The sequence below is a fragment of the Kitasatospora sp. NPDC001119 genome, assembly GCF_053598475.1.
The window spans coordinates 57,210-114,880 of record NZ_JBSFKI010000011.1 but is presented as its reverse complement, the minus strand read 5'-3'; the positions used below and the strand labels follow the sequence as shown (position 1 = coordinate 114,880).

The window sequence follows — 57,671 nt, the reverse complement described above, 5'->3', positions numbered from 1 at the left end:
GCAGCAGGGCGCGTTCCGCATCGAGCTGAGCGCCGCCTGGCTGAGCGAGGCCTTCTTCGACCTGGTGGCCGGCGTCGGCTGGTCCATCCAGGACGGCCGGCTCGCCCCGCGCGACGCCGCCTTCTCGCTCGCCGAGCTGTTCCTCGGCGGCGCGCTGCGCAGACCGGACGCGCGGACGCCCGTCCCCGCCGCCGCCAACGTCGGCACCGCCGACCGCAACACTCCCATCCACAGCACCGCCGACCACAGGCCGGACACCGATACACCATGAACGAGCGAAGCGAGCGAATCATCAAGAGGCGCGCATTGTGCGAAGCGCCTGCCGAGCGGAGCGAGGTGGGAGCGTGAGCACCCTGACCGCCCGCCAGCGCTGGACCGGCCTCGCCGTCCTCGTTCTGGCCGTGACCGTGGTCGCCCTGGACGCGACCGTCCTCTCCCTCGCCATCCCGTCGATCAGCGAGACGCTGCGCCCCAGCGGCACCCAGCTGCTCTGGATCGGCGACTCCTACTCCTTCGTGCTGGCCGGCCTGCTGGTCAGCATGGGCGCCCTGAGCGACCGGATCGGCCGCAAGAAGCTGCTGCTGGCCGGCTCCGCCGCGTTCGGCGCCGCCTCGCTGCTGGCCGCCTACGCGCCGAGCGCCGGCTGGCTGATCGTGGCCCGCGCCCTGCTCGGCGTGGCCGGGGCGACGATCATGCCCTCCACGCTCTCGCTGATCCGCGGCCTCTTCCCGGACGACCGGGAGCGGGCCACCGCGATCGGCATCTGGGGTGCGGCCGCCACCGCCGGGGCCGCCCTCGGGCCGGTGGTCGGCGGGGTGCTGCTGGAGCACTTCTGGTGGGGTTCGGTGTTCCTGCTGAACATCCCGGTGCTGATCCTGCTGCTGGTGTTCGGCGCCTGGCTGCTGCCGGAGTCCAAGGACCCGAAGCCGGGCCGCTGGGACGTGCTGAGCGTCGTCCTGTCGATGGCCGGCGTGATCGGCGCGGTGTACGCGGTCAAGGAGGCCGCCGCGCACGGCGTGGACCACTGGGACGTGCCGGTCGCCTTCGTGCTGGGCACCGCCGCGCTGTTCGTGTTCGTCCGCCGCCAGCTGCGGCTGGAGACCCCGCTGCTCGACGTCCGGCTGTTCCGCGACCGGCGGTTCACCGCGGCCGTGTCGGCCTCGTTGATCTCCCTGATCGGGCTCTCCGGCGTGATCTTCGTGGTCTCGCAGTACCTCCAGCTGGTCCGCGGCTACCAGCCGCTCCAGGCGGGCCTGGCCGAGCTGCCGGCCTTCGCGGGATCGGTGGTCGGCGGCCTGCTGACCGCCCTGATCGCCCGCCGCTACGGTGCCCGCAAGGCGCTGACGGCCTGTCTGCTGGCGATGGGTCTGGGCGTGGGCGCGCTCGGCTGGCTGGAGCAGGACACCACCTACCTGCTGCTGGCCGCCTCCTTCCTGCTGGTCGGGACGGCCGAGGGCGTGGTCTACACGCTCGGCGCCGACCTGGTGCTGAACGCCGCGCCCGCCGACAAGGCCGGCGCCGCCTCGGCGGTCTCGGAGACGGCGTACGAGCTGGGCACCGCGCTCGGCATCGCGCTGGTGGGCTCGGTGGTCGGCTCGATCTACGCGAACGGGCTGGCGGTCCCGGCCGGGACGGACCCGGCGGCCGCCGCCCGGGCGGGCGAATCGCTGGGCTCGGCCGTCGAGACGGCGCAGGGCCTCTCCCCGGAGCTCGCCCAGCCGCTGCTGGCGAGCGCCCGGGAGTCCTTCGTCCACGGCATGAACAGCGCCGGGCTGCTGGCCGCCGCGCTGCTGGTCGGCGCGGCCGTGATGGCCTGGCGGCTGCTGCGCGGGCTGTCCGAGCCGACGGCCGGGGCGGAGACGGGCGCCGGGACCGGCCCGGAGGGCGCCGTCGACGTGTCGGCCGCGCAGCCGAGCGTCAAGGCGTAACAGCGCACCGAGAACGGCCGTTCCCCCGGGGGGAACGGCCGTTCTCGTGTACGGAACCACCGTTCCTTACGGGACCTACGAGACCCCGAAGGGCAGCTCCAGCTCGGCCCAGACCACCTTGCCGTCCCGGGTGAGCCGGCTGCCCCAGCGCTGGGCCAGCTCGCTGACCAGGAACATCCCGCGCCCGCCCTCGTCCTGCTCGGCGAACGGGCGCAGCTGCGGGGTCTGGCCGCCGGCGTCGGCGACCTCCAGGGTGAGCACCCGGTCGCGGAACAGCCGCAGCCGGCGCGGGGCGTCGGCGTGCAGCAGGGCGTTCGTGACCAGCTCGCTGACCAGCAGCTCGGCGTAGTCGGTGAGCGCGGCCAGGCCCCAGGCCTCCAGGGTGGCGCGGGTGAAGCGGCGGGCCCTGCCGGGCAGCCGGCCGCCGCCGGACAGCGGCAGGGTGGCGACCCGGTCGGCGGGCAGCGGCAGCACCCGGGCCATGATCATCGCGATGTCGTCCTCGGTGCCGTCGGTGACCAGCGCCGCGAGGACGGCGTCGCAGTTCTCCTCCAGGGTCCGGCCGGGGCCGGAGAGGGTGCTGGCGAGCCGGTCGATCCCGGCGTCCAGGTCCTCGCCGCGCCGCTCGACCAGGCCGTCGGTGTAGAGCGTGACCATGCCGCCCTCGGGGATGGTGAACTCGATCGACTCGAAGGCCACCCCGCCGACGCCCAGCGGCACCCCGGGCGGCACGTCCACCCGGGCGGCGGTGCCGTCGGGGGCGACCCGGACCGGCGGCAGGTGTCCGGCCGAGGCGACCTGGACGGTGCGCTCCAGCGGGTCGTACACCGCGCAGATGCAGGTGGCGAACTGGCCCTCGCCGATTCCCGAGGCGGTCTCGTCCAGCCGGGTGAGGACCTGCTCCGGCGGCATGTCGAGGGTGGCGAGGGTCCGGGCGACGGTGCGCAGCTGGCCCATCGTGGCGGCGGCCCGGATGCCGTGGCCCATCACGTCGCCGACCACCAGGGCGACTCTCCCGCAGGACAGCGGCACCACGTCGAACCAGTCGCCGCCGACCTCGCTGACCACGCTGCTGGGCAGGTAGCGGTAGGCGATCTCCAGGCCGAGGGTGCGGTGCACCTCCTGCGGCAGCAGGCTGCGCTGGAGGGTGAGGGCGGTCTCCCGCTCGCGGCGGTAGAGCCGGGCGTTGTCGAGGGCCAGCGCGGTGCGGGCGACCAGTTCCTCGGCGAGGGCGACGTCGGCGGCGGTGAACGGCTCGGGGTTGCGCATCCGGATGAACTCGGAGCCGCCGAGCACCATGCCCCGGGCGGTGATCGGCACCATCAGGTACGAGTGGATGCCCGCCGCCATCCCGGGGGCCACCCGGTCCTCGCTGGAGACCAGCCCGCGCAGCACGTCCTCGTCCACGTGGGTGCGCAGCAGCGGCTTCCCGGCGCGCAGGCACTGGGTGTAGCTGCGGTCGGGGGCGTACTCGGAGGTCTCGCCGACCACGTCCACGGCGTGCGCGAGGCCGCTCTCGTAGGACTCCCCGACGGCGACGGCGCGGAGCGTGACGTTCCGGTCGGAGGGGATCGCGGTGGGCTCGGCGCCGCGCAGCACCGGCTCCAGCAGGTCGACGGTGGCGAAGTCGGCGAACCGGGGGACGACGGCCTCGATCAGTTCCTCGGCGGTGCGCTGGAGGTCGAGGGTGGTGCCGATCCGGGCGGTCGCCTCGGCGATGGTGGCGAGCCGTTCCTGGGCCCGGGCGGCGCGGGCCTCGGCCTGGAAGCGCTCGGTGACGTCGATGATCGAGGAACAGACCCCGAAGATCCGGCCGGTGGAGTCCTCGAGCCGGAAGTAGGAGGCGGACCAGGCGCGGTCCCGCCGGGGGTCGCCGGGGACCCGGCCGTGCGAGCGGGCGTCGACGACGGGCTTGCCGGTCTTGAGCACCTGCCGCATGATCTGCTCGATCTCGGCGCTGTTGATGCCGGGCAGGACGGCGGATATCCGGCGGCCGAGGTGGGCGGCGACGGGCACCCCGTTCATCCGGGCGAGTGCCTCGTTGATCCGGATGTAGCGCAGGTCGGTGTCGTAGACGGCCATGCCGATCGGTGAGCGGCCGAAGATGCCGTCCAGGACCGCGAGGTCGGCCTCGACGGCGTGCAGGGCGCGGGTGTCGGAGGCGGTGGCGAGCAGCAGCAGGGTGCCGGCCGGGCCGGCTATCGGGTAGGTGCGGAACTCCAGCTCGACCTTGTGGCCGTCGCGGTGGCGCACCGGGAAGACGCCGGACCAGCCGCTGCCGGTCATGATCCGCTGGAAGAGGCCGAGCACCTCGGAGCGGTCGGAGCCGTCGGTGAGCAGCTGGGCGGCGTAGCTGCCGACGGCCTCCTCGGCGGAGTAGCCGAGCAGGGCCTCCGCGTCCTCGCTCCAGTGCAGGATCAGTCCGTCGTCCTGGAGCAGCGCCGTCGCGAGCGGGACGAGCCGGTGGCCTTCGGGGTTCGCGCCCTCGGGACGTACCGGGGCACGGCCCGGTGCCGGGTCGGCGGCGGTCGCGTCCCACTCGTGTCCGTGCATGATCAGGCAGCACCCCGGTTCGGCTCGTGCCCGGCCGGGTGGGCCTCGCGGTCGGTGCCGGCCGGGATTCTTCTCCAGACTGCACGGACATCGGCCGCCCGGCGACCCCTTTGGTCAGGGGGCGTCCGGTCGCTCCGGGTGTACGGGCGTCATGGGCGTACCGGCCGCAGCGTACTCTCCAGAACGCCCGCCCACTGCCGGATCACGCCGGAACGTCGGTGGCTGTCGTCGGTGAGCAGGTTGGCGAGGCCCAGTCCGCGGGCGAGGTCCAGCGTGGCCTGCACGGATTCGCGCACCCCGGGGCGGCTCTCGTCGGCGTCCAGGAACTCGACCGCGGCCCGGTGGGCCTCCCGGCCGACGTGGCCCTCCAGCGCGATGATCCGCTCGCGCAGCGCCTCCTCGGTGGCGGCGGCGGTCCACAGGTGCAGGGCGGCGCGGAACAGCGGGCCGGTGTAGAGCCGCACGATCATGTCGACCACGGCCCCGGTGCGGTCGGGGCCGGCGGTCGGCAGCTCGTCCGCGTGGGCGCGGACGGCTGCCAGCCGCTCGGCGGTGACGTGCTCGACGGCCGCGGTGAAGAGGTCCTCGCGGGTCGGGAAGTGGTGCTGGGCCGCGCCCCGGGAGACCCCGGCCCGTTCGGCGACGACGGTGACGGTGGAGCCGTGCCAGCCGAGCTCGGCCAGGCAGTCCACGGCCGCCGCGAGCAGCCGGGCCCTGGTCGCTCGGCTGCGGTCCTGCTGCGGGGTGCGGGCGGCGGGGTGGCTGGTCATGGCGGCGGGCGGTTCCTGTTCCGGTCGGGGCGCGGCGGGTGCCGGTCGGGGCGCGGCGGGACGATCCTCACAGACGCGCCCCGGTCCCCGGCCGCCGGGGCGGCCCCGGCCGGTCAGCGGGCGGCGGCGCGCCCGGCCTCGCGGGCGCGCAGTTCGCGGCGCAGGATCTTGCCGGCCGCGGACTTGGGGACGGTGTCGACGAACTCCACCAGGCGGACCTTCTTGTACGGGGCGACCTGTCCGGCGACGTACCCGGTGACCTCCTCGGCGGTCAGGTCGCTGCCCGGGGCGCGGACCACGAAGGCCTTGGGGCACTCGGTGCCCTCGGCGTCCGGGACGCCGATCACGGCGGCGTCGGTGATCTGCGGGTGGCCGAGCAGGACGGCCTCCAGTTCGGCGGGGGCGACCTGGTAGCCCTTGTACTTGATCAGCTCCTTGACCCGGTCGACGATGTACAGGTAGCCGCGCTCGTCCACGAAGCCGACGTCGCCGGTGTGCAGCCAGCCCTCGGCGTCGACCACCGCGGCGGTCTCGGAGGGGCGGCCGAAGTAGCCCTTCATCACCTGCGGGCCGCGGATCAGCAGCTCGCCGGGTTCGCCGGGCCCGAGGTCGCCGTCGGAGCCGTCCAGGGCGGCGATCCGCAGCTCGGTGGAGGGGACCATCCGGCCGACCGAGCCGGGCGAGGGGTCGCCCTCGCGCGGGGAGACGACGTGGGTGACCGGGGAGAGCTCGGTCATGCCGTAGCCCTGGAGCAGGTGCGGCAGGCCCAGGCGCCGGGCGCAGGCGTCGGCGAGTTCGTGGTCGAGCGGGGCGGCGGCGCACAGCAGGTACTCGACCGAGGAGAGGTCGTACTGCTCGACGACGGGGTGCCGGGCCAGCGCGAGGGCGATCGGCGGGGCCACCACCAGGGCCTGCACCCGGTGCTCCTGGACGGTGCGGCAGAACTGCTCCAGGTCGAAGCGGGGCAGCACGACCACGGTGGCGCCGCAGCGCAGCGGCTGGTTGAGCAGCGCGGCCAGTCCGTAGATGTGGAAGAACGGCAGGACGGCGAGCACCCGTTCGCCCTCGGCGGGGCGGTAGAGGGCGTCGCACTGGGAGAGGTTGGTGGCGATCGAGCGGTGGGTGAGCATCACGCCCTTGGGCAGGCCGGTGGTGCCGCTGGAGTACGGCAGCACGGCGATGTCCTCGCCCGGGTCGATGGCGACCTCGGGGGCGGGGCCGGTGGCGGCCAGCAGGTCGGCGAGCGAGCGGTGGCCCTCGGCGCCGTCCAGGACGACGGTCTCGGCCAGCGGGCGGCCCTGTTCGGCGAGGAGTTCGGCGGCCGCACGGGCGGTCGGCAGGAAGCGGGAGACGGTGACGAGCCAGCGGGCGCCGCTGTCGCGCAGCTGGCCGGCGAGGTCGGCGGGGGTGGCGAAGGACGAGACGGTGGTGACGGTGGCGCCGGCCCTGGTCGCGCCGTAGTAGGCCATCGGGTAGGCGGTCGAGTTGGGGCTGAAGAGGGCGACGACGTCGCCGCGGCGGACGCCTGTCTCGGCCAGTCCGGCGGCCACCCGCTCGACGGCGTCGGCGAGTTGGGCGTAGCTGGTGGTCTCGCCGGTGACGCCGTCGATCAGGGCCGGGCGGTCGCCGTACTTCGCCGCGGCGCCGAGCACCGCCTCGTGGATCGGCAGGTCGACCACGGCAACGTCGGGGAACTCGCTTCGGAACACCAAGGTGGGCCTCCAGTATGGAAGTTGACGTAGCAACAAAACCGGCTAGCAGTTCCGTGCGGGGCGCGTTCAGGAGCATACGGACAGTAGGGGGCCTGGCTCGGCCATTGTGGGGAACCCGTAATGGACCATCCGTGGCACGGTCGCTCCCGGGGGGCGCCCGACCGGAGGGCGCGCACCACGGCCGCCCGCCTCCGGGAGCGGCCCCGTCCCCGGAACTCCCCGCTGTGGGGCCCCTGTCCGGCCCCGTCCCGCTCCTGCCGCTCCGGCCGCGCCCGGCGCCGACGGCTACGTCAAGGCCTGCGCCGGCACCACCCTGGCGGGCGACACCGAACGGGTGGCCGACCGGGGTGGCGTGTGCGGCGGCGGCCGCTCAGGACCACCGGCGGCGGCCGCTCAGTACGACTTCGGCAGCCCGAGGGTGTGCTGGGCGACGTAGTTGAGCACCATCTCGCGGCTGACCGGGGCGACCCGGCCGACCCGGGTGGCGGTCAGCAGCGCGCCCAGCCCGTACTCCTGGGTCAGGCCGTTGCCGCCGAGGGTCTGCACCGCCTGGTCCACCGTCCGGGCGGCGGCCTCCCCCGCCGCGTACTTGGCCATGTTGGCGGCCTCCCCGGCGGCGAGGTCCTCGCCCGCGTCGTAGAGCAGCCCGGCCTTCTGGGTCATCAGCCGGGCCAGTTCGATCTCCACCGCGCACTGGGCCAGCGGGTGGGCCAGGCCCTGGTGGGCGCCGATCGGGGTGGACCAGACGGTGCGGGTCTTCGCGTACTCGACGGCCTTGCCGAGGGCCTGGCGGGCGAGGCCGAGCGAGAAGGCGGCGGTGAGGACGCGCTCGGGGTTGAGACCGGCGAACAGCTGGAGCAGGCCCGCGTTCTCGTCGCCGACCAGGGCGTCGGCGGGCAGCCGGACGTCGTCCAGGAAGACCTGGAACTGCTTCTCCGGGGCGACGAGTTCCATCGGGATCGCCCGGTACTCGAAGCCGGGGGTGTCGCGCGGGACGACGAACAGGCAGGGCTTCAGCTTCCCCGTCCGCGCGTCCTCGGTGCGGGCCACGAACAGCACCGCGTCGGAGTGGTCGATGCCGGAGACGAAGACCTTGCGGCCGGTCAGCAGCCAGTCCTCGCCGTCCCGGCGGGCGACGGTGGATATCCGGTGCGAGTTCGAGCCGGCGTCCGGTTCGGTGATGCCGAAGGCCATCCTGCGGCTGCCGTCGGCCAGGCCGGGCAGCCAGCGCCGCTGCTGCTCCGGGGTGCCGTAGCGGGCGATCACGGTGCCGCAGATCGCCGGGGAGACGATCAGCATCAGCAGCGGGCAGCCGGCGGCGCCGAGCTCCTCCAGGACGATGGCGAGGTCGGTGATGCCGCCGCCCCCGCCGCCGTACTCGGCGGGCAGGTTGACGCCGAGGTAGCCGGCCTTGCCGGCCTCCGCCCACAGTTCGTCGGCGGGCTCGCCGGCCCGGGCCTTGGCGAGGTAGTAGGCGGAGCCGTAGCGGCGGCCGAGGTCGCCGACGGCCCGGCGCAGGGTCTGGCGTTCGGGGGTCTCCAGGAGCTGACTGCCGATGGACATGCGGGGTCCTTCCTCAGGCTTCGGTGGGCCGGACGACGGCCAGCAGGGTGCCGGTTTCGACCTGCCGGCCGGGGGTGGCGCGCAGTTCGACGAGGGTGCCGTCGACCGGGGCGACGACGCGGTGCTCCATCTTCATCGCCTCCAGCACCAGCAGCGGCCGGCCGGCGGTGACGGTGTCCCCGACGGCGGCGGCGACCCGGACGACGGTGCCGGGCATCGGGGCGAGCAGCGCGCCGGGGTCGGTGCGGACGACGGGTTCGGGGAAGCGCGGCAGGGCGGTGAGCGCGGTGCCGCCGGCCGGGGTGTCGACGTGCACCCGGTCGCCGTACCGGGCGACGCGGTAGGTGCGGCGCAGCCCGCCCTCGGACAGCACGACCCGGTCCGGCGCGGCCTCGACGAGCTCGACGTCCGGGTCGTCCTCGGCCAGCAGGCCGGTGCGGGTGTGCCGGTAGCGGACGGCCGCCTCGGTGCCGTCCTCGGCCCGGTAGCGCTTGAGCTGCGGCTGGGAGGGCAGGTTGCGCCAGCCGGAGGGCAGCGCGCCGCGGCGGCCGGCGGCGTCGGCGAGGGCGGCGGCCAGCGCGGCGCGGTCGACGCCCTTCGTGTCCGGGGCGGTGAGGTCGGCGGCGTGCTCGGCCAGGAAGCCGGTGTGCAGGTCCGCGGCCAGGAAGGCCGGGTGGCGCAGCGCCCGGACCAGCAGCTCCCGGTTGGTGGCCGGGCCGTGGACGCGGGCGCGGGCGAGCGCGTCGGCGAGCCGGCGGGCGGCGGCCGCGCGGGTGGGCCCCCAGGCGATCACCTTGGCGAGCATCGCGTCGTAGTGCGGGCTGATCTCGCTGCCGGACTCCACGCCGGAGTCCAGCCGGAGGCCGGTGCCGGAGCCCGCTTCGACGCAGGTGAACTCCTGGTACGGGAGTGTCAGTTCGAACCTGTGCAGGGTGCCGGTGGCCGGCTGCCAGTCCTTGGCCGGGTCCTCGGCGTAGAGCCGGGCCTCGATCGCGTGGCCGGCGGGGGCCGGGGGGTCGGGCGGCAGCTCGGCGCCCTCGGCGACGGCGAGTTGCAGGGCCACCAGGTCCAGGCCGGTGACGGCCTCGGTGACCGGGTGTTCGACCTGGAGGCGGGTGTTCATCTCCAGGAAGAAGAACCGGCCGTCCCCGGCGAGCAGGAACTCGGCGGTGCCGGCGCCCGTGTAGCCGATCGCCCGGGCCGCGGCGCGGGCCGCCGCGTGCAGCTCGGCGCGGACCTCCGGCGGCAGGCCGGGGGCCGGGGCCTCCTCGATCACCTTCTGGTGCCGCCGCTGAAGCGAGCAGTCCCGGTCGCCGACCGCCCAGACGGTGCCGTGGGCGTCGGCCAGCAGCTGGACCTCGACGTGCCGCCCGGCGGGCAGGTAGCGCTCGCAGAACACCTCGTCCGAGCCGAAGGCCTTGGCCGCCTCCGCGCGGGCGGCGGCGAGTTCGCCGGGGAGCTCGGCCAGGCTCCGGACGACCCGCATGCCGCGCCCGCCGCCGCCCGCCGCGGCCTTGACCAGCAGCGGCAGGTCGGCCTCGACGGGCTCGGTGAGCGCGCCCAGCACCGGCACCCCGGCCTCGGCCATCAGCCGTTTGGCAGCGGTCTTGGAGCCCATCGCGGCGATCGCGGCGGGCGGCGGGCCGACCCAGACCAGGCCCGCGTCCAGCACGGCCCGCGCGAAGTCGGCGCTCTCGGAGAGGAATCCGTACCCGGGGTGGACGGCGTCGGCCCCGGCGGCGAGCGCGGCCCGGACGAGCAGGTCGGCGCGGAGGTAGGTGTCGGCGGGCGCGGCGCCGGGCAGCCGGACGGCGGCGTCGGCCTCGCGCACGTGCGGGGCGCCGGCGTCCGGGTCGGAGTGGACGGCGGTGGTCGCGATGCCGAGTTCCCGGCAGGTCCGGAAGACCCGGCGGGCGATCTCGCCCCGGTTGGCGACCAGCAGGTTGGTGATCATCGTCTGGGGTCCCTCACATCCGGAAGACGCCGTAGCCACGCGCGCCCTCGACCGGGGCGTTGTGGATCGCGGACAGGCAGAGGCCGAGCACCGTACGGGTGTCACGCGGGTCGATGACGCCGTCGTCGTAGAGCCGGCCGGACAGGAACACCGGCAGGGACTCGGCCTCGATCTGCTGCTCGACCATCGCCCGGATCGCCGCGTCCGCGTCCTCGTCGTACGGCCGGCCCTTCGCCGCGGCCGACTGCCGGGCGACGATCGACAGCACCCCGGCGAGCTGCTGCGGGCCCATCACGGCGGACTTGGCGCTCGGCCAGGAGAAGAGGAAGCGCGGTTCGTACGCCCGGCCGCACATGCCGTAGTGGCCGGCCCCGTAGGAGGCGCCCATCAGCACGGACAGGTGCGGGACGGTGGAGTTGGCGACGGCGTTGATCATCATCGCGCCGTGCTTGATGATGCCGCCCTGCTCGTAGTCCTTGCCGACCATGTAGCCGGTGGTGTTGTGCAGGAACAGCAGCGGGGTGTTCCGCCGGTTCGCCAGCTGGATGAACTGGGCGGCCTTCTGGGACTCCTGGCTGAACAGCACGCCCTGGGCGTTGGCCAGGACGCCGACCGGGTAGCCGTGCAGGCGCGCCCAGCCGGTGGCCAGGCTGGTGCCGTAGAGCGGCTTGAACTCGTCGAAGTCGGAGCCGTCGACGATCCGGGCGATCACCTCGCGCGGGTCGAAGGGCACCTTGAGGTCGCCCGGGACGATGCCCAGCAGCTCCTCCTCGTCGTACCTGGGCGGCTCGGCGCTCCGGTCCGGGCCGGGGCCGGGCTTGCGGTGGTCGAGCCTGGCGACGATCCGGCGGGCGATCCGCAGCGCGTCCGCCTCGTCCGCCGCGACGTGGTCGGCCAGCCCGGAGATCCGGGCGTGCATCTCGGCGCCGCCGAGCGACTCGTCGTCGGCCTCCTCGCCGGTGGCCATCCGCACCAGCGGCGGGCCGCCGAGGAAGACCTTGGCGCGCTCCTTGACCAGCACGGTGTGGTCGGACATGCCGGGCACGTAGGCGCCGCCGGCCGTCGAATTGCCGAACACCACGGCCACGGTGGGGACTCCGGCGGCGGAGAGCCGGGTGAGGTCGCGGAACAGGGCGCCGCCGGGGATGAAGATCTCCTTCTGGCTGGGCAGGTCGGCGCCGCCGGACTCGACCAGGTTGACCAGCGGGAGGCGGTTCTCCAGCGCGATCTCGTTGGCCCGCAGGGCCTTGCGCAGGGTCCAGGGGTTGCTGGCGCCGCCGCGCACCGTCGGGTCGTTGGCGGTGATCACGCACTCGACGCCCTCGACCACCCCGATACCGGTGACCAGGGCCGCGCCCACCGGGTAGTCGCTCCCCCAGGCGGCCAGCGGCGACAGCTCCAGGAACGGGGAGTCCGGGTCGACCAGCAGCTCGATCCGCTCACGGGCCAGCAGCTTGCCGCGCCCGCGGTGGCGCTCCACGTACCGGGGGCCGCCGCCCGCCAGCGCCTTGGCGTGCTCGGCGTCGAGCTCGGCGAGCTTGGCGACCATCGCGGCGCGGTGCCCGGCGTACTCGGGCCCGGCCGGGTCGACGCGGGTGGGCAGGACGGTCACAGCAGGACCTCCGGGATGTCGAGGTGGCAGGCGCGCAGCCACTCCCCGAGGGCCTTGGCCTGCGGGTCGAAGCGGTGCCGGGCGGCGACGCCCTCGCCGAGCAGGCCGGTGAGGGTGAAGTTGACCGCCCGCAGGTTCGGCAGCAGGTGCCGGGTGACGGGCAACTCCTCGGTCTCGGGCAGGAGTTCGCGCAGCTTCTCCACGGTGAGGACGTGCGCCAGCCAGCACCAGCCGTCCTCCGAGCGGGCCCAGACGCCGAGGTTGGCGTCCCCGCCCTTGTCGCCGCTGCGGGCGCCGGCCACCAGGCCGAGCGGGGCCCGCCGGGCCGGGCCCTCGGGGAGCGGTTCGGGCAACTCGGCTTCGGGCCGGTCGGGTTGGGCCGCGTGGCCGGTGACGGGCGCCGGCGGGACGCCGATCCGGCGGCCGTCCGGCAGGACGGCGGTGTGCTCGACGGCCTTCGGGTCGACGGACACGGCGCTGAACACCCCGTACGGCGTGCCCGGTCCGGGCGGGGCGGTGAGGTGGAAGCCCGGGTACCCGGACAGCCCCGATTCGACGGCGGCCTTGCCTAGTTGGCGCCCGACCTTGGCCGGGTCCTGGTCCCGGGCGGTCAGCCGCAGCAGCGCGGAGGCGGTCTCCTCGGTGGCGGCGTCCGGGTGGTCGGTGCGGACGAGGGTCCAGCGCAGTTCGGCGGGACGGGCGGCGGGCGGCAGCGCGTCGGCGAACTGCCGCCGCACCAGGGCGGCCTTGGCCTCGATGTCCAGGCCGGTGAGGACGTACACCACCTCGTTGAGGTGGCCGCCGAGCCGGTTGAGGCCCGCCTTCAGGGTGGGCGGCGGGGCCTCGCCGCGCACGCCGTCGATCCGGACCCGGTCCGGCCCCTCCTCGGTGAGCCGAACGGTGTCCAGCCGGGCCGTGACGTCCGGGCCGAGGTAGCGCGGTCCGCCGGTCTCGTACAGGAGTTGGGCGGTGACGGTGCCGGTGGTGACGGCGCCGCCGGTGCCCTGGTGCTTGGTGATCACGCTGGAGCCGTCGGCGCGCAGTTCGGCCAGCGGGAAGCCGGGGCGGGTCACGTCGTGCTCGTGGAAGAAGGCGTAGTTGCCGCCGGTCGCCTGGGCGCCGCACTCCAGGACGTGCCCGGCCACCACGGCGCCGGCCAGGGCGTCCAGGTCCTCCGGGGTCCAGCCGAAGCGGGCGATCCCAGGACCGACGACCAGCGCCGCGTCCGTCACCCGGCCGGTCACCACCACGTCGGCTCCGCCGCTCAGGCAGGCGGCGATCCCGAACCCGCCGAGGTAGGCATTGGCGGCCAACAGGCCCTCCGGCAGGCCGAGTTCGGCCCGGCGCGGGAGCAGGTCGTCGCCCTCGACGTGGGCGACGGCCGCCTCGACGCCGAGCCGCCGGGCCAGCGCGCGCAGCTCCTCGGCGAGCCGGGCCGGGTTGAGGCCGCCCGCGTTGACCACGATCCTCACGTCGCGCTCGCGGGCCAGGCCGAGGCACTCCTCCATCTGGCGCAGGAAGGTCCGGGCGTAGCCCAGCGACGGGTCCTTCAACCGGTCCCGGGCGAGGATCAGCATGGTCAGCTCGGCCAGGTAGTCCCCGGTGAGCACGTCCAGCGGCCCGCCGGTGAGCATCTCCCGCACCGCGGCGAAGCGGTCCCCGTAGAACCCCGAGGCGTTGCCGATCCGCAGTACCGCGCCGTCGCGCACCAATGCGCCTCCCCTGCCGGTGAGTTGGGCGCACCCTTCGACGGGCGCCACCGCCAGCAGCGTGGCACCGCCCGCAGAAAAAAGCAATCACGCTTGCTTGTTTTCTGCGATCCGGCGTACCCCGCCCCCGCCGCGCCCCGGTGTCCGTCCCGCGCCGGGTGCGCCCGCGGCGGCGCGGGCGCGGGCGCGGGCGCCGGGCCCTCGAGCGTCAGGCAGGCTGGACGGTGATCGTGCAGAGGCGCTTGGTGGCCCTGGTCAGGGCCACGTACAGGTCCCGCTCCCCGCCGGGGCGGGCCGCGGTGATCTCCTCCGGGTCCACGACGAGGACCCCGTCGAACTCCAGGCCGCGCGCCTCGGAGGCCGGTACGACGCGCGCGTGGTGGGCGATGCCCCGGGCCGTCAGCTCGCCCACCCTGGTGTCCGCGCAGACCACTCCCAGCAGCTCGCCCGGGTGCGCGGCGCTCTGGGCGCGGAGTTCCCGGAGGACGGCGGCGGCCAACCCGTCCGGGGGCGTGGTCACGGTGCGGGGGCTCTCACCGCCGCGCAGCGACCGGGTGGGCTTCTGCTCCGGGGCGATCCGCGCGAGCAGGCCCCGGACGCTCTCCAGGATCTCCTGCGTGGTGCGGTAGCTGACGGTCAGGTCGTGCAGCCTGAACCGCGGTCCGACGTGGGGGGCCAGCGCCTCCTTCCAGTCGCGCGCCGTCGCGACCGGGCCCGCCTGGGCGAAGTCGCCGACCAGCGTCATCGCCCTCGCCGGGCAGCGGCGGACGATCATCCGCCACTGCATGGCGGTCAGCTCCTGCGCCTCGTCGACGACCACGTGCCCGTACGTCCGCTCCGGAGGGCCGTCGACCAGGCTCGCCGCCTCGTCCAGCAGCGGCACGTCGGCGTCGGTCCACGGGGCGTCCGGACCGCGCAGCAGCAGGGACCGCTCCGGCGCGGTCAGCCGGGGCAGCTGCTCGGCGAGGGCGTCGGCGTCCGTCAGCAGCGCCCGCACGAGGTCGCCGGGCGCCAGCCGCGGCCACAGCGCCTCGACCGCCCGGTCGAGGCCGGCGTCGGCGAGGAGATCGGCCCGGAGGGCGTCCAGGTCCAGCTCGTGCGCCGGACCCGTGTCGGCCGCGCCCTCGCCTCGGTGCCGGCCGACCCCCGTGAACCGGTCGAGGTCCAGGCCCGTCATCGCGACGGTGTCGGCGTCGATCTGCTCCAGGACGTCGCCCATGTCCCGTTGCATCGCGTCGGTGACGGCGTCGACCAGGAGTTCCTTGAACACCTGGCGCGCGGGGTTGTGCCCCGGTACGGCCGCCGCGGCGGCGTCGCGTGCCGTGGCGACCTCCTCGTCGGACAGGTGGACCGGCTCCCGTCCGACCCGCACGGTGAAGTCGCCGGCGGGGGCCTGGTAGGCGCGCAGCAGGCCGGCCAGGGCGTCGGCGAGCTCGGCGCCGCCCTTGAGCCGCGCCGTGTCGAACCGGTCCGCCGCGGCCGGCGACACTCCGGCCAGCTCCCGGCAGGTCGCCAGGACGACGTCGTTCTCGCCGAGCGAGGGGAGGACCTGGGAGATGTAGTCGAGGAACCGGGCGTTCGGGCCCACCACCAGGACGCCCTCCTCCGCGGCGCGCGGGAACGCGTACAGGACGTAGGCCGCCCGGTGCAGGGCGACCACCGTCTTTCCGGTGCCCGGCCCGCCCTGCACCACGGTCACCCCGCGGTGGGCGGAGCGGACCACCTCGTCCTGCTCGGCCTGCAGCGTGGCGACGGCCGCCTCCATCCGGCCCGTGCGCCGTGCCGACAGCGCCTCGGTCAGCGGGCCGTCCCCCACGACGTCCTCCTCGGTCGGGGCGCTCCCGTCCAGCAGCTCGTCGCTCACCGAGACGACCGTGCGCTCCTCCAGGCGCAGGTGCCGGCGCCGCCGCAGGCCCATCGGGTGGACCGGCGTCGCCTCGTAGAACGGCCGCGCCGCGTTCGCACGCCAGTCCACCAGCAGGGGCAGGTCGTCCTCCTCCCGGTGCAGTCCGATCCGCCCGATGCGCAGGGCCGTGCCGTCCGCCCAGTCGATCCGCCCGAATACCAGGCCCTTTTCGGCGCCCGCCAGCCGGCCGATTTCCCTGGCCAGCCGATCGGCGGCGATTTCCCTCTCGTACGCCTCACCGGCGCTTTCCGCCGGGGCCTTCAGCAGACCCGCCCGGTGCATTCGCGCCTCGGAAAGCCGCTCGGCGAGGAATTCATACAGGGAGGACACATAATCCCGCTCCGACGCAACCGCGCGCGCAACGGGATCATTCGTATTCGACACGGGGGACTCCTTCGATTCGAGCCACACCATACGGTCAAAGCCCCTCGAAGGTAAGTCTTGACTTACCTGGTGAAGCCATGGCCTTACCGCCGATTCCAGGACGGCCGACCGTGCGGCGCATTACGCATTCCGCCGTTCCGCATATCGCCGATTTGCGTTCCCGATGCCCGTATGCCTTATCGGCGGGCCCGCCCCGGACGCCGGTGATGGTGTGCCGTGCCCGGGAAAAGGGGGGAAGATCCGGCGAGGCCGCCGGCACCGAATCCCACGGACGGGCCGCGGCCCCGTTGACGGCCGCGCCGTACCCCTCTACAACGGAGCACAGGCCCCGGAGACGGTGGACCGTGCCCCGGCACGGCCCGCCCGGGGCACCCCGAGAGATCCTGAGGAGCAACACCATGGCTCCAGATCCAGACGTCAGCCGCTGCCCGGTGCTGGACATGACCGCCCGGGACCCGCACCGACAGAACGCCGAGCTCCGCTCCGCCGGGCCCGCCGTGCGGGTCGAACTCCCCGGCGGCATCATCGCCTGGTCCGTCACCCGCAGCTCGGTGATCCGCGCCCTCACCGGCGATCCGCGAATCTCCCGCGACCCGCGCAGGCACTGGCCCGGCCTGGCCTCGGTGCCCGAGGGCTGGCCGATGGGCCCGATCGCGTTCCAGCAGAACTTCTTCAACCTCTACGGCGGCGAACACCGCTCGGCCCGGCGCCGGATGGCGCCCTCGTTCGCGCCCCGCCGGGTGTCCGCGCTGCGGCCCGGCATCGAGAAGACCACCGCCGACCTGGTCGGCGCGTTCCGCACGCTCGGCCCCGGCGAGGCCGTGGACCTGCGCCACGCCCTCTCGCGCCCGCTGACCATGACGGTGATCTGCGACCTCTTCGGCGTCCCCGCCGACATGCGGCCGCCCATCGGCACGGCGATGGACACCCTGCTGACGACGACGGCCACGAACGAGCAGATGACGCGCTCCCGCGCGGAGATCAACGTGGTGCTGACCGAGCTGCTGGCGCTCAAGCGGCGCGACCCCGGCCCGGACCTCGCCAGCGACGTGGCGGCCGTCGACACCGGCGACGGGACCGGCCGCAGCGAGGAGGAGTCCCGCGACATCCTCTTCCTGATGCTCGGCGCCGGATACGAGACCGCGGTCAACCTCATCACCAGCGCCGTCCAGGCCCTCCTCGCCCACCCCCGCCACCTGGCCGAGGTCCGCGCGGGCACCCTCGGCTGGGAAGCCGTCGTCGAGGAGACCCTGCGCTACGAGAGCCCGGCGATGCACCTCCCGCTCCGCTACCCGCTGGAGGACGTCGACCTGGGCGAGGGCGTGGTCATCCGGCGGGGCGAGCCGATCCTGCTCGGCTTCGGCGCGGCCGGCCGGGACCCGGAGGTCCACCCGGAGCGGCCGGACGACTTCGACCCGACGCGCCCCGACAAGGAGCACCTGGCCTTCGGCTACGGCCCGCACTTCTGCCTCGGCGCGCCGCTCGCCCGACTGGAGACCGAGGTGGCCCTGGAGGGCCTGTTCGGCGCCTACCCCGACAGCACCCTGGACCCGTCCCGTCCGACGCCGCCCCGGCTGGAGTCCGCCATCATCAACGGCCCCGCCGAGCTCTGGGTCGTCCCGACGCCCGCCCTGGCCGCCGGGGTGTGACGGCCCGCCCCGGTGCCACCCGGGGGCGAGCAGCCCGGCCCGGCGGCCGCTGCGGCACGTCCGCGCCGGGCTGCCCCCTTGTTGCCGGTAGTCGTGCCCGTGACCTGCACACCGGCAAGTGTGCGGACCACAGGAGGTATGGGGGACAGGACCATTGACCCGGAGTCAGCGGCTCCGGAAGTATTCGCGACCATGACTACGCGCGTAAACGTTCTGTCGCGGTGGCTGGTCGCCCCGCTGCGGTGGGCGGCCCTGCTGTCGCTGCTGGTGTCGGTCGGAGTGTTCTTCGCCGGTGCCGGGGCGGCCGAGGCGGCGCCCGCCTGCGGGGTGCTCTCCACCGGTGCGGCGCCGCAGGCGACCGCCGCCGTCCGCTCCGCCTGCGGGCTGATCGGCACCCCGTACTCGTGGGGCGGCGGCCACGGCTCGCAGCCCGGCCCGACGTACGGCCTCTGCGACCCCGCCAACGGCGCCCCCAACGACTGCAACGTCCGCGGCCTGGACTGCTCCGGCATGGTCCGCTACGCCTACGACCTGGCGGTCGGCGACGACGTCATCAACGGCACCACCCGGACCCAGTGGCCGACCTCCCGCGCCGTCGCCCGCTACTACCGGGCGGACGGGACCGCACCGCTGCTCCCCGGCGACCTGGTGTACTTCGGCAACACCGCCTCCACCATCCACCACGTCGCGATGTACCTCGGGCAGGGCTGGATAGTCGAGGCCCCCTACTCCGGCGGCTACGTCCAGGTGGCGGCGCTCTCCTCGCACGGCGACTACTACGGCGCCATCCGGCTGTACGGCCCCGGCTCCACCACCCCGCCGCCGACCACGCCCCCGTCGAACAGCGGCCAGTACTGGGTGGACACCCTCGCCAACGCGCCGGTGTACGGCTCCCCGACCTCCACCACCAGCACCGGGACGCTGTACCAGGGCACCAACTACGTCTACTGCAAGGCCTGGGGCCGCGAGGTCTCCAACGGCAGCGCCTTCAACCACTGGTGGCTGAAGACCGACCCGGACTCCGGCCCCGGCGGCCAGTGGGTGTCCGCGTTCTACCTGTCCCGCTGGGGCAACGACACCGCCAAGGACAACAACGGCACGACCATCCCCACCTGCCCCGGCGGCGGCACCCCGCCCGCCACCGGCAAGTACTGGGTGGACACCTTCGCCAGCGCGAGCGTCTACTCCTCGCCGACCTCCACCAACGCCACCGGGACGCTGAACCAGGGCACGAACTACGTCTACTGCAAGGCCTGGGGCCGCGAGGTCTCCAACGGCGGCAGCGTCAACCACTGGTGGCTGAGGACCGACGCCGACGGGGGCCCCGCCGGCCAGTGGGTCTCCGCGTTCTACCTCTCCCGCTGGGGCAACGACACCGCCAAGGACAACAACGGCACGACCATCCCCGACTGCTAGGAAGCCCCCTCCGCCCCGCGCCGGCCGTCTCCCCCGAGGCGGCCGGCGCGGTCGTTCCTCCCCGAGGAGCGCCCCGGGGAGGGACGCGGGGAGCGCCGCGGTGAGGGACGCGGGGAGGGACGGGAAGCGATCAGGATTCGAGAAGCGCGCGCCCGGGGTGCGCGCCTAGCGTTGCAGTCATGAGCGACCTCACCATTCACTGGACCTTCCTCCCGCACACCGACCCCGAGGCCTCCCTCGCCTTCTACCGCGACCTGCTCGGCTTCGAGGTACGCAGCGACGTCGGCGGCGGCCCGATGCGCTGGATCACCGTCGGCCCGGCCGGCCAGCCGGACGTCTCCCTGGTGCTGGAGCCGGCCTCCGCCGACCCGGGCCGCACCGAGGAGGAGCAGCGGACCATCACCGAGATGATGGCCAAGGGCACCTACGCCCGGGTCGTCCTGGGCACCCGCGACCTGGACGGCGTCTTCGACCGGCTGAAGTCCGGCGGCGCCGAGCTCGTCCAGGAGCCGACCACCCAGCCGTACGGCGTCCGCGACTGCGCGTTCCGCGACCCGGCGGGCACCATGGTCCGCTTCAACGAGCTGAGCTGAGCCGGGCTGGGCCGGGACAAGCCCAGCCCGAGGGCGCCGGGGCCCGTCCCTCCCCGCCGTCGGCCGCACCCGAAAGCCGTTCGATCCCGGCCGGATCGATGGTTGGATCGAAGGGTTCGAGCACACCGACGGCGGCAGCGGGGCGGGCCCGCCGGCCCCTCCCCCAGAGAGGCCTCAGAGAGACCCCCGAGAGACCGCCGAGAGCCAGGGAGCGAAGAGAACGATGCCCAAGCGGACGGACGCGCAGCCGCACGTCGCCGACAGCCACGACCTGATCCGCGTGCACGGCGCGCGCGAGAACAACCTCAAGGACGTCAGCATCGACATCCCCAAGCGCCGGCTGACGGTGTTCACCGGGGTGTCCGGCTCGGGCAAGAGCTCGCTGGTCTTCGACACCGTCGCCGCCGAGTCCCAGCGGCTGATCAACGAGACCTACAGCGCCTTCGTCCAGGGCTTCATGCCCACCCTGGCCCGCCCCGAGGTGGACGTCCTCGAGGGCCTGACCACCGCGATCATCGTCGACCAGCAGCGGATGGGCGCCGACCCGCGCTCCACCGTCGGCACCGCCACCGACGCCAACGCGATGCTGCGCATCCTGTTCAGCCGCCTCGGCACCCCGCACATCGGCTCCCCCAAGGCCTTCTCCTTCAACGTCCCGTCGATCAGCGGCGCCGGCGCCGTCACCGTCGAGCGCGGCGGCAGGACGGTCAAGGAGCGGCGCAGCTTCAGCATCACCGGCGGCATGTGCCCGCGCTGCGAGGGCCGCGGCAGCGTCTCGGACATCGACCTCAGCCAGCTGTACGACGACAGCAAGTCGATCTCCGAGGGCGCGTTCACCATCCCCGGCTGGAAGACCGACAGCTGGTGGACGGTCGGCGTCTACGCCAACTCGGGCTTCCTCGACCCGGACAAGCCGATCCGGAAGTTCACCAAGAAGGAGATGCAGGACTTCCTGTACCGGGAGCCGACCAAGGTCAAGGTCAACGGCGTCAACCTCACCTACGAGGGCCTGATCCCCAAGATCCAGAAGTCGATGCTCTCCAAGGACAAGGAAGCGCTGCAGCCGCACATCCGGGCCTTCGTGGAGCGGGCCGTGACCTTCACCGCCTGCCCCGACTGCGAGGGCACCCGGCTCAGCGCGGCGGCCCGGTCCTCGAAGATCGCCGGGATCAGCATCGCCGACGCCTGCGCGATGCAGATCAGCGACCTCGCCGCCTGGGTCCGCGACCTCGACGAGCCCTCGGTGGCGCCGCTGCTCGGCACGCTCCGGCAGGCCCTCGACTCCTTCGTGGAGATCGGCCTCGGCTACCTCTCGCTGGACCGCCCCTCCGGCACGCTGTCCGGCGGCGAGGCGCAGCGGGTCAAGATGATCCGCCACCTCGGCTCCTCGCTCACCGACACCACGTACGTCTTCGACGAGCCCACCACCGGCCTGCACCCGCACGACATCGACCGGATGAACCGGCTGCTGCTGCGCCTGCGGGACAAGGGCAACACGGTGCTGGTGGTGGAGCACAAGCCGCAGACCATCGCGATCGCCGACCACGTGGTCGACCTCGGACCGGGGGCCGGTGCGGCCGGCGGCACGGTCTGCTACGAGGGCGACGTGGCGGGGCTGCGCGCCGGCGGCACGGTGACCGGCCGCCACCTGTCCGACCGGACGGCGCTGCGCGAGGCCGTACGGAAGCCCACCGGCGCGCTGGAGATCCGCGGCGCGAGCACCCACAACCTGCGGGACGTGGACGTGGACGTCCCGCTCGGGGTGCTCACGGTGGTGACCGGGGTGGCGGGCTCCGGCAAGAGCTCGCTGATCCACGGCTCGATCCCGGTCGACGAGGGCGTGGTCTCGGTCGACCAGGGGGCGATCAAGGGCTCCCGGCGCAGCAACCCGGCCACCTACACCGGGCTGCTCGAACCCGTCCGCAAGGCCTTCGCCAAGGCCAACGGCGTGAAGCCGGCCCTGTTCAGCGCCAACTCCGAGGGCGCCTGCCCGACCTGCAACGGCGCCGGGGTGGTCTACACCGACCTGGCGATGATGGCCGGGGTGGCCACCACCTGCGAGGACTGCGAGGGCAAGCGCTACCAGCCGGCGGTGCTGGAGTACCACCTGGGCGGGCGGGACATCGCCGAGGTGCTGGCGATGTCGGTGACCGAGGCGGAGGAGTTCTTCGGCTCGGGCGAGGCGAGGCTCCCGGCCGCGCACCGGATCCTGGAGCGGCTGGCCGACGTCGGGCTCGGCTACCTGAGCCTCGGCCAGCCGCTGACCACGCTCTCCGGCGGCGAGCGGCAGCGGCTCAAGCTGGCCACCCACATGGCGGACAAGGGCGGCGTCTACGTGCTGGACGAGCCGACCACCGGCCTGCACCTGGCCGACGTCGAGCAGTTGCTGGGGCTGCTGGACCGGCTGGTCGAGTCCGGCAAGTCGGTCATCGTGATCGAGCACCACCCGGCGGTGATGGCGCACGCCGACTGGATCATCGACCTCGGGCCGGGTGCCGGCCACGACGGCGGTCGGGTGGTCTTCGAGGGCACCCCGGCCGAGCTGGTCGCCGCCCGGTCCACGCTGACCGGCGAGGCGCTGGCCCGGTACCTGGGCTGAGCCGTACCGACTCCGGGCCGCGCCTGCGCGGAGCCGGGGCCCTCCCGCCGGGCCGGTCAGTCCAGTGGGAGGGCCATCTCCAGGATCCGCGCCGAGGGGTCCAGCACGTACGGCGTGGACCCGCCGGTGTGGACGAACCCGCGCCGCAGGTAGAAGGCGGCGGCGCGGGGGTTGGCCTCGTGCACCCCGAGCAGCATCCGCCCGGCGCCCCGGACCCGCGCCCAGGCGAGCACCGCGTCCAGCAGGGCGTCGGCGACGCCGTGCCCGCGGCCGCGGTGCGCCGGGTCCACCCAGACGCCGATCAGGTCGAGCGCGCCGGGCTGCTCCCGGTTCGGGACGGACAGCATGGTGGCGACCCACTCCCCCGTGGCGTCCACCGCGACCAGGCCGAGCTTGTCGGGCTCGTTGACCCAGTTGCAGCGGGCCCGCCAGTTGCCCTCGCCCTGGTGGCTCGCGTACTCGTGGGTCTCGCCGAACGCCAGGGGCGTGTCGAGGAGTTGGGCCAGCCGTACCTTCCGCAGGCGCTGCCAGTCCTCGCGTCCGATCCGCTCGATCCGGTGGTCCATCGTCTCCCCGTCACACGGCGCTGCCTCCGCCGCCGGTGATCACCGGCGGCGGAGGCAGCGTAGCCGGTGCCCGGACTACGGCTTGATGCGGACCACCTGCGGGTCGTGGTCGCTGGCCTGCTGGGCGAACTCGGCGTTGATGTGCACCACGTCGTACTTGGCGTAGCCGACCTCGGGGCTGACCAGGATGTGGTCCAGCACCTGCGAGTTGCCCTGGTAGACGTACGAGTACTGCTCGGTCTCCGGCAGCTCGTTCACCAGGTCGCGCAGCACGCCGTCCTTGGTGAGCGCGGCGAGCGCGGGCGAGAACTGGTAGTCGTTGAAGTCGCCGAGGGAGACGACCTTGGCCTCCTTGTCGGCGGCCAGCAGCTTGGCGACGAAGGACTGCTCGACGGTGGCCTGCTTGATCCGCTGCACCTCGGAGCTGCGGGTCGGCTGCTGGAAGCGGCTGTCGATGCCCTGGTCGCCGCCCTTGCTGTTGAAGTGGTTGGCGATGACGAAGACCTTCTTGCCGCGGAAGGAGAACTGGCCGACCAGCGGCTTGCGGCTGTTGGTCCAGGCCTCGTCGTTCGGCTCGATCCGGCCGGGCGAGGCGGTCAGCGCGGTGCTCGCGCCGGTGCCGGTCACGCCGACGGCGGTGGTGGCGCTGCCGCCGGGGATGTCGGTGAAGGACACCCGCTGCGGGTTGAACAGGAAGACCTGGCGGATGTTGCCGCCGGGCTCGCCGCCGTCCTTGCCGTCCTGCGGGTCGACCGAGCGCCAGTCGTAGGCCGGGCCGCCGGCCGCCTTGATCGCGGCGATGAACTTGGCGACGGTCTGGCTCGCGTCCACCGTGCCGTCGTTCTTGTTGCCGTTGTTGTCCTGGATCTCCTCCAGGGCGACGATGTCGGGCGAGCGCAGGTTGGTGACGACGCCCTGGGCCAGCTCGGCGAACTTGGCGTCCGGGTTGCCCGGGGCCAGGTTCTCCACGTTGTAGGTGGCGAGGGTGAGTTCGCGGTCGCCGGCCTGGGCGGTGACCTCGCGCTGGAGGTGGTTGTCCTTCAGGGTGCCCATGGTGCCGGCGACCAGGGTGTAGCCGCCGAAGTTGTTGTAGTCCAGCGGGCCGGTGGTGGTGCCGGTCAGCTCGTCGCCGACGTTGGCGACCGGGAACGGCCGCTGGTTCACCGGGGCCTGCTGCTGGATCATCAGCCGGCCGACGTTGGGCTCCTTGTACGACTCGTACAGCAGGCCGCCGCGCTTGCTGCGCTGGTCCTGCTTGTCGGCGGCGACCCACAGCTCGTTGTACTTGTCGGTCGCCTGCACCACCCGGACGTCCTTGACCTGGACGAGCATGCCCTCCAGCGACTCGTAGAAGTCGAGGGTGTACTTCTCCGGCTGGAGCGTGCCGCCGTCGATGGAGCCGTCCGGGCCGGCCGGCGGGGCGTAGGTGCCGGGGATGTTGCGGGTGTCCACGACCACCGGGGCGGGCAGCGGGTTGCCGGCCGACAGGACGGTGACGCCGGGGGCGGTGATCTCGGTGATGGACTGCGAGCCGCCGCTGTAGTTCGGGTAGTACTCGGTGACCTTGCCGCTCACCAGCACCGAGTCGCCGACCTGCACGGTCGGGTTGCCGCCGGTGTAGACGAAGATGCCCTCGCTGGTGGCCGGGTCGGCGTCGGGGTTCGGGTCCTGGAGCCAGAAGCCCTTGACGCTGCCGTACGCGCGCACGCCGGTGACGATGCCGGGCACTCCGGTGACGGGCTTGCCGGCCTGCGGGGATATCCGGGTGCTGCCCTGGATGTCGTGGATCCGCAGCGGTCCGGCCTCGGTCGGGGCCGGGGTCGCGGGCGCGGCGGCGTTCGCCACCGGCAGCGGGACGAGCACCAGCGAGGCGGCCAGCGTGGCCGGGATCAGGGCGGCGCGCAGCAGGGTTCTGCGGGGGCGGGAGGCGGGGGCGGTGGTCACCGGGGCAGGGCTCCTAGCTCCGTCGTGCGGCACGGTCGTGGCACGGCGGTCCGGGCGGAGGCGCGCGTCGGGCGCGCGCTGCTCGCGTGGCGAAGAAGCGGAGGACGGTCTCCCGCCCCCCGCGGCGCCCCTCAAGATACGCGCGTAGAAAATGCCCCGACAAGACCCCGGCGGTGAACGGACGGTTCCCCGCAGGTGACGTGACGGCCGCTCAGCCCGGGTTTCTCACAGCCCGCTCCCAGCGGACTCCCAGGAAGCCTCGATCCGCTCCACGACCAGCTCGCACAGCTCGTGGGTGCGCAGCGCGTCATGGGCGTCCAGGGTGTGCCCGGCGCGGACGGCCGCCAGGAAGGCGAGCACGCACTGCTCGATGCCGCGCTGACGGGCCACCGGCACCCAGTCGCCGCGGCGGCGGACGGTCGGCTGGCCGCGGTGGTCGACCACCTCGGCCAGGTTGTGCACCTCGCGCTTGGAGTCGCCGCCGGAGACCTCCAGCACCTCCTCGGTGGAGCCGGAGACCCGGTTCATGATGCCGAGGGCGGTGAAGCCCTCGCCGCCGAGGGTGAGCACCACGTGCTCGACCAGCCCGTCCCGGGTGCGGGCGCGGACGTCCACGTGCTCGATCTCGCCGGGGGCCAGGAACCGCAGCACGTCCACGACGTGGATGAAGTCGTCGAACACCAGGGTGCGGGCCGCCTCGGCCAGGCCCTCGCGGTTCTTCTGGAGCACGATCAGGTCGCGCGGGCGCTCCTTGGCCTGGGCGTAGCCGGGCGCGTAGCGGCGGTTGAAGCCGACCATCAGCGAGCGGCCGGTGCGGTCGGCGAGGTCGACCAGGCGGCGGGCGCCGTCCAGGGTGTAGTCGAGCGGCTTGTCGACGTAGACGTCCACCCCGGCGGTGAGCAGCTGCTCGACGATCGGGACGTGCTGGTCGGTGGCGGCGTGCACGAAGGCGGCACGGATGCCGCTGCCGATCAGCGCGCCGAGGTCGGTGAAGCGGTGCTCGGGGGCGATCCGGTGGGTCTCGCCGAGCCGGTCGAGCTTGGCCGCGTCCCGGGTCATCAGCCGCAGGTCCAGCCCGGGCAGCGCGGTGAGCACCGGCAGGTAGGCCTTCTGGGCGATGTCGCCGAGGCCGATCACCCCGACCGGGAGCGGGGCGTCGGCGGCTGGCGTGCTGGTCATGAGGCCTCCCGGCATGCGGACGATCATCGGCGGACCCACCTTACGCACCGGCCGGCCCGGGCACGCCACCGCCCGCCGTCCGGTCCCGTCCGTGAACTGCTGACCATCCGTCACCAGTGGCTGATCACAGCCCCTTCGGACAACATGACATTGTACTGTCACATTGTCTGGGGTACGGTGATCGAGCGCTGACACCGGGGGCCCGGTGTCACGGAACGGAGGGACGCGGCGGAAACCAGGGCTCCGAACGCCCCCGCGGCCGACCGCCCGTTCCACTCCTCGTGCCGCTCCACGCGTCCTCGCGGCCGAGACCCCCGCCGGACGTGTCCGCCGTACCGCTCACGCGTCACGGCACCGCCGGCGGCCCCTCCGACGCCTCCACCGCACCAACGCCCCGCTGAACGCCGGAGGCGCGCGCACAGTCCTGTCCCGTCGCTTTCCCAGGAGCACGCTCATGACCGCCACCGCGCACGTCGTCAGGTCGGCAACGAACGAGATCGCCACCGAACTCACCGCCCGGACCCTGCTCCAGCTGGCCGAGCGCGAGATCGGCGCGATCCACGTACGCGGCTACTACCCCGTCGAGATCGCCGAGCAGGTCGCCCAGAAGGCGATCAACCACCAGGCGCTCGGGCACTACCACAAGCAGTACACCAGCAGTGTCGGACGGGTGTACATGCCGCACATCGACACCAAGTGGGACGCCGAGCTGACGAAGCAGTACCACGACAGCGCCCTGCCGGCCATCGAGGACGTCCGCTCGATGTTCCACCCGTACCTCTCGCCGATCGACCGGGTGCGCCTGGAGCTGCAGGAACTGTGGCCGGCCGGCGCCAACCTGCTGCGGCTGCGCGAGCGGGCCTGCTTCGTCGGCGCCTTCCGCGTCTTCCAGCCCTCGACCTCGAAGTTCTACCCGCACAACGACGCGATCGACCAGGAGACCGACGCCCCAGAAATCGCGGGCGTGCTCAACCAGTTGGTCGCCAACGTCTACCTCCAGGTCCCGAAGAAGGGCGGCGACCTGCACCTCTGGCTGCGCGAGCCGACCCCGGAGGAGACCGCGACGATCCTCGACGTCGAGGGCCTGCAGCCCGACTCCGTGGAGCCCCCGGTCCACGTGATCCACCCCGAGGCCGGCGACCTGATCATCTTCAGCCCCCGGATGCTGCACGCGGTGACCAGCGGCGAGGACGAACACCGGGTCGGCGCGGCCGCGTTCATCGCCACCAAGGGCCCGAAGGAACCGCTCGTCTACTGGAGCTGACGCCGCTCCCGCCACAGCCTTCGAATCGACCGTCGACACGCAGAGAGGACTTCGGCATGCTCCCGGCGCTCGTCCGCGCACACGCGCGAACCCACCCGCATCGAACGGCCGTCGTCGTGGGTCGGGAACGTCTGACCTACGCCCGACTCGCTTCCAGGGCGGACCGTCTGACGGACCTGTTGCGGGCGTCGGGCATCGGTCGCGGCTGTCTGGTCGGCATCCATCTCGACCGCACGGCCGACGCCGTGGTCGCCCAGCTGGCGGTCCTCGGCGCCGGCGCGGCCTTCACCCTCGTCGAGCCCACCGAGCCGGTCGCCGAGGGGGCGAACCGGCTCGCCCTCGCCGCCCCCGACCTCGTGCTCGCCGAGCCGCGCCACCACGGCGAGCTGCGCCGGTCCGGACTGCGGGTGGCGGACGGGCACGAGGCCGGCGGCGGCCTCGTGCCCCCGCCGGCCCCCGCCGGCGGGCCTACGGAACCCGGGCCCGCCGACGACGACACGGCCTACGTGCTCTACACCTCGGGCTCCACCGGGGTGCCCAAGGGCGTGCAGGTCTCGCATGCCAACATCCGGCACTACACCGAGTCCCTGCTCCAGCGGCTCGACATCACCGAACCGCTCTCCTACGCGCACGTCACCACGCTCGCCGCCGATCTCGGCAACACCTGCCTGTTCCTCCCGCTGTGGACCGGCGGCACGCTGCACCTGGTGGACGACGCCACCCGGCGCGACCCGGCGGCGCTCCTGCGCTACCTCCAGGACCACCGGGTGGACGTCCTGAAGACCACCCCCTCGCACTGGAGCGTGGTCTTCCGGGCCTTCGGGCAGGACGGGACGACCCGGCCCGAGCTGCGTTTCCTGCTGCTCGGCGGGGAGTTGCTGGCGCTGCCGCTGGCCCGCCGGATCCTCGACTCCGGTATCACCCGGAACCTCGTCAACCACTACGGGCCCACCGAGGCGACGGTGGGCGTCGCCGCGCACCGGCTGACCGCCGCGAGCGACCTCGACGCCCTCGACGGCGCCTCCGTACCCATCGGCACCGCGCTGGGCCGCACCCGGCTCCTCGTCCGCGCCGACGACGGGACCTTCCACGACCGGGACGCGGTCGGCGAGTTGTACATCGCCGGCCCGTCGGTGGCGCTCGGCTACCGGGACGACCCGCAGGCCACCGCGGCGGCCTTCACGGACGACCTCGCGCGGCTCGACCCGGCCCTCGGACGCGCCTACCGCACCGGCGACCGGGTGCGCGCCGACTCCCGGGGCGTGCTGGAGTTCCTCGGCCGGGGCGACCGGCAGGTCAAGGTCAGCGGGTACCGGATCGAACTCGGCCACGTCGAGGCGGGCCTGCGCCGGCACCCGGCGGTCGCCGACGCGGTGGCCGTCCTGCTCAGCAGGGACCGGGCGATGCTGGTCGCCGCCGTGGTGCCGGCCGCCGACGGCCGTCCGGCGGTCCAACCGGCCGCGCTGCGACGGGAGTTGCGGGAGCTGCTGCCCGCGCACATGGTCCCCGACCGGATCGAGGCCTTCGACGCCTTTCCGCGCAACGCCAACGGGAAGACCGACCAGGCCGCCCTCCGGGAGCTGCTCGAAGCACGGCTCGCCGAGCGCACGCCCCGTCTGTCCGACCCCGCCGCCGACGACGGCGACCCGGTGCTCGCCGACGTCCTCGCCTCCTGGCAACGGCACCTGGGCCACGGCGACTTCGCGGTCGACCAGGACTTCGACCAGGCCGGCGGCAGCTCGATCGACGCCATCCAGGTCATCGCGGACCTCCAGGCCAAGGGCTACCGGGTGTCGGCCGCGGCCTTCCTCGCCGAGCCGACGGCGGCCGCCCTGGCCACCCGGCTGCGGGAGGACCGCGGGGGCGACGACCACGGCCGCGCGTCCGCCGCCCGGGTCGTCGCGGACGACCGTGCGCTCTCCCCCGCCCAGACCTGGTTCTTCCGGCAGGAGTTCGCCCAGCCCGACCACTGGAACCAGGCCCTGCTGCTGGAGACCGACAGCACGCCGCGGCCGGCCGAGCTGGCCGCCGCGGTCGCCGACGTGGTGGGCCTGCACCCCATGCTGCGCACCGCGTTCCGCCCGGGAGCCGACGGCCGGCGGCGCGAACTCGTCGATCCCGCCGACGCGTTCAGCTGGTCCCGGCTGCCCGAGGAGGACGGCCCGGCCGCCCGGACCGTCCGGGACGTCGCGGCCGCCCTCCAGCGGGAGATTCGCATCGCGGACGGCAACCTCTTCAAGGTGCACCTCTTCCTCGGCGACGGCCGGGCCGAACTGCTGCTGATCTGCCACCACCTGGCGATCGACGCGGTCTCCTGGCGCATCGTCGTCAGCGACCTCAGCCGCTGCTACAGCGAGCGGCTGCGCGGCGGCGAGCCCACCACCGCCCCCGGCCCGACCGGCTTCGGCCAGTGGGCCACCCACCTGCGCGACCGGGCCGCGCAACTGCGCGGGGACCTCGCGCACTTCGACTCCCTGGCCCGGCTGCCCGCCGTCGCACCACGGCCCGACGCCCCCGGCGACAACCGCGAGGGCGACGCCCAGGCCCTCTGGTTCCGGCTGTCGCGCGCGCAGAGCGCCGCCCTGACCGAGGCCGCGGCCCGCTCCGGCATCCCCGCCCACGCGGCGCTGCTGGGCGCCTTCGCCCAGGCGCTCACCGAGCAGCTCGGCACGGACGAACTCGTCGCGGACGTGGAGAGCCACGGCCGGATCTGCTTCGACGAGACGCTCGAAGTCTCCCGCGTGGTGGGCTGGTTCACCTCGACGTTCCCCGTCAGCGTGCGCACCGTCGCCGGGGACCTCGCCGCCACCGGCAAGTCCGCGGCGGCGGCCCTGGCCGAGGTACCCGCCCTCGGGGTCGCCTACGGCCTGCACGAGCAGCCGCAGCGGGCCGACGTCTGCTTCAACTACCTCGGCCCGTTCGCCCTGCCCTTCGGCGACGACCTGCACCTGCGGCCCTCGCGCCACCCGGTGGGGCCGGTCCGCGGCCCGGAGAACGACCGCGGCTACGGCCTCAAGCTCACGGCGCGCGTCCACGACGGGCAGCTGGTGGCCGACCTCTCCTACACACCCGCGCGCCACGACCCCGAGCGGATGCTCGACCTGGCCCGCGCCACCCGCGACCACCTGCTGCGCGGCGCGGGGCTCCCGCCCGCCGACGGCCGGTTCGTGCTGGAGTCGGGATCGAGCACCGGGCTCCTCGCCCAGGTGCCGGGCGCCCTGGAGTGCGAGCCGCCCGCCGGGTCCGTCCGCGAGTACGGCACCGTCCTGCTCACCGGCGCGACCGGTTTCATCGGCGCGCACCTGCTCGACCTCCTGCTGACCCGCACCCGGTCGAAGGTGGTCTGCCTGGTGCGCGCGAAGGAGGGCCGGACACCCGCCGAGCGCCTGGCGGACGCCTACGCCTGGTACGTCCCGGACGGTCGCCTCGACCGGTACGCCGACCGGCTCACCGTGCTGGCCGGCGACCTCGCCGAGCCGGACTTCGGCCTCGCCGAGCCGGACTACCGACGGCTGTGCCACGAGGCGGAGGCGCTCTACCACCTGGCCGCCGACACCAGGCTGTTCGGCGACCGCGAGTCCTTCGACCGGCAGAACACCGAGCCGGTGCGGGCGATGATCCGGCTGGCGACCACCGGCCGGCCCAAGGACCTGCACTACGTCTCGACGCTCGCGGTCTGCGGCGGCGGCGCGCCGGGCGAGCCGGCCGTCTTCTCGGAGGACAGCCTGGACATCGGCCAGGAGTTCCTCAACGAGTACGAGCGCAGCAAGTACGACGCCGAGCGCCTCGTGCAGGGCTTCGCCACCCAGGGCGGCAACGCGTTCGTCTACCGCTCCGGCAACGTCAGCGGCCACTCGGCGTCCGGCCGCTTCCAGCGCAACGGCGGCGACAACCGGCTGGTCCAGCTGCTGCGGGCGTCGGTGCGGATCGGCCGGGTGCCCCGGGTCGGCGCCCTGACCCTCGCCCTGAGCCCGGTGGACGTGGTGGCGCGGGGCATCCTGGAGATCTCGCGCAGCGCGCGGGTGCGGGGCGGCACCTTCCACCTCGACACCCACCACGAGGTGTCCTACGAGCGGCTCTTCACGGTCCTGCGCGACCAGGGGTACGCCCTGGCCGAGGACGGGGCGGAAGGCTTCGCGGAGCTGTTCGGCCGCTACCTCGGCGACGGCGGGGAGCAGCTCTCGCTCGCGCACTTCTGGGCTGGCCGACCGGACCGCAACGTGCGGTACGACCACACCCGCACCCGGCGGCTGCTGGCCCGGCTGGGGGTGGAGTTCCCCGAGGTGACGGGCTCCTGGCTGCACGCCTTCTTCACCGGCCTCGGGCAGCAGGGCGAACTCCCCTCCGCGGGCACCAGGTAACCGACATGGACGACAGACAGGGAACAGGCATGGACGAGAAGCGGGTCGCCGTGGTCACCGGGGCCTCCTCCGGAATCGGGCGCGCGATCGCCGCGCGCTTCGCCCGGCAGGGCGTGCGGGTGCTGGCCACCGGCCGCGACGGCAGGAGGCTCGCCGACCTGGCGGCCGAGTCGGACCAGGCCCCGGGGGCGGTCCGGCCCTTCCCGGGCGACGTGACGACGCCCGGGCACGCGCGGGAGCTGCTGGCCGCGGCCGCGGCGGAGTGGGAGGCGGCGAGCATCTTCGTCGCCTGCGCCGGGCACGGCCTGCCGGGCACCGTGCTCGGCTCGGACCCCACCCGCTGGGAGCGGCTGATCGAGGTCAACGTCCTCGCCGTCCTCCACCAGCTCCGGGACGCCGCGGCCGAGTTCGTGCGGCAGGCGGAGCTGGACGGGGGGCGGCGGGTCCGCGACATCGTGGTCATCGGCTCGACCGTCGGACGGCAGGTCTCGGCCGCGAACCCGGTGTACGGGTCGACCAAGTTCGCCGTCCACTCGCTGGTCGAGGCGCTGCGCCAGGAGGTCTGCGCCCACAACGTCCGGGTGACCCTGATCGAGCCCGGTTTCGTCCGCTCGGGCTTCCAGGACGCCGCCGGCTACGACAGCGCGTGGTTCGAGGCGGTCGCCGCCGAGAGCGGGCCGCTGCTGACCCCGGAGGACGTCGCGTCGGTCGTCGAGTTCGCGGTCGGCCGCCCGACCCACGTGCACCTCGACGACATCCGGCTCCGCCCCACCCGTCAGAAGGTCTGAGTGCCCCGCACCCCCCGGAGGAGCACGCCGCGGAGGCTTCCCCGCTGAGGCCGTCCGCCCGGCGGGCTCCGTCCGACCGACATGACGAGGAGGAACGTTGTCACAGCTCAGGCCGGTCGCCGTACTGGTCGACGCCTACACCTCCGGCGGCTACCTGCCACCGGAGTTCACCGCCCTGGGTGCGGACCTGGTGCACGTCCAGAGCACCCCCGGGCTGATGCCCTCCATGCCCGCCCCGGACCTGACCGTCTACCGGGCGAACATCGTCCACGAGGACCTCGACCGGACGGTGGCGGAGCTGGCGCGGTACGCACCGGTGTGCGTGCTCGCCGGACAGGAGCCGGGCGTGCTGCTCGCGGACCGGCTGTCGGAGCGGCTGGGCCTGGCGACCAACGGGACGGAGCTCTCCGAGGCCCGCCGGAACAAGTACCGGATGATCGAGGTGCTCCGCGCCGCCGGCCTGCACTGCGCCGACCAGTTCAAGAGCGGCGACCCGCAGGCCCTGGTGGACTGGGCGCAGCGCGCCGGGCGCTATCCGGTGGTCGTCAAGCCGCTCGACTCCGCCGCCGGCGACGGGGTCGTCGTCTGCGCCGACGCCGAGCAGGTGCGGTCCGCGGCGAAGGCCGTCCTGGACACCGAGACGATCTACGGCTCGCCCAACCGCGAGGCGCTCGTCCAGTCCTACCTGGAGGGGACGGAGTACGTCGTCGACATGGTCTCCCACGAGGGCCGGCGCTACGTGTGCGGCGTGTGGGAGTACCAGAAGCGCCTGCTGCCCTCGGGCCGCAACATCTACGACCGCGAGCGCCTGCTGTCGCCGGCCGAGCCGCCGGCGGCCGAGCTGACCGACTACGTGGACCGGGCGCTCGCCGCGCTGGGGGTCCGCCACGGGCCGAGCCATGCCGAGGTGATCGTCACCGCCGACGGGCCGGCGCTGGTGGAGGTCGGCTCGCGGATCGCCGGGAACATGCACCCCGGGTTCCACGACCGCTGCACCGGCGCCAACCAGGCGACGCTCAGCGCGCTCGCGTACCTGCGGCCCGAACGGTTCGCCGCCGAGTACGCGGGCCGCGGCTACCACAAGTTCGAGGAGGCCGTCTGCTGCACGACCTCCACCACGCTGTCGGGCGTGGTCGAGAGCGTCGACGAGCGTGCGGTGCGGCGGATCGCCGGGCTGGAGAGCGTGTTCGGCCTGAACCTGAAGCTCGGGCCCGGGGACCGGATCCGGCCGACCGTCGACCTCTACTCCAGCACGCTCAGGATCTTCCAGTGCGCCGGGACCGCGGACGCGATCCACCGCGACCACCGGCGCATCGAGGAGCTCAAGGACCAGGTCTACCGGTTGTCCGACACAGAGTCAGGTGAGAGATGAGCACCGTCGTCGTCGCTGTCGTCCCGGGCGCGGCCGTCGGCCCCGCCGCCATCGCCGCGGCGGTCCGGGCCCGCGGCCTCCGCCCGGTCTTCGTGGCCGTCGCCGGCGCCCTGGGGGCGCCGGAGCGGGCGGCGTACGAGGGGTTCGGGCCGGTCGTCGAGTGCGAGCCCGACGCGCCGGAGCCGGCGCTGGCCCTGCTGCGTCCCCACCGGCCCTGCGGCATCACCACGTTCAGCGAGCCGCTGGTCCCGCTGACCGCGCGGCTCGGCGACGGGCTGGGGCTGCTGTTCCACGAGGCCGAGACGGTCACCTTGCTCACCGACAAGCGGGCGCAGCGCGGACGGCTGGCGCGAGCCGGTGTGGACGCCGTCCGGTCGATCCCGGTGACGAGCCGGGAGGAGGCCCTGGCGGCGGTACGGGAACTGGCCGGTCCGGTGGTCGTCAAGCCGGTCCACAGCCACAGCAGCCGCGACACCCACCTGGTGGCGGACGCCGAGGGCTACCCCGCGGAGCTGACGCCCACCGCCGAGCGCCCGTTCGTGGTCGAGGAGTACCTGCGCGGCCGGGACGAGGGCGATTTCGGCGACTACGTGTCCGTGGAGTCGCTCGTCGCCGACGACGCGGTCCACACGCTCGGCGTCACCGGCAAGTTCCCGCTGCTCGACCCGTTCCGCGAGCAGGGCCAGTTCTTCCCCTCCCAGCTGTCCCCCGCCGAGAGCGGCGAGGTCGCCCGGCTGGCCACCGAGGCGGCCCGCGCCCTCGGCATCCGGCGGGGCCTGGTGCACACCGAGATCAAGCTCACCGCGCGGGGCCCGCGGATCATCGAGGTCAACGGGCGGCTCGGCGCCTTCATCGCCGACCTGCACCGGCGGACCACCGGCCTGGACCTGCTGGAGCTGGGCATCGCGGTGGCCTGCGGACAGCCGGTCCAACCGTCGGCACCCGCCCCCGGGGACGTCGCCTTCCAGTACTGGAACCTGCCGCCGCTGGCCGGCGGCGCGCTCCGCCGGGTGGACGGGGTGCGGGAGGCCGAACGGGAGCCGGGCCTCGTCGACTACGTCACCCGGGTGCCGGTGGGCAGCGAACTCGAACCGAGCGTGATGACGATGCGGCTGGACTTCCTGCGCGGCGGCGCGGCGGACCACGCGGCGATGCTCCGGGCCCTGGACCGCTGCCTGGCCCCGCTGCGGTTCACCTTCGGGCAGCCGGACGGCACGGCCCGTACCTGGCAGGCCTCCCGGGGCGGGCTGTGCTCGCCCGCGTAGCGGCGGCGGCCCGGGTCAGGCCGCCCGAGCGGACCGGTGCGCTGCTCTCGGCCACCCTCGTGCTGTCCGTCGGCAAGGGGGCCTTCCTCGCCACCGTGATGGTCTACCTGCTGCAGATCGTCGGGCTGACGCCGCTGCTCGCGACGGCCGGCCTGACGCTCTGGGGGGCGGCCTCGGCGGCGGTGGCGGTCCCGACCGGCCTGCTCGTCGACCGGGGCCGGGGCCGCGCCGTCGGCAGCGTCGCCGCCGTCTGCGCGGCGCTGCTGGTCCCGCTCTCGGCCCGGGTCCACACGCCGTGGGCCCTGCTGCTCGTGCTCTGCGTGGCCGGGGGCTTCGACAGCGCGGGCAACGTGGTCCGCCGCGCGATGCTGGCCGGCGCCGGAGGCGACAGCGTCAAGGCGCTCGCCTGGGCGCGCACGGTCACCAACATCGGGTTCGCCCTCGGCGCGCTGTGCTCCGTACGGCTGCTGGCCTCCCGTTCGCCGTCCGCCTACGAGACCGCCTACCTGCTGATCGGCGGCGGCTACCTCGTCATGGCGGCGTGCTTCGCCACCACCTCGCTCGGCGCCGGCCGGCGCGGCTCCCCCTCCGTCCGCGCACCGGGGGTGGTCGGCGCGCGGAGTCTGCGCACCGGCGGCGCACTGGCCGCGGCGACCGGGATCCTGACGGTCCACACGACGCTGCTCAGCACCGTGCTGCCGCTCTGGGTCACCCGGCACGCCTCGGTGCCGGTGTCCGTGCTGGGCTGGCTGGTGATGCTCAACTCGCTGATCGCCGTGGGCGGTCAGCTGGCCGTGAGCAGGCGCGCGGCGACGCGCGAGGGAGCGCTGCGCTGCTTCCGGAACTCCGCGGTGTGGACCGCGGGTTGCTGCCTGCTGCTCGGCCTGGTCCGGTTCGCGCCGACCGGCTGGCAGGTGGTCCTGCTCGTCGCGGCCACGATCGCGCTGACCGGCGGCGAACTGCTGGAGGCCGCGGGCGAGTGGGGCCTGTCCGCCGTGCTCGCGGCGGCCGACGAGCACGGCTTCTACCAGAGCGCCTGCGTCCTCGGCGAGACCACCCAGGGCGCGGCCGGCCCGCTGCTCGTCGCCGGCCTGGTCACCGCCGCGCCGGTCGCGGGCTGGATCGTCCTGGTGGCGGTGCTCGGAGCCGGCCGGTACATCGCCGGGTTCACCACGCCGCCACCCCACCAAGCCATCGCCATCGACTCATGACACGTCTCAGGACACACGGAATCGGGAGCGGACGATGAAAGGCTCACCCAGCGTCAACCACCCGCGTTTTCGGGCCGTCACCAACTGGATCTTCCTGCGCGGTGCGGGCGGCGAGGGCCGCCCGCGGATCATCCCCCCGCGCACGGTCTTTCCCGAGGTACGCGCCCTGGAGGCCGTCTACCCCGCCGTCCGGGCGGAGGTGGACGCGCTCCTGAGCCGCACGAGCATCCCGACCTACGGGACCTTCGACCCCGTGCGCGCGGCCCAGGTCTCGGAGGACTGGCGCCTCTACTACGCCTACATGTACGGCCGGCCCAACGAGCTGGCCAGGAAGGACTGCCCGGCGCTGCTCGACTTCGCGATGTCCACGCCCAACGTGGTCAACGCGTTCATCTCGATCCTGGACCCGGGCGTCGGCCTGCCGGCCCACCGGGACCCGTACGCCGGTGTGCTGCGCTACCACCTCGGCCTGCGGATCCCGAAGGACAACCCGCCGCGGATCAGGCTCGACCGCGACTACTACACCTGGCGGGAGGGCGAGGGAACGGTCCTGGACGTCTCGTTCGAGCACGAGGTGGAGAACCACAGCGACGAGCCCAGGGTCATCGTGATCGTCGACTTCCGCCGCCCGATGGGGCCGTTCGCCGATCTGCTCAACCGGTACTGCCTGCGCCTGAAGCAGAAGTGGGCCCCGCAGTTCGTCGAGGCCTCGAAGTACGACGTGATGCACAGCTGAGCGGCTGGCGGCGGCGCCGCGGGTGCGGGGCGTCGGCCTGGCCGGCGCCCCGCACCCGTGTGCCCCGGCGGGCGGGGTGCTCAGCCCGACGGGCGGTGCAGGGCCGCGAGGAAGGCCGCGCCCGAGGGGAGCAGCGGGGGCAGCGGGGCGGCGGCCGGGTGCCAGGGCGCCTCGTACTCCCAGCAGACCCAGGTGTCGGGCGGCAGCAGGCGCAGGCAGTCGGCGATCGGCAGGACGCCGGCGCCGAGCGGGAGCGGGGTGCGGTCGTGCGGGCCGGCGATGTCCTTGACCTGGACGTGGCCGAGGTACGGGGCGAGCGCCGCGTGGGTCCCGGCCGGGGTCTCGCCGGCCAGGTGGGTGTGCATCAGGTCCCACAGGGCGCCGACGGCCGGGTGGGCGACCCGGGCCAGCAGCCCGGCCACCGCCCGGCCGCCCCGGTGGGAGTCGTGGGTCTCGACGAGCACCCGCACGCCCAGCCGCCGGGCCTCCTCCGCGACCTCCGCGAGCCGCCGGACGGCCCGGTCGTCGGCCTCGGCGCGCGGGCCGTCGCCGCCGCGCGGGAAGACCCGCAGGCCGGCCGCGCCCAGGTCGGCGGCGAGCCGCAGGTGGGCGCGGAGCGCGTCGGTCACCGGGCGGTCCGACCCGGGGGCGGCGACGCCGACGTAGGAGGCGAGCGCGAGCGGGGTGAGGCCGTGGGCGAGCAGCACGCGGGCGGCGCTGCGGCACTCCCCTGGGGTCATCGCCGGGTGGACGGACTCGCCCTCGGCGCAGCGCAGTTCGAGCCCGTCCCAGCCGTGCTCGGCGGCGAGCCGGGCGGCCCCGGCCAGCGGGAGCCCGGGGAGGCCGAGCGTGGAGAGGGCGAGCGGCACGGCGGCTCCGTCGTTCGTCGGGCGCCCCGGGCAGGGCAGGGCGGGCAGGGCAGGGCGGGCAGGGCGACCCGCGCGGGCGAGGAGGGCGGAGCGGGCCGGGCCAAGGATATATTCAAGCTGAGACAAAGTCCTGACCGTCCGGGCCCGGCCCGGTCCGAGGAGCGCGCGATGCCCCCGAGCCGTACCCCCGCCACCGCCACGACGCAGACCGTCGCCCAGGTGAACCAGACCGTCCTGCTGGAGGTGCTGCGGCGGCACGGCACGCTGTCCCGGCAGCGGCTGGCCGCCGAGAGCGGGCTGAGCACCGCGACCGTGCACCGGCTGGTGGAGGTGCTGCGGGCCGAGGGGCTGGTGGAGGTGGAGACGGAGCGGGCGCCGTCCAGCGGCGGCCGGCCGCCGCAGCTGATCCGGTACAACGCCCGCGCGCAGACCGTGCTGGCGATCGCGGTGCGCCCGCGCCGGATCGTCGGCGTGGTCGCCGCGCTGGACGGCACGGTGCTGCACGAGGCCGAGCACCACTGGGCGTTCCCCGGCCCGGACCGGCCGCGGGAGATCACCGCCGACGAGCTGACCGGCCCGCTGCTCGCGCTGGTGGACGGCCTGCGGGACTGGGCCGGGCGGCACGCGGGCGCCCCCCGCGCCCTCGTCGTGGGCGTGCCCGGGGTGGTCCGGGACCGCACCGGGCTGGTCGAGTTCGCGCCCGCGCTGGACTGGCCCGGGCTGCGGCTGGGGGTGCTGCTCCAGGAGCGCTACGGCGTCCCGGTGGCGGTCGAGAGCAATGTCAACCTGGTCGCGCTGGCCGTGCGGGAGTCGCCCGCCGCGGCCGGGGTGGGCGACCTGGCGGCCGTCGTGGTGGGCATCGAGGTCGGCGCCGGGATCGTGCTGGACGGCCGGCTGCACCGCGGCCGGCTGGGCGCGGCCGGGGCGCTGGGCCACCTGATGGCCGGGCACGCGGCGCTGGACCGGCCGCTCGGGCGGACCGGCGACACCCAGGCGAGGATCGGCGACCACGCGGTGGACCGGCGGATCACCGAGGCCGGTCTGACGGTGTCCGGCACCCCGGCCGAGCGGGTGGCGGGGCTGTTCCGGCTGGGGCGCGAGGGCGACCCGGCTGCGGTGCGGCTGATCGGCGAGCTCACCGACGACCTGGCGCTGCTGGTGGCCAACCTGAGCACGGTGCTGGCGCCGGAGCTGATCGCCCTCGGCGGGCGGCTGTTCTGGGAGAGCGGGGGCGAGCTGCCGGCCGCGATCGAGAGCCGGCTGCAGGGGCGGGTGCCGGTCCTGCCGCGCCTGGTGGTCGTGCACAGCACCACCACCGAGCTGGTCGGCGCGGCCGCGGCGGCGGTCCGGCTCGCGGACGGGGCGACGTTCATCACCCGCTGAGGACCGGGGCCGACCAGCCCTACCGCCTCCTCCCACTATTTCTCACTGTGATAGAAACTCCTTGTGCGTCAGCGACCCGAGGAGAACCGGATGCCCACCGCCGCCTTCGCGATGGACCCGGAGCGCTTCCCCGACGTCTACGGCCCGCGGGCCCGCGCCCGGGTCGCCGCCCGGGCCGAGGTGCTGGCCGACCCGGCCTCGCCCGACGGGGTGTGGAGCGCCGAGCGGCTGGCCGCCGCCGCACCGGAGGCGCTGCGGGCCGTCGAGGTGCTGTTCACCGGCTGGGGCGGGCCCGTCCTGGACGCCGACGCCCTGGCCCGGCTCCCCCGCCTGCGGCTGGTGCTCTACGCGGCCGGCTCGGTGCGCCGGATCGCCGGCGAGGCGTTCTGGGCGGCGGGCGTCCCGATCGTCACCGCCGCGCACGCCAACGCCGTCCCGGTCGCGGAGTTCGCCGTGGCCCAGATCGTCTACGCCCTCAAGGGCGGCTGGCGCCACGTCCTCGACGCCCGGGCCGCCCGCGCCGCCGTCCCGGCCGCCCGCACCCCGGGCGGGTACGGCTCCACGGTCGGCGTCCTGTCGCTCGGCGCGGCCGGGCGCCTGGTCTGCGAGATGCTGCGCGGCTACGACGTCGAGGTCCTCGCGCACGACCCGTACGCCCCGGTGCCGCCCGGGGTGCGCGCCGTCGGCCTGGACGAACTCTTCGCCGCCGCCGACGTGGTGAGCGTGCACACCCCGCTGCTCCCGGCGACCCGCGGCCTCGTCGACCGGCGGCTGCTGACCTCGATGAAGCCCGGCGCCACCCTCGTCAACACCGCGCGCGGAGCCGTCCTGGACGAGCCCGCGCTGCTGGCCGTCCTCGCCGAACGCCCGGACCTCTTCGCCGTGCTGGACGTCACCGACCCCGAGCCGCCGCTGCCCGGCTCACCGCTGTTCACCCTGCCCAACGTGGTCGTCACCCCGCACCTGGCGGGCAGCCGGGGGCTGGAGCGCCGCCGCCTCGGCGACCTGGTCGTCGGCGAGTTCGAGCGCTGGCTGGACGGGGCCCCGCTGCGCCGGGCGCTCGACCCGCACACCTACGAACGGATGGCCTGACCCGTGCCGGATCCACAGAGCCCCGACGTCGTCCTGGTCCTGACGGACCAGCAGACCGCCGACGCGATGGGCGCCGCCGGGAACCCGTACCTGCGCACCCCCGCGATGGACGCGCTGGCCGCCGCCGGCACCCGCTACCCCAACGCCTACTGCGCCCAGCCGCTCTGCACCCCCTCGCGGGCCAGCCTGATGACCGGCCGCCTGCCCAGCACCGTCGGCGTCACCGGCAACACCGGCGGCCCCGAGGACCCGCTGCTCGGGCGCCTGTTCACCGAGGCCGGCTACGACTGCGGCTACGGCGGCAAGTGGCACCTGCCGGAGCTCGACCTGCCCGCCGACCGGGGCTTCCGCCGGATCCACCCGGCGGGCGGGGACGACGCCGGACTCGCCCGCGCCGCCGCCGGGTTCGTCCGCGCGCCGCGCGAGCGGCCGTTCCTGCTGGTCGCCTCCTTCCTGGAGCCGCACGGCATCTGCGAGTGGGCCCGCGGCCAGGACCCGCGCACCGGCCCGCTCCCGCCCGCGCCGCCCGTCCCCGAACTCCCGCCGCTGCCCGCCAACTTCCCGGTCGGGCCGTACGATCCGGCGCTGCCCCGGCTGGCCCGGCTGGCCCAGCCGCACACCCACCCGACGGAGCACTGGCGGGAGGACGACTGGCGCCGCTACCGGCACGCCTACTACGCCCTGGTGGAGCGGGTGGACCGGCACATCGGCCTGCTGCTGGCCGCGCTGGCGGAGCGCGGCGGCGACCGGGAGACCGTGGTGGTGTTCAGCTCCGACCACGGCGACGGCGCGGGCGCCCACCGCTGGAACCAGAAGTGGGCCCTGTACGAGGAGTGCGTGCGGGTGCCCCTGGTGGTCACCGGCCCCGGGGTGGCCGCCGGCGCGGTCGACGAGCGGCTGGTCGCGGCCGGGCTGGACCTCATCCCGACGCTCTGCGACCTGGCCGGGATCGAGGGGCCCGGTGGGCTGCCCGGCCGCAGCGTCCGCGCGCCGCGGCCGCACGACAGCGTGGTGGTCGAGACCCGCTGGGAGATCCCCGGCTTCAACAACGCCCTGGGCCGGATGGTCCGCGCCGGGCGGCACAAGTACGTCTGCTACGCCTGGGGCGACCACCGGGAGCAGCTCTTCGACCTCGCCGCCGACCCCGGCGAGCTGGTCAACCTCGCGGTCGACGCCCGGCACGCGGCGCTGCTCGACCGCTTCCGGGGCCTGCTGGCCGGGCACTGCGCGGAGGTCGCCGACCCGTTCGCGCGCTTCGTGCCGCACGCCGCGCGCTGACGCGCAAGGGGCCGGCCCGCCCGGGCCGGCCCCTCCCCTCGCGGTCGTTACGGCCGGACGGCGATCAGCTCGCGCCCGCGCAGCGTGTAGAGCACGCCGTGCTCGTCCGCGGCCAGCCGGGCGCCGCTGTACCACTCGGCGTCCAGCCCGACCAGCACGGTGGCGGCCAGGGTGTCGCGGTCCAGCCGGAACAGGCTCCGCTCGCTGACCCCGTACAGGGCCCCGCCGAGCGCCAGCAGCCGCGGGTTGGCGCCGGAGACGGCCCCCAGGTCGGCGCGCCGCCCGATCACCGGCACGAACCCGGCCCGCCGCGAGCCGCACAGGTCGACGGTGAACGCCCGGCCGTTCACGGTCAGGCCGTACAGGGTGTTCCCGAGCACGGCGAGGCTGCTGACGCCCGCGCCGAGGTCGGTCGCGGTGCGCCACAGCTCGCGGCCGGCCACCGGGTCCCAGGCGGCCAGGTCGCCGCGCGGGCCGGTGGGCCGGGCGTTGTCGCCGCCGAGGAAGGCCTGGCCGTGCCCGGCGGCGACGGCGCGCACCAGCTGCTCGGGGCCGAGCGGGTCGGTGTGCACGGTGGGCCGGCCGCTGCCCGGGCGGTAGGTGACGAAGGAGCCGCCGCCGGTGGTGTCGGCCTGGACGCCGAGCAGCAGCAGGCCGCTGCCCGGGTCCCGGCGGATCACCTGCGGCCGGTTCTGCTCCTGCGGCAGCGCGGCCTCCTTGACGGGTGCCGGGTCGCTTCCCGGCCGGTAGCGCCAGATGCCCTGCGAGGAGTAGACGCCCAGGTAGAGGGTGCCGTCGTCGAGGACCACGGTGTCCTTGGCCTCGCCCGGCACCGGGAGCTTGCGGACGGTCCCGGCGGCCAGGTCGTGGAGGGCGAGCGAGCCGTTGCCGCCGACGTAGACCCGCCCGGCGCGGGCCGCGACCGACATGCCGAGCTGGGCGGCGGCGGGGGCGCCCGCCTCGACCAGGTCCCGGGTGGCGACGGCCCCGGTGCCGAGGTCGAGGGTCCAGACGGTGCCGCCCTCGGTGACGCCCGCGAGGGTGTCGCCGAGCCGGCCGAGGCCCCAGGAGTTGCCGTCCGGCACCGGCACGGCGAGCTGGTCGAGCGCGCCGGTGGCGAGGTCGTGGCGCCACAGCACGCCGTGCTCGGTGGAGGTGAACCAGAGGGTGTCCCCCCGGCGCTGGAAGTTGGTGACGCTCTTGGTGCCGGGGACGGCGAAGGAGCGCAGCACCCGGTGGTCGGCCGGGTCGAGCAGCGCCACGTGGGCGGGCGCGCCCTCGGTGGACACCGCCAGCAGGTCGTCGCCGAGGACGGTGATCCGGCGGACGATCGTGTCGCCGCGCAGGTCGGGCGGGGTGATGTCGCTGACGGCGCCGGTGGCCCGCTCGACGGCGTACAGGCCGGCCCGGGTCGCCCCGCCGCCGCCCGCGAGGTTGCTGCCGACGCCGAGGTAGGCGTGGGTCGCGGTGGCCGCGACGGCCCGGCCCTGGGTGGCGTTCGGCGCCGGGGAGGCGACCTCGGTGACGGCGCCGGTGGCCGGGCTCCAGGCGTAGAGGCCGGGACCGGCGGCCCGGCCCTTCTGCCGTCCGGTCGCGTAGACCGTCCCGTCGGGCGCGACGGCCACGTCCCGGACGTCGGCGCCGGGGACGCTGCCGAGCGCGGTGAGGGTGCCGTCGTAGCGGTAGAGGTTGGCCGCGCCCGGGGCGTCGGTGACGCCGAGGTGGAGCACGCCGCCATGGGCGGCCGAGCCCTGGACGAAGTTGCCGGTGGGCAGTTCGACGGTGGCGGTGACCCGGCCGGTCGGCAGGTGGTAGCCGATCACCCGGGCGGGGGCGAGGTTGCGCGAGCCGATCCACAGGGTGTCGTCGACCAGTGTGGCGCTCATCAGGGGGAAGTCGCTGTTCCCGGGGCCGAGTCCGGTCACCTCGGGCTCGCGGGCCGCGGGCGCGGCGGGGGCCGCCACGGCGGCGGGCGGGCCGAGCACCGAGAGCGCGGCCACCGCGCCGGTGCCGAGCAGGAGTTGGCGGCGGGAGGGGTTCACGGCAGGCATGGGGCTCCAGGGTCCGGTCATGGGCAGGGCGGTTCGGGCGCGCCGGCGGCCGCCAGCAGCTCCCGGGTGTACGGGTGGGCGGGCGCGGCGAACAGCTCGGCGGCGGGCGCCCGTTCGACCACCCGGCCGTGCCGCAGCACCAGCACCTCGTCACAGAGGTGCCGGACCAGCGCGAGGTCGTGCGAGATGAACACCAGCCCCACGCCGTGCTGTTCGCGCAGGTCGGCGAAGAGGTTGAGGATCTGCGCCTGGACCGAGACGTCCAGCGCGGAGGTCGGCTCGTCGGCGACCAGCACCTGCGGGCCGACGGCCAGCGCCCGCGCGATCGCGACCCGCTGGCGCTGGCCGCCGGAGAGCCGGTGCGGCCGGGCGTCGAGCACCGCCTCGGGCAGGCCGACCAGCTCGCACAGTCCGCGCGGGTCGCGGTCGCGCAGCCCGTGGGTCGTCAGCGGCTCGGCCAGCGCCTCGCGCACCGTCATCCGGGGGCTGAGCGAGGCGTACGGGTCCTGGAAGACCAGCTGTACCCGGCGCCGCAGTTCGCGTTCCTCGGCGCGGTCGGCCCCGGCCCAGGAGCGGCCGTCCACCCGGACCGTCCCGGCCTGCGGGCGCACCAGCCCGAGCAGCGCGCGGGCCAGGGTGGACTTCCCGGAGCCGGACTCGCCGATCACCCCGACCGCCCGGCCGGGCGCGGCACTCAGGCTGACGCCGTCCAGCGCCGGGGGCCGGCGGCGGCCGTAGCGGACGGTGAGGCCCTCGGCGACCAGGACGGGCTCGGCGGCCCGCTCCGCCCGTCGCGCCTCGACGATCTGACGTTCCGTCACCACCGCCTGTGCCACCGGGAGATGGCAGGAAAAGCCGGAGTCGCCGGTGTCGGTCCAACCCGGCGCCGAGGTCGTGCAGCGGTCGGCGGCGGCCGCGCAGCGCGGTGCGAAGGCGCAGCCGGTCAGCACCTCCCCCGCTGCCGGCGGGCGTCCTCCGATGACGGTGAGCGGCGCGCCGGGCGGGCCGTCCAGCCGGGGCACGCCGGCCAGCAGCCCGGCGGTGTACCGGTGCCGGGGTGCGGCCAACAGGCCTGCGGTGGGCGCCCGTTCGACGATCCGTCCGGCGTACATCACCTGGACGGTGTCGCAGCTGCGGGCCACCACGCCGAGGTCGTGGGTGATCAGCAGGACGGCCGTGCCGGTCTCGTCGCGCAGCCGGACCAGCAGGTCGAGGATCTCCACCCGGGTACTCGGGTCGAGCGCCGTGGTCGGCTCGTCGGCGATCAGCAGCTCGGGCCGGTTGGCCATCGCCATGGCGATCAGCACGCGCTGGCGCATGCCGCCGGAGAACTCGTGCGGCCGGTCGCGGTAGCGGCGCGCGGGCTCGGCGATGCCGACCAGGTCGAGGAGTTCGAGCGCCCGGGCCCGGGCTTCGCGGCGGCTCGCGCCGTGCACCAGGGCGGCCTCGGCGAGCTGGCGGCCGACCGGCATCCGGGGGTTGAGGTGGGCCAGCGGGTCCTGGAAGACCATGCCGATGCGCCGGCCGCGCACCGCGCGCACGGCGGGCTCGGGCAGGGCCAGCAGGTCGGTGCCGTCGAAGCGGACGGTGCCGCCGGTGGTGCGGCAGCCCGGCGGCAGCATCCGGTTGACGGCCAGCGCGGTGAGCGTCTTGCCGGAGCCGGACTCGCCGACCAGGCCGAGGATCTCGCCCGGCCGCACGGTGAGGTCCACCCCGCGCACCGCCTCGCCGCCGCCCGCCGTGACGCGCAGGCCGCGCACCTCCAGCAGCGGCGGGCCCGGCACCGGTGCGGCGGTCGGGGCCTCGACGGTGGTGATGGCATCGGTCGTGGTCACCGCAGTCTCTCCCGGTTGAACGAGTCGGCGAGCAGGGTCAGGCCGAACACCAGCAGGCCGAGCAGGACGACCGGCGCCAGGGCGTAACCCGGGTGGAGGAAGAGGTACTTGGAGCCGGTGTTGATCATCGTGCCGAGCGAGGGGGCGGGCGGCTGGATGCCGAGGCCCAGCACGCTCAGGCCGCCCTCGGTCTTGACGGCGTGCGCCATCGCGACGGCCAGCAGCGCGGTGGTGGCGTCGACGACGTTCGCCAGCACGTGGCGGCGCAGGATCCGGCCGCGCGGCACACCGAGCACCCGGGCCGCCACCACGTGGTCGCGGGCCAGCTGGGCGAGCAGGGCCGCCCGCGCCTGGCGTCCGAAGGAGGGCAGCGCGCTGAGCACGATGGTGGCGACCACGGTGCCCAGCCCCGGGCGCACCAGCAGGGCGAGCGCGAGGCCGAGCAGGACGCCGTGCAGGCCGAGCAGCAGGTCGAACAGCCGTTGGACGGCCTCGCCCAGCACCCGGTTCAGCCCGCCGAGCAGGCCCAGCGCGGTGCCGAGCACGGCGGCCGCGGGGACGGCCAGCAGGCAGACCAGCAGTTCGGTGCGGATCCCGGCCAGCGCCCGGGCGAGCAGGTCGCGCCCGACCTCGTCGGTGCCCAGCAGGTGGGCCGCCGACGACCCGGCCAGGGCGTCCGGGCCCTGCCGGTAGGGGTCGGCGGCGAGCAGCGGGCCGAGCAGCCCCAGCAGCACCACCAGGAGGACGAGGAGCGCGCCGGTGCGGCCGCGCCGGGTGCGCAGCGCGGCCGGGAGCGCGGGCAGGGCGAGCCGGCGGCGGCGTACGGCGAGGGTGCTGGTCACCGGTCCTCCCCGGTGCCGGCGCGGGCGATCCGCGGGTCGAGCCGGCCGACCAGCAGCTCCGAGCCGAGCTGGACGAGTACGGCGACGGCGACGGCGAGCATGATCAGGGTCTGGGCGACCGGGTAGTCCCGCTGGTTGATGGCGTCCAGCAGCAGCTGGCCCAGGCCGTGCCGGGCGAAGAGCTGTTCGGCGACCACCGCGCCGCCGAGCAACTCGCCCAGGTGCAGGCCGAATTCGACGCAGAACGGGGCCAGGCTGTTGGGCAGCACGTGGCGCGCCAGGACCCGCCGGGGCGAGGCCCCCTTGGCGACGGCGGTCAGCACGAACTCCTCCTGGCGGGTGCGGCGCAGCTCGGTGGCGAGCAGCCGGGCCAGCACCGCCGCCCCCGGCAGCGCGAGCGCGACGGCGGGCAGGGCGAGGTACTGGACGGCGAGGTCCGGCGCGGTGAACAGGTCCCGCTCGCCGCCGGCGGGCAGCAGGCGCAGCAGGACGGCGAAGACGAAGACGAAGAGCACGGCGGTGACGTACACCGGCAGCGCGAGCAGGGCGGTGGCCAGCGGGTCGAGCACCCGGGCGAGCCGGCCGCGGCGCTCGGCGGCCAGCGCGACGCCCAGCAGCAGGCCGAGGGCCAGCATCAGCAGCCCGGCGACGAGGGCGAGTTGGACGGTGCTGCCGACGCTCTGGCCGATCAGCCGGGTGACCGGCTCCCGGTAGTGGAAGGAGCTGCCCGGGTCCCCGGTGAGCAGTCCGTGCAGCCAGCCCAGGTACTGGACGGGCATCGGCCGGTCCACGCCGAGGCTGCCGGCGAGCCGGTCGCGCTGCTCCTGGTCGGCCTCGGCGCCGAGCGCGGCGGAGACCGGGTCGCCGGGGGCGAGGCGGAGCAGCAGGAAGACGGCGACGGAGGCGAGCCAGAGCGTGGCCAGCGCGCCGGCCGCCTTTCTGGTCCAGTAGGGCACGGGGGTACTCCAAGGGGGTCGGAGGAGCCGCCCCAGGGCGGTGGGGGTCGCCCTGGGACGGCCGTCAGGCGGTGCGTCCGACGGTGCGGCGCGGCGACGGCGCCCGGCGGTACGTCCGGCGGTGTGTCAGGCGGTGTGTCAGGCGGTGCGCCGGGTGTCGTCGAGCCGCAGGTAGCCGAGCGCGCTGGTGGCCACGCCGCGCACCGAGGAGGCCAGGGCGTAGGTCTCCCAGGCGTGCGCGAGGGTGATGTGGAAGGACTCGGTGAGCAGGTACTCGGACAGGTCGTGGTTGACCTCGGCCCGGGCCTGCTCGTCGGCGGCGGCGAAGGCGCGGGACTGGAGTTCGGCGTAGGCGGGGTCGGTGACGTGCGAGGTGTTCCGGCCGACCTGGAGCGGGCCGGAGACGGTGATCCCGCTCAGCGGGGAGACGCTGACCATGCCGTGGTTGGCGATGAACAGCCCGTCCAGCGTGCCCTGTTGGATCTTCGGCTGGAGCGCGGCGTTGTCCAGCAGCTGGACGTCGACGCCGAACCCGGCCTGCTCCAGGTCGTACTTGACCAGTTCCACGAGGGAGGCGAAGACCGGCGAGTTGGCGGCGGTGAGCGGCACCCGGGTGCCCTCGGCGCCGGCCTCCCGGAGCAGCCCGCGGGCCTTCTCCGGGTCGTGCGGGTAGCGGGTGACCTGGTCGGGGGTGACGCCGGGGGTGTTGGAGGGCCAGGGCAGGCTGCTCGCCTCGGCGTGGCCGCCGTACACCTGGGCGACGATGCGGTCGCGGTCCACCGCGTACTGGAGGGCCTGGCGCACCCGGCGGTCGCCGAAGGGCCCGCTGGTGACGTTCACGCCGAGGAAGGCCTGCTGGTAGGAGGACCTGGCGGACTGCACGGTGAAGGCCGGGTTCCCGCCGAGCACCTTGAGGTCGCGGCCGGGCACCGCGCCGATCAGGTGGGACTGCCCCGACTGGAGGGCGGACAGCGCGGCCTGGCTGCTGGTCACCGACCGGACGGTGATCCGCTCGAAGTGCGGCCGACCGCTCTGCCAGTAGTGGTCGTAGCGGGCCAGGTCGAGCTGGTTGCCGCCCTTGAACGCCTGCCAGGTGAACGGCCCGGTGCCGTTGACCCTGTCGGCGGCCTTGCCGTCGACGTAACTGCGGGCGTCCACCACGGGGTTGAAGGCGAGCGCGTCGAACAGGTTGCTGGTGGGCCTGGCGAGCGTGAGGGTGACCTCGTTCGGGGCGCTCGCCCGGATGTCGGCGAGCCGTTCCAGCAGCGGCTTGACCTGGGAGGACTTGGCCGCGCCGGTGAGCGAGAAGACGACGTCGTCCGGGCTGAGCGGGCGGCCGTCGTGGAAGGTGACGTCCTCGCGCAGCTTGAGCACGAGCCTGGTGCGGTCGGCGCTCCACTCCCAGGAAGTGGCGAGCCAGGGCACGGGCTGGAGGGTCTGCGGGTCGAGGTCGACCAGCCGGTCCAGCACCAGGTTGACGAACACCGGGGTGTCCGGGCCGCGGTGGAGCAGCTGGGTGGGGTCGGGGGCGGCGCCGTAGACGATCTGGAGGTCCGGCGCGGAGGCGGTGGCGGGGGCCGCGGCCCCGCCGGCGGCGTCCTCGGTGGCGGAGCGGCAGCCCGCCGCCAGCAGGACCGCTCCGGCGCTCAGGCCGAGGAAGCCTCTTCGGGGCAGGCCGTGGTGGCGGGCCGCGTCGCTCATGGTGGTGCTACCTCTTCGGTTCTCGGGGTCTCGGTCGGCGGGTGCGGTGTCAGTACCTGGTCACGACGACGCTGTCGCTCCAGGCCACCACGTCGGGGCCGCCGGTCGGGTAGGGGATGTTCTTGGCCGGGTTCCAGTTGGCCCGGTAGATGCCGGTCTTGAAGTACGGCGACTGGTTCTGGTGGTAGTTGTTGAGGCCGCTGTACGCGCCGACCTGCGCGCCGTCCCGATAGACGGTGACGGCACCGGGGGTGGTGTCGGTGGACCAGGTGATGTCGAAGGCCCACTGGTTCCAGTGGCCGAACTGCACGTCGCCGAGCGGGATCACCGCCTCCTGGACGGTGCTCGGGTCGGTCAGCCAGTGCACCTTGAGCCGCCAGCTGCCGTCCTTGACGGTCAGCGCGATCGGCGGCTTGGTGTCGCTGCCGTCGGCGAGCGGGTAGCCGTGCCACTGGGCGAGGATCGTCTCGGTGGACGTCCGCACCCAGTCGGCGGGCAGGTAGTCGGCGAGGGCGAAGCGGTAGCTGCCCCAGCCGAGGGAGTTGACGGCGACCTCGGAGCGGTAGGAGGCGCCGTCGTTCGGGACGCTGAAGCGGGCGGCCTGGCCGGTGCCGCCGGCGGGTGCGGGGGCCACGGTGATGCTGCCGTTGCCGTCGACGCGCTGGCGGGTCCAGGCGGCGAGGGTGCCGGATTCGAAGTCGTCGGCGAAGACCTCGGTGGCGGCGGTCACGGCCGCGGGGGCGGGTGCGGGGGCGGCGGCGTGGGCGGGAGCGGCGGCGGTCACGGCCAGGGCGGCGGTGAGCACGGCGCCGGCGAGGCGGCCGGGGAGTCGGGACACGGGTTCTTCTCCATCTCGGGTTCGGGTACGGGCGACCGGTGGTCGGGGCCGGCTGACGGGATCAACCGGCCCTAGCGACAGGAGCCGGCCGGTCCCACCCAGGTCGGGCTGGACCAGGCCCACTGGTCGTTCACCTGTCGTACCCTCACGTGGTAGAAGTCCCCGTCGCCGCCGGGGCGTTCGTCGGTCAGCTCGAACTCGGCGGTGGTCTCCCGGTCGGGCACGGCCCGGTCGAAGCGGTAGGCGCCGGAGACGAACCCGCCGGTGAAGCCGGTCCGCGCGCCCGCCAGCAGCTCGCCGACGGCGTGGGCGGTCTCGACGCCGTTCACGACGGCGACCAGCCTGGTCCGCTCGTCGCCCTCGATCCGCAGCGAGAAGCCCTGGGTGCTGTCAGTGGCGGTGTTGGGGTTGCCGTCGGTGACGGTCCGCAGCCGGACCTCCCCCGGCCCGGTGCGCTCCCAGTGGGACGGCCGGTAGGTGTCCGGCTCGGCCTCGGCGGGCGCGACCGTCTCCGGGCCGCGCAGCCGGGGCTGGACGTCCAGCAGCCGCCCGCCCTCGACCCGCAGCTCCACGTCCCAGTGCACCGGTTCGCCGCGCCGGCCCCAGCCGACGGCGAAGCCCAGGGTGCCGGTGAAGGTGTCCTCGGCGGCGGTGCGGGCGAGCAGTTCGGGGCGGCTGACCCGGTGGACGGGGACGCCGTTGCGCAGCAGTTCGACGTGGTCGAGCGCGTCCCGGCCCTGGACGGTGACCTGGATCCGGCGCCGGTCGGCGGAGGGGGCCTCGGCGCCCATCGGGGCGCCGTTGACGGAGGTGGCGAGCAGGATGCGGTCGCCGGTGATCGCGTAGGCGCGGCGCCGCTGGACGGCGGTCCAGATCCCGTCGCGGGTCAGCTCCGGGGCCCAGACCGCGACCCGGCCGTGCCCGTGGCTGCCGGGGAAGGCGCTGTGGTGGTCGGTGGAGCCGATCAGCCCGAAGCGGTGGCCCAGGCGCAGGCCGTGGACGGCCGTCCCGGCGGCGGCGCGCGGGCCCATGGTGTGCAGGTAGCCGCGCGGCGCCTCGTCGGACTCGGCGCAGCCGTGCATCGACACCATCTCCACCACCGGGGCGAACTCCTCGGTGTAGGAGGCCCAGTCGATGCCGCGGCGGGCCGGCCCGTAGCCGATGTGGTGCGGCAGGGCCCAGGTCCGTACGCCCTGGGCGGCGAGCTCCCGGAGCCGGGCGCGCAGTCGCTCCAGGTCCGCCGCCCGGATGATCTCGCCGCGCGGGCCGTCGAAGTACACGCAGTGGTCGCCGTACGCGAGGCTGTGCCACTCGAAGGACTGGAAGGTGACGAAGCGGCCGTCCTCGTGGGCGGCGGCGGTGACGTCCTGGACGTGGTCCCAGAGCCGGGCCAGCCGGGCGAAGCCCTCGGTGTGGTAGTCGACCAGGCTGGCCAGTTCGGGGGTGCGCTCGGGCAGGTCGGGCCACCAGCCGTGGCCGGTGACGCTGGCGAAGTCGAGCTGGAGCCGGGCGTTGGCGTAGGCGTCCTCGATGCTCCCGTGGCCGTAGCTGATGCCGCAGTGGTTGTGGAGGTCGCCGACGTACAGGCCCAGACCGGCGTAGCCGGGCGCGTCGGTGGTGGGGGCGGTCATCGGGGCGGGGCTTCCTCGGGTCGGGGTCGGCGGCGTTTGATCGACTCTGAGAAGAAGCTAGCCGTGATCTCCGGGGGCCGGTCAAGGCCCAGCCGGTCGGTGTCGTGCGATCGCCATCGGGCGAAACATCGGCTTCACAGACATCCGGCAGGTGGGAACGGGAAGACGCAGGCCAGCCGACCGGGCCCGGCCTACCGCGAGCCGCTCGGACTTTTGATCGATCTGATAGAAACTCTTCTCATCCCCTCCCGACCCCTCCGAAGGACGGTCCCGTGCCGCACCCCGCCGCCCTGCCCGCCGCGCCCGACCTGAGCGCCTCCCACCTGGTCCGCGCCCCCGAGCGCCCCGAACCCGGCTACTGGGCCGGCTGCCCGGGCGTCCGGTACGAGCCGGACCGCGACCGCTTCCTGCTCACCTACCGCGAGCGCCGCCCGCGCGGCGCGGCTGGCGGGCCCGACCGCGGCTGGCGCTGCGCCGTCGCCGAGAGCACCGACGGCATCGCCTTCCGGGACCTGTGGTCCGTCCGGAGCGACGAACTGGGCTCCCCCTCGATGGAGCGCCTCGCCCTGCTGCGCCGCGACAGTGGCTACCTGCTCCACCTCAGCCACGTCGACCCGGCCGACAACCGCTGGCGCATCGACGCCCTGAGCGCCGACACCCCCGACTCCTTCGACCTCGGCGCCCGCACCCCCGTCCTGACCGCCGCGACCACCGGCACCGAGGGCGTCAAGGACCCGTACCTGCTCGAAACCGACGCCGGCGTCCACCTGTTCGCCACCGTCTCCCGGGCCCGGCCGTTCACCCCCGAGGAGCGGGCCCGCGCCCACGCGAGTGCCGACATCCACACCACCGGCCTCACCGTCCAGCCCACCGCCCTCGCGCTCTCCCCGGACGGGCTGCGCTTCACCGCCCCGCCCGGCCGCGCCGCCGAGGCCCTGGACGTCGGCCCGGCCGGCGCCTGGGACGGCTACGAGTCCCGGATCACCACCGTCCTCCCCGATGGCCGGGGCGGCTGGCTCGCGCTCTACGACGGCTCGGCGGACGCCGCCGGCAACTACGAGGAGCGCTGCGGCCTGGCCGCCTCCGCCGACCTGCGCGCCTGGCACCGCCTCACCCCGGACGGCCCCTGGCTGGACGTCCGGTACGCCGACCTCGTCTCGGCCCGCGGCCGCTGGTACCTCTACTACGAGCAGAGCCGCGCGGACGGCGCCCACGAACTGCGGGTGGCCGTCCTGGACGAGTTCGCCGGGGTCCGCCCCGACGGCGGCCCGGTGACGGACCGATGACGCCGGACCGCGACTGAGACGCCCGGCTCACGCGCCCGCGGCGGCCGCCTCGGCGAGGGAGTCCAGCACCGGCCGGACCAGCGGGTGCCCGTCGGCGCCGGCCCGGACGGCGGCGAAGACCCGGCGGGTGGCGAGCTCGCTGTCCACCGGGCGGACCGCGACCTCGCCGAGGTCGACGCCGCGCAGCGCCGAGCGCGGCACCAGCGCCACCCCGAGGCCGGCCGAGGCGAGCGCGACCACGGCCCGGAAGTCGTCCGAGGAGTGCAGCAGCCGGGGCTGGAACCCGGCGTGCTCGCAGGCCAGCAGCACCACGTCGTGGCAGGGGTTGCCCGGGTACGGCCCGATCCACGGCTCGTCGGCCAGCGAGGCGACGGCCAGCGGGCCGGACTCGGCGGCCAGCCGGTGGCCGAGCGGCAGCACGGCCTCGAAGGGCTCGGCGTACAGCGGCACCCTGGTCAGCCGGGCGTCGTCGGCGCGCGGGGCGCCCCGGTACTCGACGGCCACCGCGAGGTCGGCCCGGCCGTCCAGCACCATCGGCAGGCTGGCGTCGCCCTCGGCGTCCAGCACCTTGAGCCGCACCCCGGGCGCGCGCCCGGCGAGCAGGCCGACGGCCGGGGCGAGCACGGAGGCGATGGCGGTCGCGAAGGAGGCGACCGTCACCTCCCCGGAGACGCCCGCGCTGTACGCGGCGAGGTCGGCCTCGGCGCGCTCCAGCTGGGCGAGCACCACGTCGGCGTGGCCGAGCAGGATCTCCCCGGCGGCGGTCAGCCGCACGCCCCGGCCCTCCCGGGCGAGCAGGTGGTGGCCGGTCTCCTGCTCCAGGGCGGCCAGCTGCTGGGAGACCGCGGAGGGGGTCAGGTAGAGGGCGGCCGCCGCGGCGGTCACGGTGCGGTGGTCCGCCACGGCCCGCAGGGTCCGCAGCCGTCGTGCGTCGATCACGGACCAATTCTGCCAGCGCGGCACGGCGCACCCGACCGGAGCACGGTTCCACCGGGTCCGCCGACGGCCGCGCGGGCCGGTCGGGACGGCTCCCGTTCGTCGGCCACCCGCCCCGTACGGCGGGACGGTTGTACCGGCGTGGGAGATTTCGGCCGGAGATACGACCGGTGAGGTATTTCCGGACGAGATCGCTCCTGTCCGTTGACCGGACACCCGCACGGCGCTTGGCTCTTCCCCAACCGGGCCACGGGGGTGTCGGCGGCCCGGCACCGTCATCAGGGGAGGATGATCCATGACCACCGCACGCACCCGCCGCCGACTGGCCCGTACCGCCGCCGTCCTGGTGGCCGTGGCCGTGGCCGGCGCCGCGATGCCCGCCGCCGAGGCCCGCCCGCCCAAGGGCGACACCGCCCGGGTCAGCGAGGGCGCCAAGGGCGAGCCGCTGAACGGCACCTCCCTCGCGCTCGGGCTGAGCGGCGACGGCCGCTACGCCCTGTTCTCCTCGGCGGCGACCAACCTGCTGCCGGGCGGCGCCGGGGTCCTCGGCGACGTCTACGTGCGGGACCTGCGCAACGGCCACACCGAGCGGGTCAGCGTCGCCGACGACGGCTCCGCCCTGGACAACGGCAGCAACGACGCGGCGATCAGCGGCAACGGCCGGTACGTGGTGTTCAGCAGCTACGCCTCCAACGCGGTGCCCGGGCAGCCGAAGCACCCCTCGGACGTCTTCGTCCGGGACCGCTGGACCGGCCGCACCGAGCTGGTCTCCGCGGGCGACGGCGTCTCCGGCGCGGGCGACGACCAGAGCATCCGCAACGCCTTCAACGCCGCCATCAGCGCCGACGGCCGCTACGTGGTCTACTCCTCCGACCGCACCGACCTCGCCCCCGGCGTGCACCGCGGCAAGTTCAACGTCTTCCTCGCCGACCGCTGGACCCACACCACCCGGGTGGTCAGCACCGGCGCGGACGGCACCCCGGCCGACAACAACTCCTTCCGCCCGACGATCAGCGCGGACGGCACCGTCATCGGCTTCACCTCGCGGGCCGGCAACCTGCTCCCGGCCGAGCAGACCCCGCCCGCGCTCGCCGCCGCTTCCGCCGCGGACCCCGCTGACGGCACGGACCTCGCCGAGGCCGCGCGGGCCCTGCGGACCGCCTCCGCCCGCGCCGAGCTGGCCGCCATCCGCGCCTACCCGTACTACGTCTGGGACGCCCGCACCGGGAAGATCACCGGCGCCAGCTACAACGAGGCCGGCGAGTTCGTCAACAGCGGCAACGACGGGCGGATCAGCCCCTCCGGCCGCTACGCGGCCTACACCGTCTTCGAGGAGGGCGGCCGCCCCGGCTCGCACGGCCGCCACCAGGACGTCTACGTCCGCGAGCTGGCCACCGGCACGACCACCAAGGTCAACAAGCCGCTGTCCGGCACCACCCCTCGCGACTCCTCCTACGACCCGGTGATGCCGATGAACGACCGCTGGGTGTACTTCGTCTCCGACGTCGCCGACCTGGTGCCCGGCGACACCAACGAGCAGGCCGACGTCTTCCGCACCGACCTGCGCAGCGGGCACACCGAGCGGGTCTCCCTCGCCCACGACGGCTCCCAGAGCACCACCTCCGCCTCCTTCCCGCAGGTCGACGCCGACGACACGACACTGCTGTTCAGCGCCCAGGACGGCAACCTGGCGCCCGTCGTCGACAGCGACCTCACGGACGTCTTCCGGCGCCGCCTGTGACGCCCCGACTCCCTCGGTGACGCCCCGACTCCCTCGGTGACGCCCTGACTCCCTTGCCGGATACGCCCGTTGGCGTATTTCCCGGCGGGACCACCCCCGGCCGTTGACCACCGGCCCTCCCGACGGTTGGCTCTGCGAAAGCCCGCCGCCGGGAGGGAGCCCGGCCGGGCGATCCCAGGGGAGGAAGACCTCATGCCCACCGCACGCACCCGCAGGTGGCCGGCCCGGACCGCCGCCGTCCTGGCCGCCACCGCCCTGGCCGCCGGCGCCGCGCTGCCCGCCGCCGAGGCCAAGCCGCCCAAGGGCGACACCGCCCGGATCAGCGAGACCGCCAAGGGCGAGCAGCTCGATGGCCCCTCGACCGCACTCGGGCTGAGCGAGGACGGCCGCTCCGCCCTGTTCACCTCCGCCGCGACCAACCTGCTGCCCGGAACAGGCACCCCGAACTCCGACGAGGTCTACGTCCGCAACCTGCGCAACGGCCACGTCGAGAAGGTCAGCGTCGCCGACGACGGCTCCCCGCTGAACGCCCCCACCACCGACGCCTCGATCAGCGCCGACAGCCGGTACGTGGCCTTCAGCACCACCGCCACCAACGTGGTGCCCGGCCAGCCGGCCCACCCCAGCGACGTCTTCGTCCGCGACCGCTGGACCGGGCACACCGAACTGGTCACCGCCGCCGCCCTGCCGGGCGCCGAGGACCAGAGCGGCTTCGGATCCACCAGCCCCAGCATCAGCCGGGACGGCCGCTACGTCGCCTACGTCTCCAACCGCTCCGACCTCGCCCCGGGCCCCGTGCGGCGCGGCAGGAACAACATCTACGTCACCGACCGCTGGACCCGCACCAGCCGCCTGGTCACCGTCGGCGCGGACGGCGAGCCCGCCAGCAACTACTCCCTCGATCCGATGATCAGCGCGGACGGCTCCGCCGTCGCCTTCACCTCCCGGGCCGGCAACCTGCTCCCGGAGGCTCCGGCCGCCCCCGCCGGCCCCGGTTCCGACGAGACCGGCTCCGACGCCGGGTCGCCGGGAGTGACCGGCGGGCCCATGCACCACCCCTCCTACGTCTGGAAGGCCGCCACCGGCACGATCGTCGCCGGCAGCGTGGACGGCACCGGGCAGCTGAGCGGCAGCAGCGACGGCCGGATCAGCCCCGACGGCCGCTACGCCGTCTACAGCGTCGCGGTCTACGGCACCGGCCTGCCCGGCCACGGCGGCGTCCGGCTGGACGTGTACGTCCACGACCTGGCCACCGGCAAGGTCACCGAGGTCAGCGCCGGCCTGCCGGGCACCACGGCGAACGGGTCCTCCTCCGGCGCCGTCATGACGGCCGACGACCGCTGGGTCTACTTCGACTCCTCCGCCGGCAACCTGCTCCCCGACGACGTCAGGAACCAGAGCAGCGTCTACCGCCGCGACCTGTGGACCGGCCGGATCGAACGGGTCAGCCTCACCCGGGACGGCGCGCCGACCACCTCCCCCGCCTACAGTCCGTCCGTGGACGCCACCGGAGACGCGGTGCTCTTCACCGCCGACGACGGCGACCTGGTCCCGGGGGACACCAACGCCGTCACGGACGCCTTCCTCCGCCGCCTGTGACGGCCTGACCGCCACTCATCTCCCTTATGGCGTACGACCGGTGGCGTATTTCCGCCCGAGATCGCCGCCGGTCGTTGACCGATGATCCGTACGACGCTTGGCTCTCCTCAAACCGGGCCGCGGGGGTCGTGGGCCCGGGACCGCCACCAGGGGAGGACGATCCATGACGCACACACCCGCCCGACGCCGGCTCGCCCGCGCCGCCGCCGTGCTGGCCGCCACCGCCGTGGCCGCTGGCGCGGCGCTGCCCGCCGCCGAGGCCAAGCCGCCCAAGGGCGACACCGCCCGGATCAGCGAGACCGCCAAGGGCGAGCAGCTCAACGGGGACTCCGTCGCGCTCGGGCTGAGCGAGGACGGCCGCTCCGCGCTCTTCACCTCGACCGCGACCAACCTGCTGCCGGAACCCGGCACCCCGAACTCCGACGAGGTCTACGTCCGCGACCTGCGCAACGGGCACGTCGAGAAGGTCAGCGTCGCCGACGACGGCTCCCGGCTGAACGCGCCCACCAGCGAGGCCTCGATCAGCGCCGACGGCCGGTACGTGGCCTTCAGCACCAGCGCCACCAACGTGGTGCCGGGCCAGGTGGTGCGCAGCAGCG

General features: G+C 74.7%; 39 protein-coding genes and 1 pseudogene (2 of these 40 cut by a window edge). 20 read left to right on the top strand and 20 right to left on the bottom strand.

Annotated features, from left to right (window positions below; all coding sequences use genetic code 11):
- Together ACWDD9_RS16070 and ACWDD9_RS16065 are read left to right on the top strand one after the other, a co-directional pair.
- Positions 1-160: pseudogene (locus ACWDD9_RS16070) on the top strand (TetR/AcrR family transcriptional regulator) (its annotated part extends 377 nt beyond the left edge of the window); the annotation flags it as partial.
- Positions 161-344: 184 nt separating this feature from the next.
- A complete protein-coding gene (locus ACWDD9_RS16065; protein WP_449811863.1) occupies positions 345-1,928 on the top strand; it encodes an MFS transporter in 1,584 nt (527 codons plus the stop codon).
- Between the two features lie 75 nt (positions 1,929-2,003).
- Here ACWDD9_RS16065 and ACWDD9_RS16060 read toward each other — a convergent pair whose 3' ends face one another.
- The 8 genes from ACWDD9_RS16060 to ACWDD9_RS16025 all read right to left on the bottom strand — a co-directional run bounded on the left by ACWDD9_RS16060 (position 2,004) and on the right by ACWDD9_RS16025 (position 16,037).
- Entirely contained in the window at positions 2,004-4,481 is a 2,478-nt protein-coding gene (locus ACWDD9_RS16060; protein WP_449811862.1) for a SpoIIE family protein phosphatase, read from the bottom strand.
- 149 nt (positions 4,482-4,630) lie between these two features.
- A complete protein-coding gene (locus tag ACWDD9_RS16055) occupies positions 4,631-5,251 on the bottom strand; it encodes a TetR/AcrR family transcriptional regulator (protein WP_049655195.1) in 621 nt (206 codons plus the stop codon).
- Positions 5,252-5,364: 113 nt separating this feature from the next.
- The gene (locus tag ACWDD9_RS16050; protein ID WP_117486663.1) at positions 5,365-6,963 is read right to left on the bottom strand and encodes a 4-coumarate--CoA ligase family protein; all 1,599 of its coding nucleotides are present in this window, start codon (positions 6,961-6,963) and stop codon (positions 5,365-5,367) included.
- A 393-nt stretch (positions 6,964-7,356) separates the two neighbouring features.
- The gene (locus ACWDD9_RS16045; RefSeq protein ID WP_375873644.1) at positions 7,357-8,526 is read right to left on the bottom strand and encodes an acyl-CoA dehydrogenase family protein; all 1,170 of its coding nucleotides are present in this window, start codon (positions 8,524-8,526) and stop codon (positions 7,357-7,359) included.
- Positions 8,527-8,539: 13 nt separating this feature from the next.
- Complete coding sequence (locus ACWDD9_RS16040; protein WP_449811861.1) at positions 8,540-10,480, bottom strand: acetyl/propionyl/methylcrotonyl-CoA carboxylase subunit alpha; 1,941 nt, start codon at positions 10,478-10,480, stop codon at positions 8,540-8,542.
- Positions 10,481-10,493: 13 nt separating this feature from the next.
- Complete coding sequence (locus ACWDD9_RS16035; RefSeq protein WP_449811860.1) at positions 10,494-12,092, bottom strand: acyl-CoA carboxylase subunit beta; 1,599 nt, start codon at positions 12,090-12,092, stop codon at positions 10,494-10,496.
- Positions 12,089-13,801 carry an acyclic terpene utilization AtuA family protein gene (locus ACWDD9_RS16030; RefSeq protein WP_449811859.1) on the bottom strand — a complete coding sequence of 571 codons (1,713 nt, stop codon included), beginning with the start codon at positions 13,799-13,801 and terminating at the stop codon, positions 12,089-12,091. Before ACWDD9_RS16030 ends, ACWDD9_RS16035 begins: the two co-directional genes overlap by 4 nt.
- A 208-nt stretch (positions 13,802-14,009) precedes the next feature.
- Entirely contained in the window at positions 14,010-16,037 is a 2,028-nt protein-coding gene (locus tag ACWDD9_RS16025; protein ID WP_449811858.1) for a HelD family protein, read from the bottom strand.
- 452 nt (positions 16,038-16,489) lie between these two features.
- Here ACWDD9_RS16025 and ACWDD9_RS16020 point away from each other — a divergent pair, with 452 nt between their 5' ends.
- The 4 genes from ACWDD9_RS16020 to ACWDD9_RS16005 all read left to right on the top strand — a co-directional run bounded on the left by ACWDD9_RS16020 (position 16,490) and on the right by ACWDD9_RS16005 (position 22,348).
- Positions 16,490-17,740: a cytochrome P450 family protein gene (locus ACWDD9_RS16020; protein WP_449811857.1), complete on the top strand. Its 1,251-nt coding sequence runs from the start codon at positions 16,490-16,492 to the stop codon at positions 17,738-17,740.
- 192 nt (positions 17,741-17,932) lie between these two features.
- Positions 17,933-19,156 (top strand): C40 family peptidase, encoded by a 1,224-nt coding sequence (locus ACWDD9_RS16015; protein WP_117486669.1) that lies wholly within the window; start codon positions 17,933-17,935, stop codon positions 19,154-19,156.
- A 179-nt stretch (positions 19,157-19,335) separates the two neighbouring features.
- On the top strand, positions 19,336-19,749 hold the full coding sequence (locus tag ACWDD9_RS16010; RefSeq protein WP_049650434.1) for a VOC family protein: 414 nt from the start codon (positions 19,336-19,338) through the stop codon (positions 19,747-19,749).
- Between the two features lie 223 nt (positions 19,750-19,972).
- Positions 19,973-22,348: an ATP-binding cassette domain-containing protein gene (locus ACWDD9_RS16005; RefSeq protein WP_449811856.1), complete on the top strand. Its 2,376-nt coding sequence runs from the start codon at positions 19,973-19,975 to the stop codon at positions 22,346-22,348.
- A 56-nt stretch (positions 22,349-22,404) separates the two neighbouring features.
- Here ACWDD9_RS16005 and ACWDD9_RS16000 read toward each other — a convergent pair whose 3' ends face one another.
- The 3 genes from ACWDD9_RS16000 to ACWDD9_RS15990 form a co-directional block, all read right to left on the bottom strand.
- The gene (locus tag ACWDD9_RS16000; RefSeq protein ID WP_049650436.1) at positions 22,405-22,914 is read right to left on the bottom strand and encodes a GNAT family N-acetyltransferase; all 510 of its coding nucleotides are present in this window, start codon (positions 22,912-22,914) and stop codon (positions 22,405-22,407) included.
- Between the two features lie 75 nt (positions 22,915-22,989).
- Positions 22,990-24,858 carry an endonuclease/exonuclease/phosphatase family protein gene (locus ACWDD9_RS15995; RefSeq protein ID WP_449811855.1) on the bottom strand — a complete coding sequence of 623 codons (1,869 nt, stop codon included), beginning with the start codon at positions 24,856-24,858 and terminating at the stop codon, positions 22,990-22,992.
- Positions 24,859-25,083: 225 nt separating this feature from the next.
- On the bottom strand, positions 25,084-26,037 hold the full coding sequence (locus ACWDD9_RS15990; protein WP_117491420.1) for a Gfo/Idh/MocA family protein: 954 nt from the start codon (positions 26,035-26,037) through the stop codon (positions 25,084-25,086).
- A gap of 454 nt (positions 26,038-26,491) precedes the next feature.
- Here ACWDD9_RS15990 and ACWDD9_RS15985 point away from each other — a divergent pair, with 454 nt between their 5' ends.
- The 7 genes from ACWDD9_RS15985 (at position 26,492) to ACWDD9_RS15955 (ending at position 37,034) form a co-directional block, all read left to right on the top strand.
- Positions 26,492-27,301 (top strand): 2OG-Fe(II)-dependent halogenase WelO5 family protein, encoded by an 810-nt coding sequence (locus ACWDD9_RS15985; protein WP_049650437.1) that lies wholly within the window; start codon positions 26,492-26,494, stop codon positions 27,299-27,301.
- Positions 27,302-27,357: 56 nt separating this feature from the next.
- The gene (locus ACWDD9_RS15980) at positions 27,358-31,662 is read left to right on the top strand and encodes an amino acid adenylation domain-containing protein (protein ID WP_449811854.1); all 4,305 of its coding nucleotides are present in this window, start codon (positions 27,358-27,360) and stop codon (positions 31,660-31,662) included.
- A 5-nt stretch (positions 31,663-31,667) separates the two neighbouring features.
- Positions 31,668-32,450 carry an SDR family oxidoreductase gene (locus ACWDD9_RS15975; RefSeq protein ID WP_234348280.1) on the top strand — a complete coding sequence of 261 codons (783 nt, stop codon included), beginning with the start codon at positions 31,668-31,670 and terminating at the stop codon, positions 32,448-32,450.
- 97 nt (positions 32,451-32,547) lie between these two features.
- Entirely contained in the window at positions 32,548-33,822 is a 1,275-nt protein-coding gene (locus ACWDD9_RS15970; protein ID WP_049650440.1) for an ATP-grasp domain-containing protein, read from the top strand.
- Positions 33,819-35,087: an ATP-grasp domain-containing protein gene (locus tag ACWDD9_RS15965; RefSeq protein ID WP_449811853.1), complete on the top strand. Its 1,269-nt coding sequence runs from the start codon at positions 33,819-33,821 to the stop codon at positions 35,085-35,087. The genes ACWDD9_RS15970 and ACWDD9_RS15965 overlap by 4 nt, the downstream gene beginning before the upstream one ends.
- The gene (locus tag ACWDD9_RS15960) at positions 35,072-36,298 is read left to right on the top strand and encodes an MFS transporter (RefSeq protein ID WP_117486674.1); all 1,227 of its coding nucleotides are present in this window, start codon (positions 35,072-35,074) and stop codon (positions 36,296-36,298) included. The genes ACWDD9_RS15965 and ACWDD9_RS15960 overlap by 16 nt, the downstream gene beginning before the upstream one ends.
- Before the next feature lie 34 nt (positions 36,299-36,332).
- Positions 36,333-37,034 (top strand): aspartyl/asparaginyl beta-hydroxylase domain-containing protein, encoded by a 702-nt coding sequence (locus ACWDD9_RS15955; protein ID WP_049650443.1) that lies wholly within the window; start codon positions 36,333-36,335, stop codon positions 37,032-37,034.
- An 80-nt stretch (positions 37,035-37,114) separates the two neighbouring features.
- Here the strand turns inward: ACWDD9_RS15955 and ACWDD9_RS15950 are convergent, their stop codons facing one another.
- On the bottom strand, positions 37,115-37,903 hold the full coding sequence (locus ACWDD9_RS15950; protein ID WP_449811852.1) for a sugar phosphate isomerase/epimerase family protein: 789 nt from the start codon (positions 37,901-37,903) through the stop codon (positions 37,115-37,117).
- A 168-nt stretch (positions 37,904-38,071) separates the two neighbouring features.
- Between ACWDD9_RS15950 and ACWDD9_RS15945 the strand changes: the two genes are divergently transcribed.
- The 3 genes from ACWDD9_RS15945 (at position 38,072) to ACWDD9_RS15935 (ending at position 41,656) form a co-directional block, all read left to right on the top strand.
- Complete coding sequence (locus tag ACWDD9_RS15945) at positions 38,072-39,286, top strand: ROK family protein (protein ID WP_449811851.1); 1,215 nt, start codon at positions 38,072-38,074, stop codon at positions 39,284-39,286.
- A gap of 90 nt (positions 39,287-39,376) precedes the next feature.
- Positions 39,377-40,378: a hydroxyacid dehydrogenase gene (locus ACWDD9_RS15940; RefSeq protein WP_375873631.1), complete on the top strand. Its 1,002-nt coding sequence runs from the start codon at positions 39,377-39,379 to the stop codon at positions 40,376-40,378.
- Positions 40,379-40,381: 3 nt separating this feature from the next.
- Positions 40,382-41,656, top strand: coding sequence for a sulfatase family protein (locus tag ACWDD9_RS15935; protein ID WP_449811850.1), 1,275 nt, complete (start codon positions 40,382-40,384; stop codon positions 41,654-41,656).
- 47 nt (positions 41,657-41,703) lie between these two features.
- Here ACWDD9_RS15935 and ACWDD9_RS15930 read toward each other — a convergent pair whose 3' ends face one another.
- From ACWDD9_RS15930 to ACWDD9_RS15900, 7 genes are all read right to left on the bottom strand, one after another.
- Positions 41,704-43,707 carry a hypothetical protein gene (locus ACWDD9_RS15930; RefSeq protein WP_449811849.1) on the bottom strand — a complete coding sequence of 668 codons (2,004 nt, stop codon included), beginning with the start codon at positions 43,705-43,707 and terminating at the stop codon, positions 41,704-41,706.
- 17 nt (positions 43,708-43,724) lie between these two features.
- On the bottom strand, positions 43,725-45,542 hold the full coding sequence (locus ACWDD9_RS15925) for a dipeptide ABC transporter ATP-binding protein (RefSeq protein WP_449811848.1): 1,818 nt from the start codon (positions 45,540-45,542) through the stop codon (positions 43,725-43,727).
- Entirely contained in the window at positions 45,539-46,384 is an 846-nt protein-coding gene (locus ACWDD9_RS15920; RefSeq protein ID WP_449811847.1) for an ABC transporter permease, read from the bottom strand. The genes ACWDD9_RS15925 and ACWDD9_RS15920 overlap by 4 nt, the downstream gene beginning before the upstream one ends.
- A complete protein-coding gene (locus ACWDD9_RS15915; protein ID WP_449811846.1) occupies positions 46,381-47,340 on the bottom strand; it encodes an ABC transporter permease in 960 nt (319 codons plus the stop codon). Before ACWDD9_RS15915 ends, ACWDD9_RS15920 begins: the two co-directional genes overlap by 4 nt.
- A gap of 138 nt (positions 47,341-47,478) precedes the next feature.
- Complete coding sequence (locus ACWDD9_RS15910) at positions 47,479-49,041, bottom strand: ABC transporter substrate-binding protein (RefSeq protein WP_449811845.1); 1,563 nt, start codon at positions 49,039-49,041, stop codon at positions 47,479-47,481.
- 49 nt (positions 49,042-49,090) lie between these two features.
- Entirely contained in the window at positions 49,091-49,879 is a 789-nt protein-coding gene (locus ACWDD9_RS15905) for a polysaccharide lyase (RefSeq protein WP_388045789.1), read from the bottom strand.
- Between the two features lie 71 nt (positions 49,880-49,950).
- Positions 49,951-51,510, bottom strand: coding sequence for a DUF3604 domain-containing protein (locus tag ACWDD9_RS15900; protein ID WP_449811844.1), 1,560 nt, complete (start codon positions 51,508-51,510; stop codon positions 49,951-49,953).
- A 272-nt stretch (positions 51,511-51,782) separates the two neighbouring features.
- Between ACWDD9_RS15900 and ACWDD9_RS15895 the strand changes: the two genes are divergently transcribed.
- The gene (locus ACWDD9_RS15895; protein ID WP_449811843.1) at positions 51,783-52,796 is read left to right on the top strand and encodes a hypothetical protein; all 1,014 of its coding nucleotides are present in this window, start codon (positions 51,783-51,785) and stop codon (positions 52,794-52,796) included.
- Between the two features lie 27 nt (positions 52,797-52,823).
- Here ACWDD9_RS15895 and ACWDD9_RS15890 read toward each other — a convergent pair whose 3' ends face one another.
- A complete protein-coding gene (locus ACWDD9_RS15890; protein ID WP_049651227.1) occupies positions 52,824-53,735 on the bottom strand; it encodes a LysR family transcriptional regulator in 912 nt (303 codons plus the stop codon).
- 292 nt (positions 53,736-54,027) lie between these two features.
- Here ACWDD9_RS15890 and ACWDD9_RS15885 point away from each other — a divergent pair, with 292 nt between their 5' ends.
- The 3 genes from ACWDD9_RS15885 to ACWDD9_RS15875 form a co-directional block, all read left to right on the top strand.
- Positions 54,028-55,473, top strand: a complete 1,446-nt coding sequence (locus tag ACWDD9_RS15885; RefSeq protein ID WP_449811842.1) for a hypothetical protein — start codon at positions 54,028-54,030, stop codon at positions 55,471-55,473.
- A gap of 192 nt (positions 55,474-55,665) precedes the next feature.
- Positions 55,666-57,072: a hypothetical protein gene (locus ACWDD9_RS15880; RefSeq protein ID WP_449811841.1), complete on the top strand. Its 1,407-nt coding sequence runs from the start codon at positions 55,666-55,668 to the stop codon at positions 57,070-57,072.
- A gap of 163 nt (positions 57,073-57,235) precedes the next feature.
- A protein-coding gene (locus tag ACWDD9_RS15875) for a TolB family protein (protein ID WP_449811840.1) crosses the window boundary here: on the top strand, positions 57,236-57,671 show its 5' end (the start). Its footprint extends 947 nt past the window's final position; only the first 436 of its 1,383 coding nucleotides appear in the window; its start codon is at positions 57,236-57,238; its stop codon lies beyond the right edge, outside the window.

What these genes read in the sequence shown, in the direction of transcription:
- ACWDD9_RS15955 (WP_049650443.1), top strand. Translation starts at nt 36,333, where the DNA reads ATGAAAGGCTCACCCAGCGTCAACCACCCGCGTTTTCGGGCCGTCACC.
- ACWDD9_RS16060 (WP_449811862.1), bottom strand. Translation starts at nt 4,481, where the DNA reads ATGCACGGACACGAGTGGGACGCGACCGCCGCCGACCCGGCACCGGGC.
- ACWDD9_RS16055 (WP_049655195.1), bottom strand. Translation starts at nt 5,251, where the DNA reads ATGACCAGCCACCCCGCCGCCCGCACCCCGCAGCAGGACCGCAGCCGA.
- ACWDD9_RS15985 (WP_049650437.1), top strand. Translation starts at nt 26,492, where the DNA reads ATGACCGCCACCGCGCACGTCGTCAGGTCGGCAACGAACGAGATCGCC.
- ACWDD9_RS15940 (WP_375873631.1), top strand. Translation starts at nt 39,377, where the DNA reads ATGCCCACCGCCGCCTTCGCGATGGACCCGGAGCGCTTCCCCGACGTC.
- ACWDD9_RS16005 (WP_449811856.1), top strand. Translation starts at nt 19,973, where the DNA reads ATGCCCAAGCGGACGGACGCGCAGCCGCACGTCGCCGACAGCCACGAC.
- ACWDD9_RS15930 (WP_449811849.1), bottom strand. Translation starts at nt 43,707, where the DNA reads ATGCCTGCCGTGAACCCCTCCCGCCGCCAACTCCTGCTCGGCACCGGC.
- ACWDD9_RS16015 (WP_117486669.1), top strand. Translation starts at nt 17,933, where the DNA reads ATGACTACGCGCGTAAACGTTCTGTCGCGGTGGCTGGTCGCCCCGCTG.
- ACWDD9_RS15965 (WP_449811853.1), top strand. Translation starts at nt 33,819, where the DNA reads ATGAGCACCGTCGTCGTCGCTGTCGTCCCGGGCGCGGCCGTCGGCCCC.
- ACWDD9_RS15910 (WP_449811845.1), bottom strand. Translation starts at nt 49,041, where the DNA reads ATGAGCGACGCGGCCCGCCACCACGGCCTGCCCCGAAGAGGCTTCCTC.
- ACWDD9_RS15975 (WP_234348280.1), top strand. Translation starts at nt 31,668, where the DNA reads ATGGACGACAGACAGGGAACAGGCATGGACGAGAAGCGGGTCGCCGTG.
- ACWDD9_RS15900 (WP_449811844.1), bottom strand. Translation starts at nt 51,510, where the DNA reads ATGACCGCCCCCACCACCGACGCGCCCGGCTACGCCGGTCTGGGCCTG.
- ACWDD9_RS16045 (WP_375873644.1), bottom strand. Translation starts at nt 8,526, where the DNA reads ATGTCCATCGGCAGTCAGCTCCTGGAGACCCCCGAACGCCAGACCCTG.
- ACWDD9_RS15880 (WP_449811841.1), top strand. Translation starts at nt 55,666, where the DNA reads ATGCCCACCGCACGCACCCGCAGGTGGCCGGCCCGGACCGCCGCCGTC.
- ACWDD9_RS15945 (WP_449811851.1), top strand. Translation starts at nt 38,072, where the DNA reads ATGCCCCCGAGCCGTACCCCCGCCACCGCCACGACGCAGACCGTCGCC.
- ACWDD9_RS15885 (WP_449811842.1), top strand. Translation starts at nt 54,028, where the DNA reads ATGACCACCGCACGCACCCGCCGCCGACTGGCCCGTACCGCCGCCGTC.
- ACWDD9_RS15990 (WP_117491420.1), bottom strand. Translation starts at nt 26,037, where the DNA reads ATGACCAGCACGCCAGCCGCCGACGCCCCGCTCCCGGTCGGGGTGATC.
- ACWDD9_RS16000 (WP_049650436.1), bottom strand. Translation starts at nt 22,914, where the DNA reads ATGGACCACCGGATCGAGCGGATCGGACGCGAGGACTGGCAGCGCCTG.
- ACWDD9_RS16010 (WP_049650434.1), top strand. Translation starts at nt 19,336, where the DNA reads ATGAGCGACCTCACCATTCACTGGACCTTCCTCCCGCACACCGACCCC.
- ACWDD9_RS15980 (WP_449811854.1), top strand. Translation starts at nt 27,358, where the DNA reads ATGCTCCCGGCGCTCGTCCGCGCACACGCGCGAACCCACCCGCATCGA.
- ACWDD9_RS16040 (WP_449811861.1), bottom strand. Translation starts at nt 10,480, where the DNA reads ATGATCACCAACCTGCTGGTCGCCAACCGGGGCGAGATCGCCCGCCGG.
- ACWDD9_RS16020 (WP_449811857.1), top strand. Translation starts at nt 16,490, where the DNA reads ATGGCTCCAGATCCAGACGTCAGCCGCTGCCCGGTGCTGGACATGACC.